48 protein-coding genes, 1 tRNA gene, 2 rRNA genes and 3 pseudogenes (2 of these 54 only partly in view) are annotated in these 57,671 nt (G+C 35.9%); 47 read left to right on the forward strand and 7 right to left on the reverse strand.

Going from position 1 to position 57,671, the window contains the following annotated elements:
* From OTK00_RS01080 to OTK00_RS01110, 7 genes are all read left to right on the forward strand, one after another.
* Positions 1–2,091 (forward strand): 23S ribosomal RNA (locus tag OTK00_RS01080) (it extends 873 nt beyond the left edge of the window).
* 82 nt (positions 2,092–2,173) lie between these two features.
* Positions 2,174–2,290, forward strand: a 5S ribosomal RNA gene (gene rrf, locus OTK00_RS01085).
* 412 nt (positions 2,291–2,702) lie between these two features.
* Positions 2,703–3,074, forward strand: a complete 372-nt coding sequence (locus OTK00_RS01090; protein ID WP_045168443.1) for a ferritin family protein — start codon at positions 2,703–2,705, stop codon at positions 3,072–3,074.
* Positions 3,075–3,080: 6 nt separating this feature from the next.
* Positions 3,081–3,875 carry a family 1 encapsulin nanocompartment shell protein gene (locus tag OTK00_RS01095; RefSeq protein WP_045168442.1) on the forward strand — a complete coding sequence of 265 codons (795 nt, stop codon included), beginning with the start codon at positions 3,081–3,083 and terminating at the stop codon, positions 3,873–3,875.
* Positions 3,876–3,921: 46 nt separating this feature from the next.
* Positions 3,922–4,476 (forward strand): rubrerythrin family protein, encoded by a 555-nt coding sequence (locus tag OTK00_RS01100; protein ID WP_045168441.1) that lies wholly within the window; start codon positions 3,922–3,924, stop codon positions 4,474–4,476.
* Between the two features lie 143 nt (positions 4,477–4,619).
* Positions 4,620–4,997, forward strand: coding sequence for a hypothetical protein (locus OTK00_RS01105; protein ID WP_045168440.1), 378 nt, complete (start codon positions 4,620–4,622; stop codon positions 4,995–4,997).
* 418 nt (positions 4,998–5,415) lie between these two features.
* Positions 5,416–5,682, forward strand: coding sequence for a hypothetical protein (locus tag OTK00_RS01110; protein ID WP_045168438.1), 267 nt, complete (start codon positions 5,416–5,418; stop codon positions 5,680–5,682).
* Between the two features lie 127 nt (positions 5,683–5,809).
* On the opposite strand, the gene OTK00_RS01115 is transcribed toward OTK00_RS01110, so the two are convergent.
* Positions 5,810–6,796 carry an aldo/keto reductase gene (locus OTK00_RS01115; protein ID WP_045168437.1) on the reverse strand — a complete coding sequence of 329 codons (987 nt, stop codon included), beginning with the start codon at positions 6,794–6,796 and terminating at the stop codon, positions 5,810–5,812.
* A 102-nt stretch (positions 6,797–6,898) separates the two neighbouring features.
* Between OTK00_RS01115 and zapA the strand changes: the two genes are divergently transcribed.
* The 22 genes from zapA (at position 6,899) to OTK00_RS01225 (ending at position 33,085) form a co-directional block, all read left to right on the forward strand.
* Entirely contained in the window at positions 6,899–7,438 is a 540-nt protein-coding gene (gene zapA, locus OTK00_RS01120) for a cell division protein ZapA (protein ID WP_268760807.1), read from the forward strand.
* On the forward strand, positions 7,425–8,315 hold the full coding sequence (locus tag OTK00_RS01125) for an alkaline phosphatase family protein (protein ID WP_045168435.1): 891 nt from the start codon (positions 7,425–7,427) through the stop codon (positions 8,313–8,315). The genes zapA and OTK00_RS01125 overlap by 14 nt, the downstream gene beginning before the upstream one ends.
* 7 nt (positions 8,316–8,322) lie before the next feature.
* Entirely contained in the window at positions 8,323–10,626 is a 2,304-nt protein-coding gene (locus OTK00_RS01130; RefSeq protein ID WP_045168434.1) for a U32 family peptidase, read from the forward strand.
* A 3-nt stretch (positions 10,627–10,629) separates the two neighbouring features.
* Complete coding sequence (gene ytvI / locus OTK00_RS01135; RefSeq protein WP_045168433.1) at positions 10,630–11,751, forward strand: sporulation integral membrane protein YtvI; 1,122 nt, start codon at positions 10,630–10,632, stop codon at positions 11,749–11,751.
* A gap of 1 nt (position 11,752) precedes the next feature.
* Positions 11,753–13,537: an ASKHA domain-containing protein gene (locus tag OTK00_RS01140; RefSeq protein ID WP_045168432.1), complete on the forward strand. Its 1,785-nt coding sequence runs from the start codon at positions 11,753–11,755 to the stop codon at positions 13,535–13,537.
* Between the two features lie 12 nt (positions 13,538–13,549).
* Positions 13,550–14,269, forward strand: coding sequence for a TVP38/TMEM64 family protein (locus OTK00_RS01145; protein WP_045168431.1), 720 nt, complete (start codon positions 13,550–13,552; stop codon positions 14,267–14,269).
* 119 nt (positions 14,270–14,388) lie between these two features.
* Entirely contained in the window at positions 14,389–15,783 is a 1,395-nt protein-coding gene (pepV, locus tag OTK00_RS01150; protein WP_045168430.1) for a dipeptidase PepV, read from the forward strand.
* 262 nt (positions 15,784–16,045) lie between these two features.
* Positions 16,046–16,588 (forward strand): sigma-70 family RNA polymerase sigma factor, encoded by a 543-nt coding sequence (locus OTK00_RS01155; RefSeq protein ID WP_045168429.1) that lies wholly within the window; start codon positions 16,046–16,048, stop codon positions 16,586–16,588.
* Positions 16,581–17,975, forward strand: coding sequence for a methionine aminopeptidase family protein (locus OTK00_RS01160; protein ID WP_045168428.1), 1,395 nt, complete (start codon positions 16,581–16,583; stop codon positions 17,973–17,975). The genes OTK00_RS01155 and OTK00_RS01160 overlap by 8 nt, the downstream gene beginning before the upstream one ends.
* 54 nt (positions 17,976–18,029) lie before the next feature.
* Positions 18,030–18,338 carry an STAS domain-containing protein gene (locus OTK00_RS01165; protein WP_045165469.1) on the forward strand — a complete coding sequence of 103 codons (309 nt, stop codon included), beginning with the start codon at positions 18,030–18,032 and terminating at the stop codon, positions 18,336–18,338.
* Between the two features lie 17 nt (positions 18,339–18,355).
* Positions 18,356–18,712 (forward strand): ATP-binding protein, encoded by a 357-nt coding sequence (locus OTK00_RS01170; RefSeq protein ID WP_045168427.1) that lies wholly within the window; start codon positions 18,356–18,358, stop codon positions 18,710–18,712.
* Positions 18,713–18,716: 4 nt separating this feature from the next.
* Positions 18,717–19,490 carry a SigB/SigF/SigG family RNA polymerase sigma factor gene (locus OTK00_RS01175; protein ID WP_045168426.1) on the forward strand — a complete coding sequence of 258 codons (774 nt, stop codon included), beginning with the start codon at positions 18,717–18,719 and terminating at the stop codon, positions 19,488–19,490.
* Positions 19,491–19,546: 56 nt separating this feature from the next.
* Positions 19,547–19,635, forward strand: a tRNA-Leu gene (locus OTK00_RS01180).
* Between the two features lie 176 nt (positions 19,636–19,811).
* Entirely contained in the window at positions 19,812–20,831 is a 1,020-nt protein-coding gene (mreB, locus tag OTK00_RS01185; RefSeq protein WP_045168425.1) for a rod shape-determining protein, read from the forward strand.
* Between the two features lie 19 nt (positions 20,832–20,850).
* Positions 20,851–21,624, forward strand: a complete 774-nt coding sequence (locus OTK00_RS01190; RefSeq protein WP_045168424.1) for a flagellar hook-basal body protein — start codon at positions 20,851–20,853, stop codon at positions 21,622–21,624.
* A 35-nt stretch (positions 21,625–21,659) separates the two neighbouring features.
* Positions 21,660–22,463, forward strand: coding sequence for a flagellar basal-body rod protein FlgG (gene flgG, locus OTK00_RS01195; protein ID WP_045168423.1), 804 nt, complete (start codon positions 21,660–21,662; stop codon positions 22,461–22,463).
* 36 nt (positions 22,464–22,499) lie between these two features.
* Positions 22,500–22,865: a rod-binding protein gene (locus OTK00_RS01200; RefSeq protein WP_082054575.1), complete on the forward strand. Its 366-nt coding sequence runs from the start codon at positions 22,500–22,502 to the stop codon at positions 22,863–22,865.
* Between the two features lie 181 nt (positions 22,866–23,046).
* The gene (locus tag OTK00_RS01205; protein WP_045168422.1) at positions 23,047–23,997 is read left to right on the forward strand and encodes an AEC family transporter; all 951 of its coding nucleotides are present in this window, start codon (positions 23,047–23,049) and stop codon (positions 23,995–23,997) included.
* Between the two features lie 210 nt (positions 23,998–24,207).
* A complete protein-coding gene (gene glmM, locus OTK00_RS01210; RefSeq protein ID WP_045168421.1) occupies positions 24,208–25,557 on the forward strand; it encodes a phosphoglucosamine mutase in 1,350 nt (449 codons plus the stop codon).
* A 321-nt stretch (positions 25,558–25,878) separates the two neighbouring features.
* Positions 25,879–27,714, forward strand: a complete 1,836-nt coding sequence (glmS, locus tag OTK00_RS01215) for a glutamine--fructose-6-phosphate transaminase (isomerizing) (RefSeq protein WP_045168420.1) — start codon at positions 25,879–25,881, stop codon at positions 27,712–27,714.
* Positions 27,715–28,164: 450 nt separating this feature from the next.
* On the forward strand, positions 28,165–28,305 hold the full coding sequence (locus tag OTK00_RS01220) for a hypothetical protein (protein ID WP_241765413.1): 141 nt from the start codon (positions 28,165–28,167) through the stop codon (positions 28,303–28,305).
* Between the two features lie 442 nt (positions 28,306–28,747).
* Positions 28,748–33,085, forward strand: coding sequence for an AAA domain-containing protein (locus tag OTK00_RS01225; protein ID WP_045168419.1), 4,338 nt, complete (start codon positions 28,748–28,750; stop codon positions 33,083–33,085).
* Positions 33,086–33,312: 227 nt separating this feature from the next.
* Here the strand turns inward: OTK00_RS01225 and OTK00_RS12215 are convergent, their stop codons facing one another.
* Together OTK00_RS12215 and OTK00_RS01230 are read right to left on the reverse strand one after the other, a co-directional pair.
* Complete coding sequence (locus tag OTK00_RS12215) at positions 33,313–33,645, reverse strand: choice-of-anchor D domain-containing protein (RefSeq protein ID WP_408612651.1); 333 nt, start codon at positions 33,643–33,645, stop codon at positions 33,313–33,315.
* Positions 33,528–34,310: a choice-of-anchor D domain-containing protein gene (locus tag OTK00_RS01230; RefSeq protein WP_045168418.1), complete on the reverse strand. Its 783-nt coding sequence runs from the start codon at positions 34,308–34,310 to the stop codon at positions 33,528–33,530. Before OTK00_RS01230 ends, OTK00_RS12215 begins: the two co-directional genes overlap by 118 nt.
* Positions 34,311–34,756: 446 nt before the next feature.
* Here OTK00_RS01230 and OTK00_RS12275 point away from each other — a divergent pair, with 446 nt between their 5' ends.
* Positions 34,757–34,996 carry a hypothetical protein gene (locus OTK00_RS12275; RefSeq protein WP_456298811.1) on the forward strand — a complete coding sequence of 80 codons (240 nt, stop codon included), beginning with the start codon at positions 34,757–34,759 and terminating at the stop codon, positions 34,994–34,996.
* 51 nt (positions 34,997–35,047) lie between these two features.
* Positions 35,048–36,052 carry an IS110 family RNA-guided transposase gene (locus tag OTK00_RS01235; RefSeq protein ID WP_456298812.1) on the forward strand — a complete coding sequence of 335 codons (1,005 nt, stop codon included), beginning with the start codon at positions 35,048–35,050 and terminating at the stop codon, positions 36,050–36,052.
* 81 nt (positions 36,053–36,133) lie between these two features.
* Here the strand turns inward: OTK00_RS01235 and OTK00_RS01240 are convergent, their stop codons facing one another.
* The gene (locus OTK00_RS01240; RefSeq protein ID WP_045168417.1) at positions 36,134–37,270 is read right to left on the reverse strand and encodes a hypothetical protein; all 1,137 of its coding nucleotides are present in this window, start codon (positions 37,268–37,270) and stop codon (positions 36,134–36,136) included.
* Positions 37,271–37,391: 121 nt separating this feature from the next.
* On the opposite strand from OTK00_RS01240, the gene OTK00_RS01245 reads away from it, so the two are divergent.
* The gene (locus OTK00_RS01245) at positions 37,392–38,768 is read left to right on the forward strand and encodes a helix-turn-helix domain-containing protein (RefSeq protein ID WP_045168416.1); all 1,377 of its coding nucleotides are present in this window, start codon (positions 37,392–37,394) and stop codon (positions 38,766–38,768) included.
* Here OTK00_RS01245 and OTK00_RS01250 read toward each other — a convergent pair.
* The gene (locus OTK00_RS01250; RefSeq protein ID WP_045168415.1) at positions 38,761–38,994 is read right to left on the reverse strand and encodes a hypothetical protein; all 234 of its coding nucleotides are present in this window, start codon (positions 38,992–38,994) and stop codon (positions 38,761–38,763) included. The genes OTK00_RS01245 and OTK00_RS01250 overlap by 8 nt on opposite strands.
* Before the next feature lie 44 nt (positions 38,995–39,038).
* Positions 39,039–40,274 carry a DNA polymerase IV gene (gene dinB, locus OTK00_RS01255; RefSeq protein WP_045168414.1) on the reverse strand — a complete coding sequence of 412 codons (1,236 nt, stop codon included), beginning with the start codon at positions 40,272–40,274 and terminating at the stop codon, positions 39,039–39,041.
* Positions 40,275–41,255: 981 nt separating this feature from the next.
* On the opposite strand from dinB, the gene OTK00_RS01260 reads away from it, so the two are divergent.
* The 8 genes and pseudogenes from OTK00_RS01260 to OTK00_RS01295 form a co-directional block, all read left to right on the forward strand.
* Positions 41,256–42,422 carry an XRE family transcriptional regulator gene (locus OTK00_RS01260; RefSeq protein WP_082054573.1) on the forward strand — a complete coding sequence of 389 codons (1,167 nt, stop codon included), beginning with the start codon at positions 41,256–41,258 and terminating at the stop codon, positions 42,420–42,422.
* Between the two features lie 3 nt (positions 42,423–42,425).
* A complete protein-coding gene (locus OTK00_RS01265) occupies positions 42,426–42,953 on the forward strand; it encodes a hypothetical protein (RefSeq protein ID WP_157840989.1) in 528 nt (175 codons plus the stop codon).
* 140 nt (positions 42,954–43,093) lie between these two features.
* Entirely contained in the window at positions 43,094–44,539 is a 1,446-nt protein-coding gene (locus tag OTK00_RS01270; RefSeq protein WP_198525713.1) for an N-6 DNA methylase, read from the forward strand.
* Position 44,540: 1 nt separating this feature from the next.
* Positions 44,541–45,881 carry a restriction endonuclease subunit S gene (locus tag OTK00_RS01275; RefSeq protein WP_045168411.1) on the forward strand — a complete coding sequence of 447 codons (1,341 nt, stop codon included), beginning with the start codon at positions 44,541–44,543 and terminating at the stop codon, positions 45,879–45,881.
* Positions 45,882–45,883: 2 nt separating this feature from the next.
* On the forward strand, positions 45,884–48,976 hold the full coding sequence (locus OTK00_RS01280; protein ID WP_045168410.1) for a type I restriction endonuclease subunit R: 3,093 nt from the start codon (positions 45,884–45,886) through the stop codon (positions 48,974–48,976).
* Positions 48,977–49,114: 138 nt separating this feature from the next.
* Positions 49,115–50,863 carry a DUF262 domain-containing protein gene (locus OTK00_RS01285; protein WP_045168409.1) on the forward strand — a complete coding sequence of 583 codons (1,749 nt, stop codon included), beginning with the start codon at positions 49,115–49,117 and terminating at the stop codon, positions 50,861–50,863.
* Positions 50,864–51,048: 185 nt separating this feature from the next.
* Positions 51,049–51,864 carry a hypothetical protein gene (locus OTK00_RS01290; protein WP_045168408.1) on the forward strand — a complete coding sequence of 272 codons (816 nt, stop codon included), beginning with the start codon at positions 51,049–51,051 and terminating at the stop codon, positions 51,862–51,864.
* A 147-nt stretch (positions 51,865–52,011) separates the two neighbouring features.
* Positions 52,012–52,466, forward strand: a pseudogene (locus OTK00_RS01295) (DNA adenine methylase); the annotation flags it as partial.
* Here the strand turns inward: OTK00_RS01295 and OTK00_RS01300 are convergent.
* Positions 52,401–53,723: pseudogene (locus tag OTK00_RS01300) on the reverse strand (ATP-binding protein). The pseudogenes OTK00_RS01295 and OTK00_RS01300 overlap by 66 nt on opposite strands.
* A gap of 309 nt (positions 53,724–54,032) precedes the next feature.
* Between OTK00_RS01300 and OTK00_RS01305 the strand changes: the two are divergent.
* From OTK00_RS01305 to OTK00_RS01335, 7 genes and pseudogenes are all read left to right on the forward strand, one after another.
* Positions 54,033–54,317 (forward strand): hypothetical protein, encoded by a 285-nt coding sequence (locus tag OTK00_RS01305; protein WP_045168407.1) that lies wholly within the window; start codon positions 54,033–54,035, stop codon positions 54,315–54,317.
* Between the two features lie 141 nt (positions 54,318–54,458).
* Positions 54,459–54,806, forward strand: coding sequence for a hypothetical protein (locus OTK00_RS01310; protein WP_045168406.1), 348 nt, complete (start codon positions 54,459–54,461; stop codon positions 54,804–54,806).
* Between the two features lie 188 nt (positions 54,807–54,994).
* A pseudogene (locus OTK00_RS01315) lies at positions 54,995–56,224 on the forward strand (IS256 family transposase).
* Positions 56,225–56,269: 45 nt separating this feature from the next.
* Positions 56,270–56,404, forward strand: coding sequence for a hypothetical protein (locus OTK00_RS01320; protein ID WP_268760808.1), 135 nt, complete (start codon positions 56,270–56,272; stop codon positions 56,402–56,404).
* A 384-nt stretch (positions 56,405–56,788) separates the two neighbouring features.
* Positions 56,789–56,977 (forward strand): hypothetical protein, encoded by a 189-nt coding sequence (locus OTK00_RS01325; RefSeq protein ID WP_268760809.1) that lies wholly within the window; start codon positions 56,789–56,791, stop codon positions 56,975–56,977.
* A gap of 78 nt (positions 56,978–57,055) precedes the next feature.
* A complete protein-coding gene (locus OTK00_RS01330) occupies positions 57,056–57,340 on the forward strand; it encodes a hypothetical protein (protein ID WP_268760810.1) in 285 nt (94 codons plus the stop codon).
* A 23-nt stretch (positions 57,341–57,363) separates the two neighbouring features.
* Positions 57,364–57,671, forward strand: the 5' portion of a protein-coding gene (locus OTK00_RS01335; RefSeq protein ID WP_045168405.1) for a hypothetical protein. 682 nt of this gene lie beyond the right edge of the window; only the first 308 of its 990 coding nucleotides appear in the window; the start codon lies at positions 57,364–57,366; the stop codon falls past the right edge of the window.

Below are 57,671 nucleotides of genomic sequence, written 5' to 3' on the forward strand. Positions count from 1 at the left end.
GTTCTCCCCGAAATAGCTTTAGGGCTAGCCTCAGGTAGTAGCCGCTGGAGGTAGAGCACTGATTGGGCTAGGGGCGCAAAAACGTTACCGAACCCTATCAAACTCCGAATGCTGGCGGCGAGAGCCTGGGAGTCAGACCACGAGCGATAAGGTCCGTGGTCGAGAGGGGAACAGCCCAGACCGTCTGCTAAGGTCCCAAAGGTGTGGCTAAGTGTGAGAAGGATGTTCAGTCGCGAAGACAACCAGGAGGTTGGCTTAGAAGCAGCCATTCCTTTAAAGAGTGCGTAACAGCTCACTGGTCGAGCGGCTGGGCGCCGAAAATACTCGGGGCTTCAAGCCACACACCGAAGCAGCGGGTTTATAGTAGCGGAGAGCTACTATAAGCGGTAGGGGAGCGTTCTGCGCCAGGGCGAAGCCCAGGGCGAAAGCCAGGGTGGACGAGGCAGAAGTGAGAATGCCGGAATAAGTAGCGCGAGGCAGGTGAGAAGCCTGCCCGTCGGAAGCCCAAGGTTTTCTGGGGAAGGCAAATCCGCCCAGAGTTAGCCGGGACCTAAGGCGAGGCCGGAAGGCGTAGCTGATGGGCATCAGGTTGATAATCCTGAGCCACCTGCCGGAGGATAACCTACGGGGCGGGACGCAGGAGGAGCAGGCAACCGGGGCGTTGGTAGACCCCGGCCAAGCGGCGAGCGGGGGTGTGCAGGCAAATCCGCACACCCATACAACCGTGAGCCGTGATGGGGAGCCGAAATATAAGTAGGCGAAGTGCCGCGCTTCACACTGCCAAGAAAAGCGTCGCGTAGGCGAAGGCAGGTGCCCGTACTGGAAACCGACACAGGTGGGCAAGGAGAGAATCCACAGACGGACGGGTTAAGCACCGCTAAGGAACTCGGCAAACTGACCCCGTAACTTCGGGAGAAGGGGTGCCCTGCAGGGAGAGTGCAGGGTCGCAGGGAATAGGCCCAAGCGACTGTTTATCAAAAACACAGGTCTCTGCTAAGCCGAAAGGCGAGGTATAGGGGCCGACGCCTGCCCGGTGCTGGAAGGTTAAGGGGAGGGGTTAAAAGCTCCGAACCGAAGCCCCAGTGAACGGCGGCCGTAACTATAACGGTCCTAAGGTAGCGAAATTCCTTGTCGGGTAAGTTCCGACCCGCACGAAAGGCGTAACGACTTGGGCGCTGTCTTGGCGGTGTGCCCGGCGAAATTGTGGTACCAGTGAAGACGCTGGTTACCCGCGGTTGGACAGAAAGACCCCGTGGAGCTTTACTGCAGCCTGGCACTGTGTTTTGGTGTGCTCTGTACAGGATAGGTGGGAGGCTGAGAAGGGGAGGCGCCAGCTTCCCTGGAGCCGGCGGTGGGATACCACCCTGGGTGCACTGGGGCACTAACCAGACACTCTGAACCGAGTGATGGGACACTGCCAGGTGGGCAGTTTGACTGGGGCGGTCGCCTCCTAAAAGGTAACGGAGGCGCCCAAAGGTCACCTCAGCACGGATGGAAATCGTGCGGTAGGAGTGCAAAGGCGGTAAGGTGGCTTGACTGTGAGAGAGACATCTCGAGCAGGGACGAAAGTCGGGCTTAGTGATCCGGCGGTGATCAAGTGGGAGAGCCGTCGCTCAACGGATAAAAGTTACCCCGGGGATAACAGGCTGATCTCCCCCGAGAGTCCACATCGACGGGGAGGTTTGGCACCTCGATGTCGGCTCATCGCATCCTGGGGCTGAAGTAGGTCCCAAGGGTTGGGCTGTTCGCCCATTAAAGCGGTACGTGAGCTGGGTTCAGAACGTCGTGAGACAGTTCGGTCCTTATCCGCCGCGGGCGCAGGGTATTTGAGGGGAGCTGACCTTAGTACGAGAGGACCGGGTTGGACGGACCGCTGGTTTACCAGTTGTTCCGCCAGGGGCACGGCTGGGAAGCCAAGTCCGGAAGGGATAAACGCTGAAAGCATCTAAGCGTGAAGCCCACCCCAAGATGAGATACCCCACACCGAAAGGTGGTAAGGGTCCTGGTAGACTACCAGGTAGATAGGCCGCATGTGTAAGCGCAGTAATGCGTTGAGCAAGGCGGTACTAATGACCCGAGGAGCTTGACCGCGAAAAAAGCCTTACCCTATTCACTTGCGAGGCTGCTTTATTTGAGATAGCCTGACAAGAGAAGAGTAAATATAGGTAACAAATCCGGTGGCGAAAGAGCGAGGGTAACACCCGTTCCCATTCCGAACACGGAAGTTAAGCCTCGCAACGCCGATGATACTGTGCTGGAGACGGCACGGGAAAGTAGGTGGCTGCCGGATTTTTTATTTTTACCTCTGAGTGTTAAATTTTTAACAAAGATTTATATTCATAACTTACTTTTTGTCTTTTGAAATACTTATTAAATGCCGACCACCAAAAATTTATTTAAAATAAAATTATTACCATATTCAAATTTCTTTTCTATTACGCTCCATTCATCTGGCAAAAGTATAGCTTGCTTTTTGGGAAGCCTTCTCAAGATGTATTTTCCTTTCGCAGCAAAATCTTTTTTATGTAATCATACCTTATTATAATTTTACAGTAAATGGCTGGAAGTTACTTTTTAAATATGTTTTGGGAATGTTACCGAAATAATTTTAAAATATTTTTTAGCATAAAATGTTTACTCAATATTGTTTTTGGGTAAAAGAAAAATAGAAATTTGAATCTAATGGAGGAAGGAGAAAGAAGATGCCAAGTTTTGCAAATCCATTTCAGGGAAATGTTAATCGCAAAATTACCAAAGAGGAGCTTATTCAGGCTATTCGTCTGGACATAGCATCAGAGCTTGAAGCAATATTTATTTACGACGCACATGTTATGGCAACTGATGACCCTATTGCCAGAAAAGTAATAGCTGATATTAGAGATGAGGAAAAAGCTCACGTGGGCGAGCTGATGACTCTTCTTAGAATTTTAGACCCCAAAGAGGCAGAACACTTTTTAGAAGGTGAGAAAGAAGTTAGAGAGATGATAAAGCAACTTGGTCTTGATGCGAACAAATCTTTAGAAAATATGGATTTTACTGTTGGTAGTTTAATAGAAGATAAGAAAGGAGAATAATTAATTATGGATTTTTTACAAAGGGAAAATTCGCCATTGACTGAGAAGCAATGGCAACAAATAGACTTAACAGTCATTGAAACGGCAAAAAAGGTTTTGGTAGGTAGAAGGTTTTTGAGCATATTTGGACCATTAGGAGCACAGACTCAGACAATTGCAGCAGATATTTATGAAATTGCAGATACTCTTGAACCAAAGAGAAAGTATCTTCCTTTAAAGATGTTGTATGAAGATTTTGAGCTTTTGTGGAATGATTTGGAATATTCTAAAAAGAATTTACTACCACTTGATATGTCTAAAGTGAGTTATGCGGCTCAAAACTGCGCTAAAAAAGAAGATGAGCTGATTTTTTGGGGATGCAATGAGCTTGGATTGGAAGGTATTATGACTGCAAAAGGTGTAAACAGATTGCAAAAGTCAGATTGGAAGACAGGTGAAAATGCTTACGTTGATGTTGCTAAGGGAGTAGAAATGCTTTTGCAAAAGGGATATGTGGGAAGCTTTGTACTTGTAATGAGCCCTGATTTGTTTGTTCAACTTCAGCGAATTCAGCCATCAACCGGTATGCTTGAGTATGAAAGGATAAGAAAATTTTTGGATGGAAATGTATATAAAACGCCTGTTCTGGGCAATGACAGAGCAGTTTTGCTCTCTTCGGATCCTTCAAGTATTGATTTGGTTATTGGTCAGGATATGATAACGGCATATGCAGGAAACAATAAGCTTGACCATGAGTTTAGAATATTTGAAACAGTTGTTTTGAGGATAAAAAGGAAAGATTCTATAGTAATTTTTGAGTGATAAATCTGGAAAAAATATTTAAATAAAAAATAAGGGGTGATTTACAATGGCGGTTAAAAATGAAATGACAGCAGGCTTTCTGAGAGCTGCATATGGTGGTGAGAGTATGGCTCACATGCGTTATATTCTCTGGGGCGAAATTGCTCAGAAGGAAGGTTTCCCGAATATTGCAAGACTGTTTAAAGCAATTTCATATGCAGAACAGGTCCATGCAAATAACCACTTTAGAGTATTGGGCGAGAGAAAAGGCGGCCATGCAGTTTCAGCCGATGCAATCTTTGGAGTAGGCAATACAGTAGAGAATTTGCAGGGTGCAATTGATGGCGAGCTTTTTGAAGTCAACCAGATGTATGATGTGTACCTCAATGCAGCAAAGTATCAGAATGAAAAAGATGCAGAAAGAAGTTTTCACTTTGCCATTGAGGCTGAGAAGATTCATGCACAGCTTTTCAAAAAAGCTCAGGATGCTGCAAAAGAAGGCAAGGATATTGAACTTAAAAGTGTTTATATTTGTCCTGTTTGCGGGCATACTGTTTTAGACCAAGCGCCTGAGTATTGCCCAATCTGCGGGACAAAGAGAGAGATGTACAAAGAGTTTTGAAAAACTTTTCTATGGACTATCCATGCTGGGATAGTCCATTTTTATAAGAACAAATTGGTATTGACATTTTGTTTTTTTTTTTTTTAAAATTGTTACAGAAAATTTTATACATTTATACTTTAAAAGGGGGATGAGGAGTTAATATGAATACTATTCAAAAAGTAGCTCATCACGTTGTAAGTTCTATTGCCAATGATTTGCGTGAAAATACATTGACAAACATTGTATCAATTGCAGCAGGTGGAATAGGTGGAGGAGTGAAAGCGTACAGGGCTGCCACAAGTGGTTTTACAATGTTGGAAAGACAAGTTGCAAGTAAAACAGTAAGTGGAGTATTGAAAGGTATGGGTGAAGGATATTTTTTCGGGAAAGGTGCAGTAAGTGTTGTTGCAACTGTTACTAATAAAATAGCAAGTGTAGAAAAATGGTTTGATAATACCAAAATCGGAAAAGGCATTGATAATGCCATTACAAAAGCAGAACATTGTTTGCACAAACTTATTGGTGGAGGCACATATTAAACATAACAAATAAAGGCAGGGAATATTATGACTAACAATTTTAACACAAAAAGCTTTCTTTTTAAGGCATTCATTGTGTTTATTATTTTTATAACTATTATAATAGGTTTAGTTATCATACCTATTTTAGGAAGTTTAGTAAATATAGTTTTAAAAGCTTTAAAAATTGAATGGCTTTGGTCGGTAGCTGCTTTTGGATTGGCGGGTTATTATGTTTACAAATTTATATCAAAGAGAATAAATAACAGGAAACTAAGGAAAGAAGGGAAGCAAGATTGAAATTGTTGCAATTTATTCTTGTAATGGTTTAGACGAAAATTATCAACCAGTAAATATAAAAAAGGTATTCAGCGAAATAGATGAATTTATAATTGTGTGGTGTCAAGCTAAGAATATAAAAAAGGAAAGCCAAGTTTCAATGGAATGGTATAATCCCGAGGAAAAACTTGTATTTACAATAAACATTGATATAAAACCTACAAACCAAGAGCGTCCTTACAGATATTTTTGGAGTGTTATGAGGTATAATTTTATAAATACAATCAAAGGAAAAGTGTTTGGTACATGGAAAGTAAAAATAAAACCTTTTAATATTGAATATGAACTTGTAATAAAAGATTTAAAGAATTATAGCTTATTTAAAGAAGGCAAAACAATCAGTGGAATGTTTGATGAAACAATTTAAAATATTACATAAATATAGTACAAAAATTGATTATTTAAGAAGCACATAATAAAAACTAAAAAATCAGGGGCTGCTTATTCAAAATGAAGAGAAGCAGCCCATTTTCTACTAAAAGAGAAATTAATAATTATTTCAAAATCTCCTCAATCTCCCTCAGCTCCTGCTCAGAAAACTCAGTATTGGTGATGCATCCTGCGTTGTCTTCAATCTGTGAAACCTTGCTTGCGCCAACAATTACTGATGCTACAACTTTGTTGCGCAAAATCCACGAAAGTGCAAGCTGGGAGATTGTCTGCCCGCGACGTTTTGCAATCTCACATAGCTTTTTGACTTTTTCAATTCTCTCGGGTGTTATATCGCTTTCTTTTAAAAACACCCCTGATTTTTTAACTCTTGAATCTTCAGGGATTCCGTTTAAATATCTATCTGTCAGAAGACCCTGGGCAAGAGGCGAATATATCACAGCACCCATTCCAAGCTCTTCTAAAACATCAAAAAGACCATTTTCAACATCTCTTGCAAACATGTTGTATCGAACCTGATTTACTATGAGTTTTAATCCCATTTGTTTGGCAGCAGAATAAGCCATTTTGGTTTGTTCAGGATTGTAATTTGATATACCAGCGTACAGAGCTTTTCCGCTATGCACTGCCTGATACAGAGCCTCCATTGTCTCCTCAATTGGTGTTTCAGGGTCAGGTCTGTGGGAGTAGAAGATGTCAACATAGTCAAGGTTCATTCTTTTAAGGCTCTGATCTAAACTTGCAAGAAGATACTTTTTTGAGCCCCAGTCGCCATACGGACCATCCCACATCTTGTAGCCTGCTTTGGTAGAGATGATAATTTCATCTCTATATGGTTTTAAATCAAACTTCAGGATCCTACCAAAATTTTCCTCAGCAGCACCCGGAGGTGGTCCGTAGTTGTTTGCCAGATCAAAGTGAGTGATTCCAAGGTCAAAAGCCCTGGTCACAATCTCACGCATATTTTCAAAAGATTCACCAAAGCCAAAGTTGTGCCAGAAACCAAGTGAGATAGCAGGAAGTTTTAGCCCGCTTTTCCCACAGCGAATGTAGTTCATATTACTGTACCTGTTTGGGTCGGCAGTATACATATGTTTTCAATCTCCTTTTAAAAGTTTTAATAATTTGATTTTAGCTTGATGATATGAATATTTCAATATAGTTTTGGCCCTGCTTCTAAATTCTCAATTGCAATGAATATGAAAAAAAACTATAATATAGATAACAACACTTACAAAGGTTTTGAGGATGAATGGGGAATGGATGAGAGTATCAGGAAAGATGATAATTTAAAGCGAATAGAAGTTAAGATTGCGGGGATGAGTTATGTACTGAAGACTGACGAAGATGAAGAATACATAATGAAGATTGCAAACTTTATAAACAGGAAGATGTCCGAGGTTGTTGCAAATGAACCGCATCTTAGCACATCGCTTTCTGCTATGCTGACAGCATTCCTGATAACAGATGAGTATTTCAAGCACCTGCAGGAGTGTGAAGAGAAACTATCTAAGGATTCGGTGGATGTTGAAAAGTATGAATTTGAAATTGAACAGTACAGGGAAAAACTTAAAGATGCGGAAGAGAAAATAGCTCTTCAAACACAGCAAATTGAAAAGCTAAATGAAACTATTCAGAGCCTGAACCAGGAGCTTGAGAAGACAAAGCTTGAACTTGAAAAGACCAAAAAAGAGCTTGATGATTTTATAAATACCTTTGATGGTGACAGGTAAAATGAAGCTGCTTTTTATATTTTTGGACGGTGTTGGTAAAGGGGAAAAAACTGTGCATAACCCCTTTTTTTATTACCATCCTGAAGCATATGATGTATTTTTAAAAAAAGGGATTGTGAGATTTCTGGATGCCACACTGCAAACACCGGGTCTTCCGCAGAGTGCAACCGGTCAGGTTACAATTTACTCTGGGATAAATGCTGCAAAAGAGGTTGGATTTCACATAAACGGTCAGATTACACCAAGCCTCAAAAAGATTATCAGCAGAAAGAATATATTTAAAACCTTAAAACAGCACCGGTTTAAAGTTGACTTTGCAAATGTCTATAGAAACGAGTATTTGCAAAAGCTATTAAATGATAGCAATTTTAAAATGTCTGTTACAAGCTACATGGCTCTTGTCAGCGGGGTTAAATTTAAGACAGCAGAGGACCTTTTAAAAGGTGAAGGTGTGTATTTTGACATTACAAACCAGATCTTGATTGAGAGCGGCTATGATGTGCCTGTGTTTTCGCCGCAAAAGGCATCCGGGAATTTATTGAATATTTTAGCTAAAAATCACTTTGTGCTGTTTGAACATTTTAAAACAGACATTGTGGGGCACTCCTGCGACCTTGAAGAAGCAAAGAAGCTTTTAAAACTCCTGGATGAATTTATAATGCATACTCTCGAGAATCTTCCGGATGATGCATGTTTGATTGTGACATCCGACCATGGTAATATTGAAGATCTGTCTGTCAGAACTCATACTTTCAATCCTGTCCCGTTTCTGGCATATGGAAAAGGGCAGGAGATTTTTAATGATATGGATTCAATTGAGCAGGTATATAAATATATTTTAAAATATTTTGGGATTACAGAAGAGGGGTTAGAATAAAAGTGCCATGGGTAGGGTAGAGCTTTTATCACCGGCTGGTGGCTTTGAAGAGCTGATAGCGGCAATTCAGTCCGGGGCAGATGCTGTGTACATTGGTGCAAAGGAGTTTTCGGCACGTTCATATGCAAAGAACTTCTCAGAAGATGAACTGATCAGAGCTATAGATTACTGCCATGAAAGAGGAAAAAGGATTTACCTTGCCATAAATACATTGATTTACGATGAAGAAATAGAGAGGGCTTTGAGGCTTTTGGAACTTGCCTATAAAGAAGGAATTGATGCAGCAATTGTTCAGGACCTGGGTCTTGTTGATATAATCAAAAGAGAGTTTGCAGATTTGCCCATTCATGCAAGCACCCAGATGACAATCCACAGCACGCCCGGTGCAAATGTACTTTTTCAGCTTGGAGTAAAAAGGGTTGTTCTGGCAAGAGAACTTGGTATTGATGAGATAAAGAATATCAAAAAGGGATCTGGTATTGAGGTTGAAGTTTTTGTCCACGGTGCACTCTGTATTTCATACTCCGGGCAATGCCTTTTTTCAAGCATACTTTTCAAAAGAAGCGGTAACCGTGGACAGTGTGCTCAGCCATGCAGGCTTTATTATAAGCTTCTTGACAAAGACAAAAATGTGACAGATGAAAGTTATGTTTTGTCGCCAAAAGACATATGCCTTTTGGAATATGTTCCGGACCTGATTAGGGCAGGGGTTGACTCTTTCAAGATTGAAGGAAGGCTTAAGGATAAATATTATGTTCATACAGTCACTTCTATTTACAGAAAGTATATAGACATGTACTATGAAAAGGGTAGGATTGAAATCGACAGGGAAGACAAAAACAAACTCTTTCTTGTTTTCAACAGGGGGAATTTCAGCAGCGGGTATTTTGAAAATCCTTCCTATGAAAATCTCATTTTCAGGTTAGCACCCAACAACACAGGGCTTTTGATAGGCAGTTTTTATTTCAAAGATGGAAGGGTTTTTGTAAAAACCTCGTATGACTTTACAAATGGTGATATAATTGCATTTAGAAACCATAAATTTGAAGAGGTTTTGCTTGAGGTAAGTGGCAATGTGGCAAAGAAGAATGCCAGTATTTTCGAGGTGGATATTGACCCAAAGAGGAAAGAAGCGCTGAGGAATTTTTCACAGGGTAAAGTTTTCCTTGTAAAAAGCAAAAAGCTTGAAGATGAGATAGACCGGGTTTTAAAAAGAGAGAAAAAGTTCAGGCAGGTGGATTTTGAGGTTACAATAAAAAGAGGAGAAAGTATAAAAGCTGTTGCCAGGGCAGACCATTTTGAAGCCTTTGCAACAGGCCCTGTGCCACAGCAGGCACAGTCAAAGCCAACAACCTACAAAAATGTCCTGGATAGCTTTTCAAAGCTTGGTGGCACTGTTTTTGAGCCTGGCGAATTTAAAGCTGATATTGACCACAATCTATTTGTCAGGGTTTCTGATTTGAATCTCCTGCGAAAAGAAGTGATTGAGAAGCTGTCAGAAACAATTGTTTTGTCTTTTAAAAGAGATCTTCAAAAGCCTCTTGAAGTATTTTCTTATTCACCTGAAATACAAGCTTGTAAGAAAAAAACTCTGCCTGAAAAGTTTTCATTTGTGGTTGATTCGTATTTGCAGTACCGGAAGGTAAAGGAATTTTTGAATTTGCACAGAATTGAAAACTGCGACATATATATTCCATACACATTGATTTTTGAACATGAATTTTCAGAAGATGACATTGTGTACTTTGACAGAGTTACACACGACAGCGACCTTGAAAAAGTGGATGTTGAAGCTTTGAAAAAAAGAGGATTCAAAAGGGTTTTAATAAGAAACCTCGGGCAGTATCAGCTTTTGAAAGGTCATTTTGATCTGTACTTTGATTACAGCTTCAATGTTGTAAATTCTTTTGCAGTGAATTTTGCAAAGAATCTTGGTGCAAAGAGGATTTGCTTATCCTGCGAGCTTTCAAAAAAGCAGCTTGAAAGGATATGGGAAAGAAGTTCAGATGATCTTGAGATAGAAGTTATAGTTTTCTGGCGCATTCCGCTTATGATAAACAAACTCAAATTTTTTGAAAAAGGCTCATATTTGCAGGACAGAAAAGGCGAGCTTTTGAAGCTGATTTCTACCCAGACTTTGAAAAATGAGATTTTAAACCCGGCAATTTTGTACATTGATGACAAAGCTGTTCCTGCCGATGTTATAAGATTCGATTTTACAGGCTTTTGTGCAGATGAAATCACGGATGTGCTTGAAAATTACTTTGAGTCAAAGAGTGTAAATTTTAAATTTACAAAGGGGTACTATTGAAAGATGAAAGAGCTTGCTAAAAACAGGTTTGTTCTTGTGATGGCTTATATTGTCCTGTTTGCAGCCTTTGTGTTTTCATGTGCATACCTTATAAAAGCGTTTGAGCTTTTTATAAGATTTGTTTTAAAAGCATTTATACCTGTTTTGATTGGTCTTTTTATTGCAACAGTGTTCGAGCCGCTTTTGAGGTATCTTGAAAAAAAGAAGCTAAACCGAACAGTGGCTGCTATATTAATACTTGTTATTCTTAACATCCTTTTGGCATTTATGCTGGCAGAGGGGATATATATACTTGTCAATGAATGCATGAGTCTTATCTCCAGCCTGCAAAACATTGATTATGACAGGATTTATGAAACCTTGAATAAACTGTTTTCAAGTGTGAAGAATATATACACTGACCTGCCAGGACCAATTGTCAGCTTTATTCAATCGGGTGTTGGGGAACTTACCAATATCCTGAATCAGGTAGCAACATACAGTATAAAGGTAATAAAGGTAATTCCTGCAACATTAAAGGGAGTTACCATCTGGTTCTTCTCTGTGCTCTCGGGCTTTTTCTTTATGAGAGACAGGCACAGGATGCGAAACTGGCTTATACAAAACTTTTCAGCCCAGGTTTACAGAGAGATCTCAGGCATTGTTTTTAAAGTTATAGACTCTGTTGTTGACTATGCAAAGTCACAGATAATCCTGGCAATTTTGATGTTTCTGTCAGGGCTTATAGGTCTTTCTATAATAAAAGCACCTTACTTTCTGGTAATAAGCCTTCTTCTGGGTCTTTTGAGTATCATTCCAATTATAGGCTCGGGTATAATTCTTTTGCCATGGATAATAGGCAGTTTTATTGCCGGTAATACAGGCTTTGGCATAAAACTGCTTGTTGTGTATCTAATTATCCTGGCTCTTCGCGAGTTTGCGTCTATTAAGATTGTGGCATCACAGGTTGGTATTTCAACATTTACAACCCTTGTTTCTATCTATGCAGGTGTTGAAATTTTTGGTGCGTGGGGGTTTATAATCGGTCCGCTTCTGGTTGTATTTTTGAAGGCAATCTTTGAGACCGGGGCAATCAAGAAGATAAGGGAGAATCTGTTTTCACAAAAAAGGAGTGAACAAGCATAAAATGCCAAGGGTTACTGTGCATCAGGAGGATAATGTTTTGGAGATAGATGCAAAAGAAGGATCACTTCTTCTGGATGTTTTGCTTGAAAATTCGGTTTATATAGAAGCACCCTGTGGCAAGAAGGGTATTTGCGGAAAGTGCAGGGTGAGGGTAGAACAGGATAAAAAGCCATACCTTAAAAACATAACCCGGGAAGAGGAAAAGCTCCTGATGCGCTCTGATATAGAAAGTGGTATAAGGCTTTCGTGCAGGGTGCAGGTTTTTGAAGACCTTGATGTTTTCTTGAGCTATTCACAGCAAAGCTCCAGGATACTTTCCAATCTTTATATAAATAAATTTAAGGTTGATAGTGATATAATTATAAAGAAAGTGGTTCTGGAAAAACCGGCTCTGGATGACCAGAGAAGCTACTTTGCACGCCTTAAGTCATCAATTGGGATAGAAGATTTGAAGATATCGCATGATGTTTTAAAAAAGCTTGCAAATTTGAGAGATGAAGAGTTTTTCGCAGTAATTTATAACAATGAGGTTATGGACATAACAAAATCTGAAAACCTGTTTGGGCTTGCCATTGATATTGGAACCACCACAGTTGTGTGCTATCTTGTTGATTTAAAAAGTGGCATTGTGCTTGACTTTTATTCTTTTGTAAATCCGCAAAAGAAGTTTGGTGCAGATGTAATATCAAGGATTGAGTTTGCATCACAAGAGGATGGACTTTTTGCACTTCAAAGAAAGATTATCAAAGGGATAAACCAGGCAATAGAAGCTTTAACAGGCAGGCTTTCAATTTCTAAGGATGAGATTTACAAGGTTGTGGCAGTTGGGAACACCACAATGCTGCATCTGCTTCTTGGGGTTGAGCCAGTGTCTCTTGCAGTATCGCCTTTTGTCCCTGTGTTTGCTGAAAAGATGGAAGAAAAGGCAAAGCTGCTGGGCTTTAACACCAACAAAAACGCCATTTTGAAGCTGCCTGATTGCATCTCTGCTTATGTTGGTGCAGACATTGTTGCGGGGATACTTACAACAAATATGCACAGAAGTAGCAGGGTATCTCTTCTTTTGGACCTTGGCACAAATGGCGAGATGGTTCTGGGTAGCAAAGATTTTATGGTTGCATCTTCAGCCGCAGCAGGACCGGCTTTTGAAGGTGTGAATATAACCTGCGGAATGAATGCATCAACCGGTGCAATTGACAGTATCAGAATTGAGGATGGGAAGATTGAATTTACTACAATTGGTGGTGCGCCTCCAAAAGGGATCTGTGGGTCGGGGATAATTATGGCAGTGGCTTTCATGCTTGAAGAGGGTATCATAGATGAGACAGGAAGATTCTGTGAAGATGCCAGATTAAAATACAAAGACAATTTTGGGCAAATAAACGGGCAGATGGCGTTTTTTATAACAGATTCGGTTTACATCACACAGAAGGATATACGGGAGATTCAGCTTGCCAAGGCTGCAATAAGAGCTGGAATAGAGACAATGCTACAGAAAGCCAATGTTTGCCAGGAGGATATTGAAATGGTGTATTTATCGGGCGGATTTGGGAATTATATAAGTCCATGGGCAGCTGTGAGAATAGGTATGATCCCAGGAAAGCTAAAGGACAGGATAAAACCTGCCGGGAACACTGCCGGAAATGGTGCTATATTGCTACTTCTGAGCAAAAAGCTTGAAAGAGAACTTGAGAAGCTTAAGGAAAAGGTAAAATACATTGAGCTTTCAAGCTCGCCGGAGTTTAATCAGTTGTTTGTTGAAAATATGGTATTTGAGCAGGATTGAAGGGGAAGCAAAATGATAGAGGAGATTAAAATCAAAGATAGGGTAAAGCTGTGGATTTTCATTCTGATGATTGCCCTGTCGATATTTGCTTTGATATACGCTGAAAAGGAGCATACTTTAACTCCGAGGTATATAAAGCAGTATATATCACATTTTGGTATATGGTCGCCGGTGATGTTTTTGATTCTGTATTCTGTAAAGTCGTTTATTATCTTCATTCCTGCGGGCATATTTATGCTTGCAGCAGGTCTTTCGTTTGGAACCTTTTTTGGCGCGCTGATTTTGATTGTGGGTACACTGCTGTCATCTACCATTGGCTTTGTATTTGCAAGGTATTTTGGCAAAGACTATGTACAGAAGAAACTTCAAAACACAAAGTTTTCAAACTTGGGCAGCAGGATTGCGCAGAAAGGATTTTTGATAATTCTACTTTTGAGACTTGTTCCCATTTTACCCTATGATGCTATAAATTACATATGCGGGCTTTCCAGGATAAAATACAGAGATTTTATTCTTGCAACGCTCATTGGTACAATCCCTGCCTGCTTTTTGTATGCTTACCTCGGAGAGAATCTATTAAAGCCTTTTTCTAAGGGGTTTTATTTGTCCATTATTCTTGTAATTTTGATATCTCTTACACCGATGATTTTTGCAAAGAGTATAAAGGAATTTTTACAAGAGGATAAGGAAGATGAGCAAAAGAGTGAGAATAACAAAGAGGCGCAGGCATAAAATTTATACTGTTAGAGAAGCTGATTAAAAGGGAAGGTTTTAAAAGGGTTGAGCGTAAAAAAGAATAAAGTAAAATTTTAGTAATTCATTAAATCTTGCCAGCGAGGGAGATATTGATTATGGAAGATGTGAAAATGCTTATAGAAAGAGAGATTGATGCTTTAAAAGAAGATATTATTGCTTCAACCATCCGGCTAATTAAAGTAAGAAGTGTTGAGGATGAGCCTCAGGAAGGTATGCCATTTGGAAAAGGTGTAAATGATGCTCTGGTTTTTTGTGAAGAGCTTTGCAGAAAGCTTGGTTTTGAGACCAAAAACTTCGACGGGTATGCCCTTGAAGCAAGGTTTGGAAACCAGAATGAAGATGTGTGTGTCATAGGGCATCTGGACATTGTACCCGAAGGTGAAGGGTGGAGTGTGCCGCCATATGAAGGCGTTATCAAGGATGGGAAAATCTACGGGCGCGGTGCAATTGATGACAAAGGACCATCAATTGCTGCACTGTATGGTATGTACGTTGTAAAAAAGCTTGCTGAAGAGGGGAAAATCTCACTTGACAGAAGTTTGCGGTTTGTCTTTGGTACAAACGAAGAGAGCGGCTCTAAATGTTTGCAGTACTATTTCAAAAAAGCAAAATACCCTACCGTTGGGTTTACACCTGATGCTGATTTTCCGGTTATTCAGGGTGAAAAGGGCTTTCTGGTTTTTGAACTTTCGAAGAATGTATATGGCAATTTCTATCTTGAAGGTGGAGAAAGACTCAATATGGTCCCTGATAGCTGCATTTTCAGTGGCGATTTTGATCTTCAAAAGGCGAAGGAAATTATTTCAAAAAAGAATTTGGAAGCAAAGGCAGAGGTTTATGAGCAAGACGGCAGGGGTGTGATAAAAACAAAGGGTGTCTCTGCCCATGGTAGCCTGCCTTTCAAGGGTGAGAATGCGATATCGTATATGTTTGACATTCTGCAGGATCTTTATGAAAGAGAAGATGAGTTTAAAAGATTTATAGAATTTTATAACAAACACATTGGCTATGATATATTTGGCAAAGGGTTGAATATCGCTTTTGAAGACCAGAAATCAGGGAAGCTTGTTTTGAACGCCGGCATGGTAAAAAAATTTGATGATAAAGTGGTGCTGACAGTTAATATTCGCTATCCGGTTGAGACAGTTTATGAAGAAATTGAAAAAGAGATACTAAATGTGATAAAAGATTACGATGTTGATTACAAACTAATTACAGACATGCCACCGCTTTATTTTGAAGAAGACCACTTTTTGATAAAGACACTGCTTGATGTATATAAGGAATTTACAGGGGATGATGGCAGACCACTTGTAATAGGTGGCGGTACGTATGCGAGGTGGGCGAAAAATGTGGTGGCGTTTGGACCCAACATGCCGGGGGACGAAGAGGTTGCACACCAGAAAGATGAGTATATAGCTGTTGACAGACTCTTGATGTGTGCAAAGATTTATGCAAATGCAATCTACAGGTTGGCTAAAAAAGATTAAGCAAAGAAAGAAGAGAGGCATTTTTTGCAGGCTTTCTTCAAGAAAGCAGCTATTTTTAGCCTCTCTTTTTTTTATTTAAAAGAAAATATTGGATCTTTTACTAATAATAATGGGTATTTTCCATGACATTTATTATTATACGAATATTAAATCTTCTTTGACAGTGAAACAAAATTTTTCTTTTCTCGTTGTATTAAATATAATAAAATTTTAGGTGTGTGATGAAAAAATATAGTTCAAAAGAGAGGTACGCTTGCAGAAGATGGATGAAAAAGAATTGGTTGAAAAAGCCAAGAATGATAAGAAATATTTTGAAAAGCTGTATGAGATGTACTTTGATAAAATATACTCTTACATATACTACAAAACATTTAATCATCCAATAACAGAGGATCTGACCAGTGAGACATTTATGAAAGTTTTAAAATCGCTGAACAAATTTGAATACAGAGAAAACCACTCTTTCTCAGCATGGATATTCAAAATTGCTCAGAATGTGGTAAATGATTATTACAGATCTAAAAAGGAGTATGTAGATATAGAGAAAATAACAAACAATCTGAGCATTAAAACACCCGAGGATGAACTTTTTGAGAAAATGGACAGAGACAGTTTGAGAAAAGCACTGTCCAAACTTACAAAAGATCAGCAGGAGGTTGTAATATTGCGTTATGGTGCGAACATGAAACTGAACGAAATAGCAAAGATTAAAAACAAGTCAGATGTTGCGATAAGAGCTCTATTTTTCAGGGCTATCCATTCTTTAAAGGAAATGCTTTTAAAAGAGGTGCATGAAAGTGAATGATGAAAAGCTTGACAATTTGTTTGAAGAGGCGTTCAGGGTAGAGTACAGGAAGGAGTTCAAAGAAGAGCTTAAAAATGTACTTCTTGAAGAATATGATAAAAGGAAAAAAGGTAGATTTTTTATTCGATTTTCAACAGCAGCTGCTGCGTGCCTTGTGCTGGGTATTTTACTTTTTTTAAGCTTTAAGCTTAACATAAAAGGAAATTTTGAAGTGACAAACACGTCTTTTGTAAAAAACGAAATAGAACAGGCATTGAATTTAAACCCGGCAAAAGATATTGAAAAACATGAAGAAAATTTTGCAGAGTCAAACCAGAAGGAAGATCCAAAAGATAAATCAACTTTACAGGGAAACAAAACTTCAAACCAGAACATTGAAAAAGGTAGCATACCTGAAGCTTCACAGGAAAACAGCAGAAGTCTCAACCGGGAGGACAATCAAAAAAATTACCAGAAACAGCAAAACAAAAAACCATCTACAAATAATTCAAGCGCAGAATCAAAAAAGAAAGCATCATTGGCTGTGAAAAATCAGGCTGTTAAGAATAATAGTTCTAAGCTCAGAACAGAAAAGAGTACAAAGAGCAAAGCTGTGGAAAATGCAAACACCAAAGATAAAAATGGTGATGTTGAAAGCAGCAGTATTGCAAAAAATCCTAAAAATGCTGACAGAGTCAATATAACATCTGTGCATGAGAATAGCAAAGTAATCAAAGAGGAGCCTTACGAGAAAGTAAATCAGCAAAAAAGCAAAATGATCTTTTTTGCCAGTCAGGTGTCTTCTTCAGTGTATGCGCTGAAAGAAAAGGTTCTGGAGTTAACAGAAGAAGATATTGCAGAAAGTTTGAGCAATTCCGTCTTTGCCGAAAATTACCAGCAGAACTTTCAAGATACCACTCTGGGTTCGGTTTATATAAATATTTACAATGACTACTGTTATTTTGAAGTTGTAAATAGCCAGGATTTGAAAGTTTTAGATGATATTCAGCAGGATGTTGAAAACAGAGTTTATACAGAAACAGAAAACATTTTAAAAGGGCTTGGACTTGAGAATTACAGTATTTCAGTTGTAAAAGAAGATGATATATACAGGGTAAATATAATTTTCTCCTACTCTGGCTATGAAATATATGACAGTCAAAGTTATATTGAATTTGACAGGTTTGGGAAAGTGAAAAATGGCAAAGTATACCTTAAAGTGTTTTTGCCATTCAAAGAGGTTGAGATATTTGACATACAAACTGCTGCAGAAGAATTCAAAAGAAGGTATAAGTTGGAAGATATAGATATGTCAAAGCTAAAGCTTGTGTACAAAAAACAGGGTGATGTTTATTTGCCTGTTTATATTTACATTAATGAAAACAAAATATACTGGTTGGAAAAGTAGAATTTAAAATGATATAATAAAATATACAAAATGTTTTTTACGGAGGTTTTGGTTATGAACCTTGATTTAAAAGAGAAAGTTTCTGAAAATGGCATTGTAATTGAGCTAAAAGGTGAGCTTGACATATTTTCTTCACCCACTTTGAAAGACAAGCTTTATACATTGATAGATACATCCTCTTCAGATGTTATTGTTGATATGAACGATGTCACTTACATTGACTCAACAGGTTTGGGTGTGTTTGTAGGTGCCCTGAAGAAGTCAAAACAAAAAGGAACCAATATAGTACTCAAAAACCTGAAACCAAATGTGAAAAAGGTGTTTACAATAACAGGGCTTGATAAAGTATTCAGAATTGAATGAGGAGGATTTTGCCCAATATGGACCAGATTATGTTAACAATCCCGTCAAAAGCTGAATATATTATAGTGGTAAGGCTTACTTTGTCTGGGATTGCTGCCCGCTGTGGATTTGATTTTGAAACAATTGAAGATTTGAAGATGGCAATTTCAGAGGTGTTCAATCTATTCAATATTGAAAAGATATCGGGGCAGATTGATATAATGTTTAAAATCGCCAGAGAATACCTGGAAATTGAGATAGACATTTTGGCAGATGAGATAAACCAGAATGAACTTGCTGAGGTTATTTTAAAGACTCTTATAGATGATATAGAGTTTGAAAAACTTCAAGACAAATACATTGTAAGACTTAAAAAATATCATCGAGGGGTCTGATTTGATGGTTGATGAGAAAAAAACAGTTAATATTGATGATGCTGAAATAGATAGACTCTTTGAAGAGTACCGGAAGACAAAAGATATCAATCTCAGAAATGAGCTTGTAAACAGGCATTTGCATATAGCAGAAATTGTGGCTAAAAAGTTTGTAAACAGAGGTATAGAATATGATGATCTGTACCAGGTTGCATGTGTTGCTCTTATAAACGCCGTTGAGAGGTTTGAGCCCAACAAGGGGTATAAATTTTCAAGTTTCGCAACACCTACTATTATGGGTGAAATCAAGCGCTACTTTAGAGACAGAGCATCGCTTATCAGACTTCCGCGAAGGATTTATGAAACCTCGAGTAAGATAAAACTTGCAACCGAAGAGCTATCAACAAAACTAAAACGTCCACCAAAGATTGAAGAGATTGCAGAGCATCTTGGTATGAGTATTGAAGAGGTTTTAGAGATTATGGAGGCATCTTCCAATTACCTTCCTCAATCGCTTGACCAGACAATGTACGAGGATGAAGAAATGACGCTGGGAGATGTTCTTGGTAAAACTGATGAAAATCTTGTTCAGATTGAAAATATTGAAGCAATAAAAATGGCATTGGATAAACTGAATCCTTTGGAGAGGGAATTTGTTCAAAAACGCTTTTTTGAGGGCAAAACGCAGCGTGAGATTGCTGATGAGCTGAAGGTATCACAGATGTACATTTCAAGACTTGAAAAGAAGATTTTGAAAAAACTCAGGGATTTTATTGAGGGGGTAAAGATGTCCATTTGACAATCCAAGATTTTTGTGCTATACTATTCTTGCTTGTAAATTGAAAGATGGTATGTGCCGAAGTGGTGGAACTGGCAGACGCGCTGGACTCAAAATCCAGTGGGGCTGACACCCCGTGCGGGTTCGACTCCCGCCTTCGGCACCATTTTGTTTTGGCAAAAGTAAAAGCCGTTGGCAGAGGAAAAAGCTAACGGCTTTTTTTATTTTGCTTTCTTCTGTCTTTAAATTTGTTAATAAAATTAGTTGAAAATGTCTAAATTAAAAATTAAAATATTGTTAAAGGTAATATAAAAATAAAGAAAGGAAAGGATAGGGCTTGGTATGGCATTTGGAACAGATATAGGAATTGATCTGGGTACAGCAACAGTTTTAGTTTATGTCAAAGGCAAAGGGATAGTTTTAAGAGAACCATCTGTTGTTGCAATAGAGCAGACGCGAAAGCAGATTCTGGCTGTTGGTGAAGAAGCAAGGAGAATGATAGGAAGAACACCGGGGAACATTGTAGCTGTAAGACCGCTCAGGGACGGTGTTATATCAGACTATGAGGTAACAGAGGCTATGCTCAAGTACTTCCTTGCAAAAGTTCTTGGCAGGCGGGTATTTTTCAAGCCGAGGGTTGTTGTATGTGTGCCTTCAGGCGTGACAGAGGTTGAAAAAAGAGCAGTGCTTGATGCCACATATGAAGCGGGTGCAAAGCAGACATTTTTAATTGAAGAGCCAATTGCGGCTGCGATTGGAGCAGGGCTGGATATCTCAAGACCGGTGGGTTGTATGGTAATAGACATAGGTGGCGGTACAACCGACATTGCAGTGATTTCGCTTGGCGGGGCAGTTGTAAGTGAGTCGATTAAGGTTGCGGGGGATAAATTTGATGAAGCAATTATCCGATATATAAGAAAGAAGCACAGTGTGGCGATTGGTGAAAGAACAGCTGAAGAGCTCAAGATAAACATAGGATGTGCATACAGAAAACCAAAAGTGGAGTCTATGGAAGTGAGAGGAAGGAGCTTGCTTACTGGTCTTCCAAAGACCATAACCGTCACATCGGATGAAATGTTACAGGCTTTAGAGGAGCCGGTATCAGCTATAGTTGAAGCTGTTCACAGGGTGCTTGAGAATACACCACCTGAACTTGCAGCAGATATTACATCAACAGGGATTGTCATGACAGGTGGTGGGAGCCTTCTGTGGGGTCTGGACAGGTTGATTTCCGAAAAGACAGGTATTCCAACCAGAATTGCTGATGACCCGGTTTCATGTGTTGCGCTGGGTACAGGTAAGGCATTGGAATCGCTTGATATGTTAGAGTCAACCCTTATCAAAGACCCAAGAGTAAGGTAAAAAAGGGGTTTTTAAAAAGATGATTAGAGGTATTTATACATCTGCGTCAGGGATGATTTTGAATCAAAAACTTATGGATTTGACAGCCAACAATGTAGCAAATATCAGTACAACAGGATACAAAAGAGATATTGCACAGGTTGAGAGCTTTAGAAAAATGATGGCATATAGAATTTTTGATAGATTTTCAAACAGCATTGATAACGCAATAGGTTACATGTCACTTGGAGCAGATGTTTCAAGGATTGTGAGTGATTTTTCTCAGGGGCTTTACATAAAAACTGATGAGCCTTTGAATTTAGCAATAAGGGGAAGTGGATTTTTTACTGTAGAAAAGGTTGATTCCCTGACAGGTCAGGCGCAGGTTTACTATACAAGAAATGGTGCATTTACTGTCAATTCAAACCGGGAACTTGTGACTCTTGATGGTTTTCGTGTGCTTGGGGAAAACGGACCTGTGGTGCTGCAAAGTCAGGGACAAATCAGGATTGATGAACAGGGCAATGTCTATCAGGAAGGTAGATTGGTTGATAGGTTAAGGCTTGTAGATTTTCAGGACAAAAGTCTTTTGCGCAAAGTTGGGGATAATCTTTTTGAAGTAGATGCCCAGAATCAGCAGATAGCTTTTTCTGGTAGAGTTTTGCAGGGGTACTTAGAAGGTTCGAATGTTAACTCTGTTCAGGAAATGGTCAATATGATAAATGCTTTAAGGGCTTATGAGGCCAATCAGAAAGCTTTTATTACTCAGGATGAGACATTGCAGAAGGCTGTAAATGAAATAGCCAAAAAATAAAGATATGAAAAAGAAGATGGAGGATTGAGAGAAAAATGATGAGAGCACTGTATTCTGCGGCGCTGGGGATGAAAGCCCAGCAGACCAATGTTGATATTATTTCCAACAACCTTGCCAATGTTAACACGACTGCATTTAAGAAAGACAAGGCCGAGTTCAAAGACCTTTTGTATGAAACTTTGTCGCGTGCAGATGTTGTTGCAGGTGATGGCAAGCCAGTTAGTCTTCAAATAGGACATGGTGTGACAATAACTGCTATAACAAAGAGCTTTTCGGAGGGCAACTTAGAGAGGACTGAAAACCCGCTTGACCTGGCAATTCAGGGCGAAGGATTTTTTGTTGTGTCAACACCTAACGGTCCAAGATACACAAGAGATGGCAGCTTCAAGGTTTCAAATGTTGATGGACAGATAAAGCTTGTCACATCGGACGGATATCCTGTTCTGGCAGTAGGTGATACAGAGATTGTTCTTCCAGAGACAGCAATTTCCAGTATAACGATTGATGAGACAGGCAGGATTACATACAAGGATGCTGAAGGGCAGATACAGGATTCCGGGCTTAAGATAAAAATAGTAAAGTTTCTTAACCCGCAGGGGCTTTTAGCTGAGGGCAAGAACCTGTATGCGGTGTCGGCTGCCTCTGGTGAGCCGGTTTCTGAAGAGGAAACAGAAGGACCAAAGAGCAGGATTTTGCAAGGATTTTTGGAAATGTCAAATGTTCAGGTGGTTGACGAGATGGTAAAACTCATTATTGCTCAAAGGGCATATGAAATAAATTCCAAGGCGATTCAAACAGCCGATGATATGCTGTCTATGGCAAATAATCTCAAGAGATAATAAAATTTGATTTAAAAACAGGCAGGGTTGGATAATATGATAGGTGTTCAGGATTTAGGAAACAATACCGGGATGGCAGAGGCTATAAATAATGCAAATAGTAATTCATTAATAGATAAACTGGAAAAGGCTTATTCGGAAAAGGATAAGCAAAGATTAAAAGAAGCATGTGATGATTTTGAAGCTATTTTACTTTCTTCAATCTTCAAAGAAATGAAAAAATCAATCCCTGAAAGTGGACTTTTCGAAAAGAGTATTGCTGATGATATATTCAATGATATGTTTGTAGATGAGGTATCCAAAAAAGCTTCAAGTCAGGGTGGGGTAGGATTGTCAAAGCTGTTGTATGATTCCATATTAAGAAGAATCGAAAATGCATACAGGTTCAAAGATGAAAAGTAGTTTTTTGCTGAGCCGGTGAAATAGACCGGCTTTTATTTTTTATTGGCAATATTAGTTCTATCAGAGCCATTTGGAAAGTAACTTTTAATACCATTAATATTGTTATAATAATTGCAAAGCCATCAGTGGTATAATATTTAACTGTACATTATTTAACCTGATTTTTAAGGGGGAAAATGGCTTGTTACAGACATTTATAAGCAGCATTCAAGGAGTTTTAGTAATTTTATTTGTCTTAATTTTAGGATATTATTTGACAAAAATTGGCTGGTTTGATTCAAAAGTATCAGACCTATTTGCGAAGATTGTTGTAAATATTTCCCTCCCGCTTTATATGATTGCAAATCTGACCTCAACTTTTACAAAAGAGGAGCTTGAACATTCAGCAAGAGGGCTCTTGATTCCTTTTTTATCCATATTACTTTCTTATTGTGTGGCTACAGTGGTTGCAAGGTTTGCAAATGTAAAGATTTACAGAAGAGGGCTTTTTGCAGCTATATTTTCACTTTCTAATTCCATTTTTGTGGGTCTTCCGATGTCTCTGGCACTTTTTGGAGATGTTGCGACACCCTACACACTCCTTTATTACATGGCAAACACAACAATGTGGTGGACATTGGGAGTGTATGGTATTATACGTGACAACAAAAGCGAGAGGCATAGTGTTTTTAGTATAGACACTTTAAAACGCATATTCAATCCGCCTTTGATAGGATTTTTGATTGGAGTTGTACTTGTACTTTTGGGAATAAGACTGCCCAAGTTTGCATTTGACAGTTTTAAAATGGTAGGAGGGCTTACAACACCTCTTTCCATTTTCTGTATTGGCATAACAATGTATGAGATGGGTTTTAAAAGTTTTAAGTTTGACAGGGATTCTTTACTGGTCTTTTCTGGAAGGTTTCTGATCACTCCTTTTATAACATGGAGCTTATCTCATTTTATTCCTGTGCCCAAACTTATGAGAGATGTTTTTATAATAATGTCTGCTATGCCTGTTATGATTAACTCGGCAATAATTTCAAGAGTATATAATGGAGATTATGAATTTGCCACTGCTATGATTACATATTCTACACTGTTCTCGGTTGTTATAATGCCATTTTTAATGGTTTTAATTAAAATTATTTAGTTTTTTCTTGGAAGTAATAATGAATATAAAAGGATGGTTGTACAACCGAGGAAATACTTTTTACTTATCACTTGCCTTAACATTAGCACAATGTTGCAAAGGAAAAGATGTATACATATCTAATGGTCAGCAAATGTAGATTGTTATTTTTTATGTATGGTTATATAATAGATAAAGTAAAATAAAATCTACTGAAAAAGGAGGAGATTGATGGGAAGACTTTTTGGAACAGACGGTGTTCGGGGTATTGCAAATAAAGAGCTTACATGTGAGCTTGCGTTTGATCTGGGAAGAGCTGGTGCATATGTGCTCACCCAAACCAGACAAAAACCTAAAATCCTGATTGGCAAAGATACGAGAATCTCATGCGATATGCTTGAGGCTGCACTGTGTGCCGGGCTGACTTCTGTCGGAGCAGATGTGTATCTTGCAGGAGTTGTTACAACACCTGCTATAGCTCACCTGGTAAAATCGCACCGGTTTGATGCGGGAATTATGATTTCTGCATCGCACAATCCTTATGAGTTCAACGGTATTAAGTTTTTTAATTCACAGGGCTTCAAGCTTTCTGACCGGATTGAAGACAGGATTGAGGACATTATTTTGAACAAAAAGTGGGATGAAGTGCCACACGCTCAGTTTGATGCAATAGGCAGAGTAAATAAAGCTGAGCTTGAAAATGACTACAGGGGGTATCTAAAATCAACATTAAATGGTGCAAGCTTCAAGGGGATTAAAATTGTTATGGACTGTGCAAATGGTGCAGCTTATAAGATAGCTCCGGCGGTTTTTGAAGAACTTGGTGCAGAGGTTTTGGTGATAAACAACCAGCCGGATGGGACAAACATCAACAAAGAGTGTGGATCCACACATCTTGAGATGCTGAAGCAGGAGGTTGTGAAAAACAGGGCTGATTTTGGCATTGCGTATGATGGTGATGCGGACAGAACACTTTTTGTAGATGAAAATGGCGAGGTTGTTGACGGTGATAAGATTATGCTTCTTCTGGCAAAAGCTTTGAAGGATGAAGGGAAGCTAAAAAATAACACCCTGGTTGTAACAGTTATGAGCAACATGGGGCTTTTTGTTGCTGCAAAAGAGCTTGGGATAGATCTTGAGGTCACAAAAGTCGGAGACAGATATGTTCTTGAAAAGATGCTGGAAGGCGGATATTCAATTGGTGGTGAGCAGTCAGGGCACATAATACTTCTGGACTATGCAACAACAGGGGATGGGATTCTGACAAGTCTTCACCTGACAAAGCTAATATGTAAGACTAACAAAAAGCTTTCTGAGCTTGCAAAGATAATGAAAGTGTACCCCCAGGTGCTGGTAAATGCAAGAGTTGAAAACAGCAAAAAGGAGCTATACAAAGAAGATAGTGTTATAATGGATGCAATTGCAGCCTTAGAGCACAAGTTCAATGGAAAAGGAAGGGTTTTAATAAGACCATCTGGTACAGAACCTTTGATAAGGGTTATGATTGAGGGCGAGGACTATGATGAGATTAAAAAGGACGCCGAGGCTCTTGCAAAATTGATTGAATCAAGGCTTTCATGATAATCTTCTGAGTTTTGGGATGTAACTTATGGTCATCTTCACCTGACACTTTTTTATTTAAGCGCCAGGACCTCTGGAAGTTATAGCGCTGCTTTGTTTTGCGCATTTTTCCAGAGGTTGACGAGGACCGGGGAGGATCGAGGTTGTCGGCGGGTGCCCCGGCGGGGTTTTTGCCTTTTTCCTCGTAACTTTCTGCTACAAACCCCGGAAGGTAACTTCCAGGACAAAAGCAGAAAGAAAAAGGCTTAAGGCTTTTTTATTTGCTGCAGGTTTGTGGCAGCTTGGAAATTAAATATAAGGCTCAAGAGGAGGCAAAAAACAATGTGCGGAATTGTTGGTTATGTTGGTAATAGAAGCTGCGTTCCTATTTTACTTTCCGGGCTTAAAAAGCTTGAGTACAGGGGATATGACTCTGCCGGTGTGGCAGTTATTGATATAGATAACCAGAAGATTGATATAGTCAAGACAAAAGGAAGACTTGCTACTCTGGAAGAAAAGCTAAAAGAAAACCCCATTGAGGGTTTTGCCGGGATTGGTCACACAAGGTGGGCAACGCATGGTGAGCCATCCGATGAGAATTCGCACCCGCATATGAGCCAGAACGGCAGAATTGCAATTGTCCACAACGGGATTATAGAGAATTATTTAAAGTTAAAGGAATTTTTGATTAGAAAAGGTTTTGAATTTGCTTCTGAGACAGATACAGAGGTTGTTGCGCATCTTATTGAATATTATTATGATGGTGACATTGTGGATGCGTTTATAAAAACACTTGAGAAGATTCAGGGGTCATACGCTCTGGGAGTGCTTTGCCTTGACAAACCCGATATGATTCTGGCAGCAAGAAAAGACAGTCCTTTGATTGTTGGATTGGGTCAGGGTGAGAATTTCATTGCCTCGGACATTCCCGCAATTTTGGAGTACACAAGGGATACCTATATCCTTGAAGAGAATGAGATAGCAATTATCACAAAAGACAGGGTGGAGGTTATAAATCCCGAAAAGGAGCAGATTAAAAAAGATGTATTCCACGTTACATGGGATGTTTCATCAGCTGAAAAAGGTGGCTATGAGCACTTTATGATAAAGGAGATAATGGAGCAGCCAAAGGCGGTAAGGGACACGCTGACAGGCAGGCTTCCAGATAGCAGCTTTGAGGTAAACCTGGATGGCATAAAGATAGCAAAAGAGGATTTGCAGAAACTTCACAAAATATTTATAGTTGCATGTGGCACAGCATACCATGCAGGGATTGTGGGCAAATATGTGATTGAGAAGCTCACAAGAATACCTGTTGAGGTTGACATTGCAAGCGAGTTTCGCTACAAAGACCCCATTGTTGATGAGAATACCCTGACAATTGTGATTTCTCAGTCGGGTGAGACAATTGACACTCTTGTTGCAATGAGAGAGGCAAAGGCAAAAGGCTCAAGGACGCTTGGGATTGTAAACGTTGTTGGCTCATCCATAGCAAGAGAGGTGGATGATTGTCTGTATACATGGGCAGGGCCCGAGATTGCCGTTGCATCGACCAAGGCTTACACAACGCAGCTTATTTGCCTTTATCTTATTGCTCTTGACTTTGCAACAAAGCTTGGAACAATATCAAATGATGAGTTTGCAAAGATAAGAGATGAGATAAAAAGACTTCCTGAAAAAATAGAGTATGTCCTTACACACAAAGAGAATATTCAAAAGTATGCATCAGAGCATTTTAACGCAAAGGACATCTTCTATTTGGGTCGTGGCTTGGACTTTGCAGTTGCAATGGAAGGGTCACTCAAATTAAAAGAGATTTCATACATTCACTCAGAAGCATATGCAGCAGGTGAGCTAAAGCATGGAACAATTGCACTGATTGAAGATGGGACATTTGTAATTGCACTTGCAACACAGGAAAAGCTTTTTGAAAAGATGATAAGCAACATAAAAGAGGTAAAATCCCGTGGTGCAGTTGTGCTTTCTGTTGCGCAGGAGGGGAATACTGCCATAGAAGATGTGTCAGACCATGTTTTATATATTCCGAAGACACTTGACATCCTGGCACCTGTTTTGACGGTTGTGCCACTTCAGCTTTTTGCATACTACACAGCAGTGCAAAGAGGCTGCGATGTTGACAAACCAAGGAATTTGGCAAAGAGTGTGACTGTGGAGTAAGAGCAAGATAAAATAAAAGGGATAAGTGATAAAGCCTTGCTTATATAAAGGCTTTGCGCCACCTTATCCCTTTTTCTTTTTGCCATTGGACCTGACTATTCGTACAAACTTTTTTCACAAAAACAGAAGCTTGAATGTAAATTTTCAAAATGAATATAGCATATTTTACTTGGAATTCTTATACCTCCAGAAAGTGATATATATATATTTTATACTGAGTTAAGGCAGAGAAAATGGTCTTTAATTAACATAGTTAGGGGTTAGGGAAAAAAATTGTTTGTGGAGATTTATAAAATAACATAAATAATATTTATAATATTAATTTGGTTGTTAAATATTTCAAAGTTCTGAGTAAATATAACTGCTTACAAATTTAAATAAAAAACTAAAAGAAGCTTGATGAATTTTACAATATAGTATGCTATTATTAAAAAGAGGAGAATATATTTTGTGAGAAAGATTCATCAAATATGGGCTTTAGTGAGTCCAGCAATGCATAAGAAACTAAAAGAATATGCAGTTGAAAACCAAATAGCTTCTACCCGTGCAAAGATGATAATGTATATCAGTTACAGTTTTAGGTCTTACTAACTTTTGAAATATTATACATTCCAATTGAGGACGGGGAAGATGGTTAATATAAAAGTTTCCGATGCAGAACTCGAATATATCAAAAGCTTTACACAACGCTACAACGTGACAATCAGCCGATTGCTGAGAAACATAGTTTATACTTATTTCCAGAGCATAGAAAGGGAAAGATAGAAAGCGTAGTTTTATTAAGGCAAAATAATATTTAGGGAAGTGAAAAAGGAAATAGGGCAGAATAACGATGAAGTGTTAAACTTTGCTTCAACTCTTTGGGCAGCAGCTTATTTAACAGGTTGTATCTCTTTTTGAAGATGTTGCTTGATTGATAAGTATTTATTAGTAAAATATAGCAATTAAACCTATGACTTAATTTGACGCTCTATGAGTAAGTATTAGTTCTATATTTAAGAGAAACGCCAATAATTTAAAAGAGGTGGAATGTATGGGTATAAACAATAAAGTTTGTAAGATATTTGAATACCTTTTGGCAGTCAAGAATTTAAACGATATAGTAATTAGAAATATTGAGCAATATGATGAAGTAATCTGGCAAAAAGATTTGCCAGAGTATGAAGGGTGTTTTTTAAATGGCAGTGGCAAATATAAGGAAGCTTGGTTAGAAGTACATAAGCAGGAACTACCACCTGTTCCGCAATTACCTAAAATACTAAGTGATTGGGTGACATATTGTGCCGATCCAGAAAAAGAACCAGTAGTTAAGGAACAAATTCCTAAAAAAGATAAAGCAGATTATGAAAATTTCGAGGATGACCCTGAAAGAGTAAAGGTTTTTAAAGAATGGAAAGAAAATGTATGGATTCCCTGGAAGAACGAGGCTTTACCTAAAAAGAGAATTAAAAAATTATATACAAAATTGTTTGCAATACATCAAAGAATTCAACGTGAAGGAGAGGACGTTGAGCTTGCATGGGGGCATGGTATATTATTATGGAATGTTAACGGATTTAAGATTAAAAGGCCTGTTCTTGTAACACCATTAGAATTACAGTTTGATGCTAAAAATGGGATATTTATGTTGTTGCCAACAAGTAAAGGGACATATTTGGAAACTGATATGCTTAACAATATTGATTTACCATATATTAAAAGTTTGCAACAAATGGAACCTGAGATTCAGAATGCAGAAATAAATGTTTGGGATAAGGAATCAATAGAACCTATTTTAAAGGAGATAGTGCATACAATAAATCCTGGAGGTATATATTCAGATGAAGATTTTCCCCTCCAAAATATAAAGGAAGTTCCCGTAATTAGTTATTCGCCTGTCATATTTTTAAGGAAAACCAGTGGACGCATATGGCAGAAAGAATTGATTACGGTGATAGATAAAATAAGAAGCGATTATCCTATTCCTGAAACTATTAAAAGACTTGCTGTTGATGATTTAGAAGAATGTAAGAAAGAGGATGAGACAAATAATAATCAAGATAATTGGGAATCTATTGGAGAAAATTTACTATTTCCCCTTCCAGTAAATAATGAACAAAAATTGATTGCCAAGAAGTTGGCTAAAAGCCCTGGGGTAGTTGTTCAGGGACCACCTGGTACTGGGAAGAGTCATACAATTGCTAATTTAATTTGTCATTTGCTTGCACACGGAAAAAGAGTGTTAGTAACCAGTGAAAAAGAAAGGGCCTTGCGGGTTTTAAGAGATAAGATTCCAGAAGAAATTAGGCATTTGTGTGTAAGTGTGTTAGGAGGAGATTCTGCTTCTGTAAAGGAATTAGAGAGTTCAATAGAAAATATTACTGAAAATATCGATAGCTATGATCCTCAAATTTTGAAAAAGGAAGTAGAGAGGCTAAGGAATGAATTATACGAAACAAGGAAAAAGAAGACTCGATATCAAAATTTAATTAAACAGGCAGGCGAATTGGAAAGCAAAAAGGTTAGAATTGGTAATTGCGAAATGACTCCTTTAGAAATAGCAAAATGGCTGAAAGAAAATGCTAAACATAACTGGATGCCTGATTCTATAAAAATAGATCAAGAATGTCCTTTATCCGAAGCAGAGTTAAGGAAATTTTTTGAATTATCGGGGAAGTTACGAACCAGCGATAAAGAAAGCTTAGAAAAAAAGAGACCAAAAGTATCAGAATTACCTGATTCACATATATTCAATGAAAATGTATTAAAAATTAGGACGCTTGAGCAACAAATAACCGAAAAGTTTGATTATATAAAGGAATGGAATGTATCTCAAAATGTCTATGACCAAGTAGATGCATATAAACAAAAGATTTTGTCTATAATTAATGAACTAAAAGAGTTAAACCAACCTTGGATGCAGTTTATTATGAAGGATTCAATATCAGGTGGGGACAGCAAAAAATTATGGAAGGTACTTATTCAGGAAAGCCGAGATATTATTAAGCAAATAAAAAATCTTGATATGGAGTTAATAGAACATGAGATTGTTTTTTCTGAAGATATTGATCCAACAGTCGCAAAAGAAAACCTAAAGGTTTTAAGAGAGAAACTAAAAGGTGTTAGGCAAATGAGCTGGTTTTTTAAAAACATTACAGGTCGTAAATATATGTATTTAATGGATAAGAATAAAATATCTTTAGACGGGCATGAAATAAGAAATGAAAATGACGTTGGTATAGTTATCAAATATATAGAGAAAAATGAAATTAAGAACAAGTTAATATTGAAGTGGAATAATATAATGAAGGACATTGGAGGCCCCCAATTATCTGATTCAATACCAAGATTTTCTTTCTATGTAGAGGAACTTATAAATAAAATAGAAAAGGGGTTACAATGGGATGATAAAGTTGTAAAACCTTTGCAAGAATTTTTGAATGCCTTAGGTATCAAAGAGACACCTGCTTGGACTGATATAAAATGGTTTGAAAAACTTTATAATGGCATAGAAGTACCTGAATTAAAGAAAAAATTGAATGATGCCAATGAATTTTTTGAGAGTTTAAAAATTCTATTGATTGGTGGAAAGGAATCAAATAATGCTCATCCAAGCTGGATAAATCTTTTAAATGCATGTGAAGCAAAAGATACAGAGCTGTGGGATAAAGAATACTGGGAAGTTGTCCGTCTTGAAGGCTTAGAAGAGGATTATAATGTTTATTTAAACTTGAAAGACAGACTTGAAGAAATTGCACCCAAATGGGTAAAAATGATAATTGAGCAAGGTGGACAAGGTGAACCTTTAATTCCACCTGATGATTGGAAATTGGCATGGCAATGGAGACAGTGTGATACTTACCTGAAAGAGTTAGAAGAGAAAACTAATATAGAAAAATTTGAGGAATTGTTGAAGGAAGAAGAAAAAAATGAATCACATATTTTAAGGGAACTTGTCGCAAAATCTACGTGGCTTGCGCAAATTGAAAGAACTACATATGGGCAAAAGAAAAGTCTGCATGCGTTTGTGCAAGCAGTTAGGAAAGTTGGGAAAGGAACGGGTAAGTATGCTAATATGTACCGAAAAGAAGTGATGGAAGAAATGCAGATTTGCAAAGAAGCCATCCCAGTTTGGATAATGCCGATACAAAAAATAATCGAGAACATAAAGCTTACAAATGATTTATTTGATGTAATAATAGTAGACGAAAGCAGTCAGAGTAATCTATTTGCTTTATGTGCATTATTACGAGCAAAAAAAGCAGTGATAGTTGGAGATGATAATCAGATAAGTCCAGAAAGTATTGGTGTAAATGTCGGAGAAGTGCATCAACTTATTCAACATTATTTAGAGGGAATAGTGCCTCATGCCAGCAGATTTGAACTTACTACAAGCTTGTATGATATAGCAAATCAAATTTTAGAAAGCAAAGTTGTATTAAAAGAACATTTCAGGAGTGTTCCTGAAATAATACAATTTAGTAATGATTTTATGTATGGAGGGAAAATAATACCCTTAAGATTGCCAATGTCTCATGAAATATTTGAACCGCCTGTATCAGCAATATTTGTAGAGGAAGGATTTGTTGAAGAACATACTACTAATAAATTAATAAATAGACCTGAAGCAAAAGCAATAGTAAAACATATTGAAAAACTTTGTTCTGATCCAAAATATAATGGAAAGACAATGGGGGTTATTTCCCTTCAGGGAGATGCTCAAGCAGTACTTATTGAGGAACTTTTAAGAGAAGCAATTGGAGAAAAAGAGATGGTTGAAAGAAAGCTGATATGTGGGGATGCATATTTCTTCCAGGGTGATGAAAGAGATATAATTTTCCTATCAATGGTTATTGCACCGAATGTTAGGTTTAGAGCATTAACCAAACGTTCTGATTATCAAAGGTTTAATGTTGCGGCAAGCAGAGCAAGAGACCAAATGTTTTTATTTCATTCAGTGCAATTAGAGGATATAAATAATCCAGAATGTGCAAGATATCGTTTATTACAATATTGTCAAAATCCAAATAGAGTGCAACAAAAAATAGATGAAGTTAAACATTTATTTGAATCAAAGTTTGAGGAAGATGTTTACAGAATTATTTGTACACGTGGGTATAGAGTAATACCACAAGTAAAAGTTGCGAATTTGGGCAAACGGATTGATTTGGTTGTTGAAGGAATTCGCAATAGATTAGCTATTGAATGTGATGGAGATAAGTGGCATGGTATTGATAAATGGGAGGAGGATATAGAACGTCAACGTATTTTAGAAAGGGTTGGGTGGACATTTTGGCGTGTTCGAGGCAGTGAATTTTATAGGGATCCTGAAAAGGCTATGGCGTCTTTATGGAAAAAGTTAGATGAGATGGGAATTAAACCAATTGAATAAATGATCAAATTTTACTGTAGAAATGAATAAAAAATTTGCTTACTTAATCTGTATTGATATTACGAAGCTGTCTAAAAACAAAATATTAAAATTTTATTCCACAACATATAGAAAAATTAAATAAGTCAAAAAACTATATATCGTAAGAAAGGGGACTATCCAATTATCTTTTTGGATAGCCCTTAGCCACTTATTTAATTAGCTTTTTAAAAAAGTAAAGACAAATTTCACTTAACCTTTGCACTTAATGTTATCTTGGACTTTTTGTTAATATCGTTTGAGGTTATTGTTATATAGGCTGACTTTGTTCCCCTGGTTTTTGGCTTTAATATTACATTGAATGAAATCTTTTCCTTTGGCTTTAGAATTTTGTTTATTACTTTATTTGCCTCAAATGAAAATTCATCAGTATCAGTACCACCGATGGTTGCAGCTGAAATTTTCAGGTTTGCAGAACCTGAGTTAGATATTGTAATAGTCTTTTTATAGGTATTGCCGATGGATACTGTGCCGAAGTTAACATTTTTTTGCTTATGCTGATTATGCCTGAAGGATTTAATGCATTGCATATTAATTGTATCTGCAGGTGACTTTTTAAAGGGTCATTGGATGTTATGTTGAGTGTGGCTTTTTTCAGTCCTGCAGTTTTTGGATTGGCTATTATAACCAGCTGTTCTTTCTGCTTTGATTTTATAGATGTTAAAGTATTTTTCAGTTTGAAATCTGAGCTATTTGCCCCTGTAATTGAAATACTGTCTATTTTCAACATTCCAAGTCCATTGTTTGAAATATTAAGAACCAAACTTTGTGAGGAATTTGCTTTAACATTGCCAAAATTCAAAGTCTGCTTTTCAACCTGTATTTCCGGTCTTAATGAAATGGCAGTATTTATAGAAAAATCTGTTTTGACAGCAAAGTATTTTGTTATATCCATGCTTTTTGTGGTATTATATTTATAATTAAAATCACTTGGCCCGGCACCTTCAATTGTTTTAATTTCAACCTGTTTAATTTCAATATCATTTATTGGTTTTCCAACAAAAAACTCTCTGTTGTTGTTATCAACAAAATTTGCATCACCTGTTGAATTAACTACAGCAAGAGAATTATATCCAGTATAGCATAACATGTCTGAAGAAGGATTGAGAACTTTGAAAATTTCCCAGCTGCCATAGCTTTTTGCCCATTTTATATCCCCTTGTATAATTATTTTCGTAAGACACATCAAAAAAACTCTAATAAAATAACAACCAAAGTTTCGGTTAACATAAGATTTTGAGTCTCATCCTTAAAATAACGTCTCAAGTACTTCCTCTTTGAGAGGAAAGCAGCGCAAAGTCTCTTCCTGCTGCTTGTGGCTCCTATTCTTTAGCCACTTTAACGCTGGCCTCTTGCCAGCCATCCTAACTTTGATATAATTCTTTCTATCTGGGCATGGAATTTACCTGTACTCGCCCCCTGGGAACGGAACTTCCTTCCGTATACCCGTGAAAAAGATTATCATTCCATTCCAGGTAAGTCTAAACTATTTGGCTGGTTGAGGCCAGCTTAAATCCTAATCAAAGCTGGTTCCTCGCATCACGTGCAAGGTTGTATACTTACCTTTGCTCGGAATGGAAAACTCATGCCCTAATTCAATTTTAAAATCACTTGAACGGAGGTTTAATTGCTATGAATCTAAAACCTATTGCCGGGATTGATGTAGCCAAGTATTTCAGCGAAATGGTGATTATCTCTCCTACAAATGAAATAATCGCTCGCTTGACTATCCGTCACAATAATCCCTCCGACTTTGATAGGGCTATTGAAATCCTTAAAAAAGTTGAAGAGGATTTCGCAGCACGCCCTATCATCGTCATTTCAAGCCACAGGGCATTACCACAAAATCCTCTCCCGCTTCTTTACTTCTAATGGCTGGGATGTTTCAATTATCAATCCCATCCAATTCTGCCTCTATCAAAAATGCGGGAACAAGTCAAAGTAAAAAATGATAAAACTGATGCCCTGTGGATTGCATTAACTTTAAGACTTACTGACTCTACTGTAGTACAACCTTCATCTGAAATCCTCGACTGCTTGAAAAACCTATGCCGCCAGTATTACAACCTCAGTGATGAACTAACCTCTTACAAATACAGACTTACTTCTGTCGTCGATCAAATTATGCTCAATTTCAAAGAGATCTTCCCTGACATTTGTTCTAAAACATCCTTAGCTATACTTGAAAACTACCCAACTCCAACCGATATCTTAGGCGCTGACAGCGAAAAACTTATTTCCATCATTCAGCTAACCTCTAAAAAAAGCTATCAATGGGCCAAAGAAAAATATGAATTACTTGTCGCAAAAGCTAAACAGTTTCAACCTTTTTCTATATCAGACTTAGCAACTGTTACTATGCTTAAAGTCTATATTAACATGGTCCTGAATTTACAGCAGAATATCGACAAAATTTTTGAAGCCATAAATCAACTTGTTCAGCAATCTTCGCAATCTCAGCCTTCACTCATGGAAAATATTAACCTCCTTCAATCTATCCCCGGCATAGGTTTTCTATCCGCTGCAACTATCCTTGCTGAAATAGGTGATTTCGAAAAATTTTCAAAACCCAACAAGCTTGTTGCTTTCTTTGGTGTAGATCCTTCCGTAAATCAATCGGGGCAATTTGTTGGCACAAAAAATAAAATGTCTAAACGTGGTTCTAAAATCTTGCGAAGAATCTTATTTACAATTGCTCTTGCCAATATCAGAACAAAAAGAAATTCTAAACCTTGTAATCCTGTATTATTCGAATACTATCAGAAAAAGTGCCAACAAAAGCCCAAAAAAGTTGCATTAGGTGCTGTTATGAGAAAAATTATTTGTATTATCTTTGCTGTTATGCGCGATAAAAAACCTTTTGAACTTAGAACTCCAGAAGAACATATTCAAAAATACTTTAATAAAACTGCAGTTTGTAGTGCATAAACAATTGTTCTGTTTACGAAACATTAGTTAACAATAATACTACTCAGCCTCCATATGTTATGTCAACTTCTAATGGATGGCTTACCTTTTTGCGCCCTCTTTAAAGAATCTTATACCATAAAATGGTGTCAAAATTTTTTTAAAAAAACTCTTGACTTTAATTAGCTGGTCTTTTTCGGACACCTTTATGACTGTCATTCCAACAGAAGAATATCCGTTTTTTAAAGTAACAAAAGCACCATTATCCAAGGATGGGCAAATGTTGGTTGTAATACCTGATTCGGATTTTAAAAGCTTGCCCCAGATAACATTTCCATTGTCATCTATTTTGAATATAAAAGGCATCCGACTTTCTGTATCTCCGGCACATATAAAACCATCGTCTACCTGAATATATTTAATTTCGGTTATATTGAGGTTCTTTTTGGCTTCGGGATAGTAAAGATAATACGCTTTTGACCAGAGTAGACTCCTGTTTGCATCGTATCTTTTCAAAGTATCGAACCAGCCATTGTCTCTGTAATACATATTAGCTTGATAAATATAACTATTATCGTCCAATTTCTTAAAATATTTTCTGGTATACCAGCCTACTCCATCAACATTAAATTCACTTATAACATTGCCCTTGCTGTCAATATCAAGAGAAAAACCGGCTGTTACATTTTCGCTTGATACTCGCACAATGCCTGAGATTGATATTGAATTGTCTTCATTTTCAACGACGTTACATGGCCACGTCTGTTCATTGTTAGTTTCTCTGCCAAATGCCTTAAACCACCTTATATTTCCATTTGGTAGGATGTTAAGAGCTATTAGTTCTTCAGCGCCATCTTTGTTGTTAAAATTTGATTTTGAGTAATCGACCGCCAGATAGCTTTCATCGCTAAGCTCTATTACATTGGTAAATCGGTTGTGGACTGTAGCTAAGTCTTTTTTGAGCTCAAACATCTTTGCCCAGATGATTTTGCCATTTTCATCCACTTTTAAGATTGCAGGATGACACGCTCCAGTGTAAGGTGAAACGGTAATAGCCCCTACCAGTACAAAATTACCATCCGAGGTGTACATTGAGTTGTCTATGCCAAATCCTCCAAACCATTCTTTTACGGGTGTATTGAATTTTTCAGCAAAGGGGAAAAATTTGCTGTCAGCAAAAACAGAGGTAAAGCTGAGAAGTAATAAAGCAATAAGGAGTAGGAGAAAGATTCGTTTCATAATTTTTCATCCTTTCAAAATTGATTTATGTTTTTACTATAAGTCTAATGACAGATAAATTCAATAGTTTGAATATATTTGTCCATGACATTTAAATGACAAAAAGAGGGGATATAGAATTATGAGCAATTTGGGGAAGAAACTGGAGATTTTGATGAAGGTTTTGAATATTAAAACTTCAGATTTAGCAAGGTTTTTACACATTGATTCTTCTTTAATCAGTAAATGGAAGAATAATAAAAGAATCTTGCATCCGGATTCAGAACATGCTAAGCTACTGGTTGATTATTTGGTTAATAAAATAGATGATAGTAATATTCAAAAATTAAAATTTATTATTTCTGATATAGATGATATATCACCATCAACTGGCAAAATAATTTTTGAGTGGTTGTTTGATGACAGAGAGGATGTGGCAAGTGAATTTTCAATAATATACAATTCAAGCTTAAAAGCATGTTCTGTATATTATGGGAACGAAGGCAGAAAAGAAGCTGTTATTAGATTTTTGGGTGAAGGGAGAAAAATTAAACCAACTGAAATGCTACTTTTAAGCCAGGAAGATATGACATGGCTTTTGTCTGACAGCAAATTTTTAGAATGCTGGGAAGAATTGATGAGAGAAAATTTATATAACCAGCACAGGATTAAGATTGTTCATACAGTGGACAGAGATTTAAATAGTTTATCTACTATATATAGAAAGTGGATTAAATTATATTTTTGTGGAGATATTGTATCTTATTATTTACCTCACTATACTGATAATATTATTAAAATTTCTATATTTGTTCTGAAAGATTGTTCAGCTATATTATCAATGTCAGTACAAGACAGCAAGGATAGTATAACGTTTTATTTTGATGACAGAGAAACAGTGATTAATTTGCAAAAGATATTCAATAGTTATCTTAAAAGTTGCAGGAAATTGGTATACAAAATAAAAAACATAGATGAAAGAGATATATATGATACTATTTTAGAGAAAGCTTCTCCCGGGCTAAATTATTACTATATTGGGACAATACCATATTACCTGGATATCATCGAAACTAACAGAGATATAAAAGATAGAACTGCGCAGCATAAGATTATATTGTTTTTTGATAAACTAACTGATACGAAAGTTAAAAATGATATTTATGACAACAGAGCGATGTTTGAAGAAAAAGTAAAATCAAAAGATAATATCGCAGTAAAATTACTTATAGAGAAAATAATAAAAAAATTAAAAGAAGATAAAAATTTTCAGGTGGCACTGATTAAAAGTCAAGCACTGGATTTTGATGGTGAATTTTTTATTTCAGGTGATAATCTGGCACTGGTGTTTGGGACAGATGAAAAAACAAAACAGCCTGCCTATCTGGTATCTGAAGAACCCACAATTATAAATTCAATCATTCTCTCGATTGATAGAATATGGGAACAAATACCAAGAATAAATAGAGATAAAAAATGGGTAATAGAAAAATTAGAACTTTTATATAAAACTATATAAATTCCAGAAACCATCTGTTCTCATCACAAAAAAGATAAAGGACTTTTGAGCGGACAAGTATTTTATATCTTATGCCCTGTCCGCCAGATTTTAATGAGGCAGCATTTCTTTTTTCTATGATCTTATCAATTTCATACGTTTTCCCATCCAGCCAGACAAATGAGATGGGGGTAATTTCTCCTTCCTTTGAAAAGTGTGCATAAACATCTACAAATATTTTTCTCATTTTTTGAAAATCCACCCTTCCATTTTTATTTTTGAAAACAAATTTTACTTAAAGAATGCAACAGGGTGAATTTGGTTATGCAGTGGAATTTGGCAGGGTAGGTCGGTTTTGCTCAAAAGTATGGCCGGCAAAACTGCACTCTGTCCAAACCTTCTTCGAATTTTATCAATGGTTTTTTCAAGCTCTTCTAATTTGAGTTTTTCCATGCTGTTAAATTCAAGCTGATAGGGTGAGTTTGCACAAACAAGATCCAAAGCTCTTATGCCAAGAGACCTTATGGGGGTTTTAAAGTTCCAGTGTTTCTTGAATATTTCAAAAGCTTTCTGGAAAATTTCCCTTGCCAAAAAGGTGGGATTTTTTAGTTTTTCCTGCCTTGTTATTGAAAAAAGGGAGCTATCCCTTATCCATATCTGAACAGTGCAGCATTTTAAGTACTGCTGGCGAAGTCTCTGTGCAACAGATTCGGAGAGCATTCTGAGAACATATTCTGCGTCATTTAAACAGTTCAAATCCCTTGGCAGGGTTATGCTGTTGCCTATTCCTTTGACGTTATCTTCAAAAATTGGTGGAGTAACAGGGGTTGTGTCAAGCCCGTTTGCAAATATCCAGAGCACTTCTCCCCATTTGCCAAGAATTCTTTTAAGATATTCAGGCGAGCTTCTGGCAATATCACCTATTGTGTAAATTGCTATTGAACTGAGTTTTTTTTCTGTTGCACTGCCCACATACAAAAGGTCTTTTGCAGGCAGTGGCCATACAATTTGTTTAAAGTTTTCTTTTGTGATAACTGTTACAGCATCGGGCTTTTTATAATCGCTGCCAAGCTTTGCAAATACTTTGTTGAAAGAAACTCCGACAGATACCGTAAGGCCAAGTTCAGCCTTTATTCTTTCTTTGATTTCATAGGCAATTTTTCTGCCACTTCCTAAGATTTTTGTAGACTCTGTAACATCAAGCCAGCATTCATCAATTCCAAAAGGTTCTATCAAATCTGTATACTCGGAGTAAATCTGCTGCGCAAGCTTTGAAAAGCGGATATAAAGTGGGAAATTGGGTTTTAAAATTACAAGATTCGGGCATTTTTTGAGTGCCTGCCATATAACCTCACCTGTTTGGACACCATACGATTTTGCTATCTGATTTTTTGCAAGGACTATTCCGTGTCGAAGCTCACTTTCACCACAAACAGCAACAGGTTTGTTTTTTAGTTCAGGTTGATAAAGGCATTCAACCGAAGCATAGAAATTGTTAAGATCAACATGCAGAATCACCCTGCCCACTTTCTATCACCTATGCGAACATAAGTTTGTATATTATAGTATAACACCAAAAATGTGTTTGGTAAATAGAAATATTTCGCAAATTCAAAAAGTTATTCAGTTAGTATGAGGTGAAAACATATTTACAACACCTAATTCATTACAAAACAGATTTGTCATTTTGCTTGAAAAATTTTTATAAAAAAGTTATATTGTTGTTAAGAAGAAGAATAATAGTGAGCAAGAGTTTGGTTGGAGAACAGATAGAAAGATGAAATTTGGCATGAGAAAACCAAGTATAAGAAAAAGCATAGCCGCAAGGACAAGCGTCAAAATGTTTGTCAGGCGCAATTTGGATTTGAAAGCTACCGATAGGATCAAAATAGTGATTTTTCAAAACTAAAAGAATTAAAAGTGGTTCAGCAAACATTTTTTGCAGTTGATATAAGGATACTTGGATGATTCTTATATTCCTTGAATAGAAGAAGCTAAAGTCTTTTATAAATTAGCAGTATTTGACAAAGAATTTGTTATTATGAAAGTTGAAGTTTAAATCAAAGAATTATACAATAAGAGAGTGATTGTGACATTTTTACAGTTATTAACGACTATAACGGGAATAGCAAGAAATAATTATGGTGGACGCTTTATAAAACTCTTCACGAAGAGTTTCCATGCATCGCTTTTGATATTTTAATTATGACTGTAAAAAATTTGAAATTGAGAAACAAGTGGTTAACATACTTAGCCATGGAGTATTGATTGAGGGGGAAAAAATATGAATGACATTGTAAACAATTGGATTAAAAAGGCTCTTGAGGATTTAAAAGTTGCAGGGCATGAATCATCTTTCCTTTAATAGAATAAATTAGAGAGTTTCATAAGCTAACACTGTTAATCAAAAAATTTGATTATGAGAGACTAGAGTCTTGTGTCAAAGAAAATATTTGATACCTGTAAAAGCATAACAAAATATAAATAAAAGTTAATGGGAGAGATATAATGATGAGTTTTGATTTTAAACTTTTGGGTAAAAAAATTAGGCAAGCAAGAGAAAACATGTTAATAGAAAAGGAAGAAATTGCTAAGGCTTTAGGTTATTCAGTTACTGAGTATGATAAAATTGAAAATGGAGACATTAACGAAATTGACGGTGATGTAATTGTTATAATTTCACAAATATTGGGAAGAGATTTTAGATACTTTGTTTCTGAGGAATATAGTGCTGTAGAATTACAGATAAGAAAATTATTTAGACAAAATGGTACCCTAAATAAAAATGATAGAATTGCAATTCAGCAATTCGTAAGATTGTGTGAAGAAAAGAAAAACTTAGAAGAAATAATAGGAAGAAAAAAAGTGAATCCTGAAGATTATTCTCAATATTTTTCTTCGACTAAAAGTTACAAGGAACAAGGGATTATTGCTGCATATGCAGAAAGGAAGAGATTAGGTATAGAAGATGAGATATCTGATATATATAATCTTTTAAGACAGCAGAATATTCATATATTTAGGAAAAAACTAGATGATTCAAACATATCAGGTGTTTATATAAATCATCCATATGCAGGTCACTGTGTATTGATTAATTATTGTGAAGATGTTTACAGGCAAATTTTTTCGTTGGCACACGAGTATTGCCATGTATTATTTGATTCAAATGTGGGACAGGATGTTTCGTATATAAATAAAAACAACTCATTATTAGAAATAAGAGCCAATTATTTTGCAAGACATTTTTTATTGCCTGATACTGCATTAGAGAAATACAAGTTTAATTTTATGAATACTACCATTGATCAGATGATTAACATGGTTGTTTTTCTTTCCGAAAAATATAAAGTTAATCCTCAAGTAGTTATATATCGATTAGAGGAAAATAAATGTATTAGTTCAAAGACCAAGGAGACATTGTTAAGTAAGTTAAAGGTAATAAAAAGAAACATACAAAAAGTTGATCCTGAAAAAATAGAACTAAGCAAGCGAATAAAAAATAAATTTGAGGATTTGATTGAAAAAGGTATTTCATTAGAGTATCTTGAGTTAGTTAGATCTGCTTATCAGGGAAACTATATATCATTTGGCAAAGCAATGGAATCGTTAATGATTGGATTTGATGATGGCAAAACATTATTTGAATTATGGGATATTTATATGGAGGTTTGAATGATGAACGCGGTAATAGATACCAGCACGTTTATAAATATCAAGAACGCTTCATGTGAATGTATCCTTGATTATTTAAACTATAATTTATTAGCTACTATATACGTACTACAAGAAATAGATAAAGCTCATGAAGATACTAAAAAATTTTATGAAACTTTAAAGAGAAAAAATAAAATTCATCATGTAAAGTTAACAATTAATGATTTATTAGAAATGGCAAAAGTTCCACCACATAAGAAAAAAATTAGTGATGCTGAACTGTCATGTTTTGTAAAAGCAAAAAACTTAGGGACAAGAGCATTATGTGATGACAAAAAAGCGTTTAAATATGTTAGAAAATACATCCAGTTAAATGATGTTTTTGGTATAATAGATTTGATAAAAGATGCTTATTTAAAAAACTACATATGTGATGAAGATGTAAGAGAGTTCCAAAAAAGGTTAAATAATACAAAGTGCAGAGTTCCGGATAATTTATTAGAACAATTTGCAGCTGAAAAGTTAAAATGTCAAATGGAAAATAGTTAGAATAAAACTAGACAGAAAAACAGAATGGGAGGTATAGCTATGGGAGAAAAAGACATAATCTTTGAAGACAAACTGTGGAAGGCAGCTGATAAACTGAGAAAAAAGTGGAAGTTCATGAATATAAGTATGTTGTTCTTGGGTTGATTTTTCTTAGATATCTCTCTTTTGCCTTTGATGAAAAGAGAAGAGAATTAGAAAGAGATTTTGCAGATAAAGTTAGTGAATCTTATATTCCTTATGACAGTTTAAGAAAAGAAGCTTTAGAAGATAGAGATTATTATCTTTCAGATGGTGTTTTATATGTTCCTGAGGAAGCAAGGTGGGAATACTTTGTTGATAATGCAAATCAGCCAAATATAGGTGAGATTTTAGATAATGCTATTGAAATTCTGGAGAGGGAATATCCCAGACAACTGAAAGATGTTATACCAAAGATTTTTACCAGAATAAATCTTGACCATCACGATTTTGCCTATCTGATTAATCTTTTTACTAATATTGACTTTGGCAATGGACATAAGGCAAAAGATATATTTGGAAGAATATACGAATACTTTCTTGGTAAATTTGCAGAAGCAGAAGGCAAAAAGGGAGGAGAATTTTATACTCCCAGGTCTTTGACAAGACTTATTGTTGAAATTCTAGATGTGAAAGGTGGTAGAATTTTTGATCCTTGTTGTGGTAGCGGTGGATTTTTCATATCGGCAATAGAGAAGATGGAAAGAGAAGGTAGAGATAAAAATGCGTTGGCTATTTATGGACAAGAATCAAAACCAATGCCATGGCAAATTTGCAAGATGAATCTTGCCTTAAGAGGAGTAGAAGGAGATATAAAGATAGGTGATTCTTATCATGATGATAAGTTTTTTGACTTGAGAGCAGATTATGTGGTTTCTAATCCACCGTTTAATGACAGTGGCTGGGGAGCAGATAGAGTTAAGTCAGATGATCCAAGATTTAAGTATGGCATACCACCAGAAAACAATGGGAATTTTGCTTGGATACAACATTATATTTACCACCTGGCACAAAATGGAAAAGCAGGATTTGTTATGGCAAATGGAGCTTTATCAGGTGGGAATCAAGAAGGTGAGATAAGAAGGAAAATTATTGAAGATGATCTTGTGTATGGGATTGTGGCTTGTCCACCAAAGCTTTTTTATAACGTAAGCTTACCGGTCTCTTTGTGGTTTTTAATAAATGGTAAGCCGGAACACATGAAAGGGAAAGTCCTTTTTGTTTATGCTAAGAAAATGTTTAAGCCTATTTCAAGACGACAAGTGGTTTTTACCGATGAACATATAGAAAAGATTGCTCAAAAGTTCAAAATGTTTGAAAGAGGAGAAGATGAGGAAAAAATAAATGAAGTTGGTTTTGCAAAGGTTGCTACTTTGGAGGAGATAGCAAGAAATAATTATGTGTTGACTCCTGGAAGATATGTTGGAATTAAAGTTGATGAGGAAGATGAATCATTTGAAGAGAAAATGAAAACCTACTCTGAGGAACTGTCAAGGCTATTTAGGGAAGAAGAAGAGTTAACACAAAAGATTAAAGAAGTTTTTGATGCTTTAGGGTGGAGGTTATAAAATGGTTAAGTTTAGATGGGAGACAGAGTTTAAAGAAACTGAGATAGGAGAGATTCCTAATAATTGGGAAGTTGAAAATCTTGAAAGGGTAATTAAAAGTTTAGAGAGTGGAAATAGACCCAAAGGTGGTAAGTTGAACCATAATCCTAATGGAATTTTAAGCATTGGCGGTGAAAATATTTCATGGGATGGTGAATTGATTTTAGAGAATTGTCTCCGATTTGACAAAGAATTTTACGAAAAATCAAAAAAAGGAAAAATCGAAAAATTTGATATTTTACTTGTAAAAGATGGTGCAACCATTGGAAAATTAGCTTTTGTTAAAGATGTGCCTGAAGGAAAGGCTATGGTTAATGAGCATATTTTTTTGATAAAGACGGATCAGAACAAATATAATCCTAGGTTTCTCTATTATTACTTATTTTCGGAAGTTGGACAAACCTTAATTCAAAATACTATTAGTGGTAGTGCACAGGGCGGAATTAACAAAAAATTTATAAATTCAATAAAAGTTCCCAAACTTGAACTTTCTGAACAATCACGCATTGCTTCTATTTTATCATGGTTTGATGACCTTATAGAAAACAAGAAAAAACAAAATGAAATCTTAGAAAAAACTGCAATGGCTATTTTTAAAAGCTGGTTTGTTGATTTTGAACCATTTAAAGGTGAAGAGCTTGTTTTTAATGAGGAGTTGGGGAGAGAGATTCCTAAAGGGTGGGACGTTAAAGCAATAGGGAAAATAGCAGAAATCAGAAATGGTCTTTCTTATACTGGAAAGGAAAAGTTAGAAGAACCTGTAGAGGGAAGTTATATTTTTATCACACTTAACAATGCTGTTGAAGGCGGAGGATTTAAGCCTGTTTATGCTTGGATAAAAAGCAATAGAATAAAAGAGCATCACTTTATAAAAGAAGGAGATTTAATTATTCCTAATACAGAGCAGACAAAAGATGAAAGATTGCTGGGGAGTCCAGGAATTGTTTTTTTTCCGCCGGACTATGAGTTAGACAAAGGGGTTTATTCGATGGATATTGTAAGAATAATGCCGACTAAGTATTTTTATAAATATTATTTGTATCTCCATCTATATTTTACAAGGGAAGAAACAGCCACTTTCCACACTGGAACAAGCATTCTTCACTTTGATATCCGAAACTTCAAGAAAAACAAATTTATTCTAATTCCTCCCCAAGCTGTTTTAGAAAAGTTTAATAATCTCATTGAGCCACTATTTAAAAAGATAATTCTTAACCAAAAACAAATAATGACCTTAAAAAAGGTAAGGGATACCCTGTTACCTTTACTTGTATTTGGAAAATTGAGAGTGGAGGAGATATAGCCATGGAAGCCAGGCTTACGGAGGATTATCTTGTTGAACAATCGGCTATAAATTGGTTAAGGGAGATAGGTTATCTTTATATTGAAGGTTCAGCTTTAAGTCCTGAATCTGGAGAAAGAGACTCATACAGAGAAGTGGTTTTGAAAAACAGGTTTGTTCGGGCAATTAAAAAAATAAATCCATGGCTTGATGATAAGCAAGCAAACGAAGTTTATAAAAAAGTAATAGAGCTTGAACATCCAGATTTTATCATAAAAAGCAAACTTTTCTATGAAATGCTGGTTCACGGAGTTAAAATTAATATCAAAGATGGAAGAGAAGAAAAAACAAAAATTGCAAAGGTTATTGATTTTGAAAGACCAGAAAATAATGAATTTCTGGCTGCCAATCAATTTACAGTAGAGTATCAATACCAGAAAAATTTAACCAGAAGACCGGATTTGGTAATTTTTACAAATGGCCTACCTATAGCAGTGTTTGAATTCAAAAGCTTTAACGCAAATGAAACTGCAAAGGACGCTTTTTATGACCACAAAGAAAAGATGAAAGATATTCCACAACTATATATCTACGCTCAATTCGTTGTCGCAAGTGATGGTATGGAGACTAAATATGGTTCTCCTATGAGTGATTGGGAACGATTTTTTGTTTGGGAAGGGATAGACGATGATAACGATCTTGAAGTTTTAAGCAGTGAAGAAGGTATTTCCCTCTCTTTTATTCATAAAAAGACAAAAGCAAGGTATACAAGCCTTGAAGTTTTTATAAAAGGATTGATGCAAAAGGAAAGGTTATTAGAGTATATTGAAGATTTTATCTTCTATGAAAAATCTGGTGAAAGTTTTACAAAAAAAATAGCTATGTTCCATCAATTTTATGCGGTAAGAAAAGCGATTAGGAAAACAATAGAATGTGTCACAAAAGGAAACAAACCTGAAGAAAGAAGAGTAGGGGTTATTTGGCATACTCAGGGATCAGGAAAGTCGCTCACTATGTATTTTTATGCTCGTAAGGCTTTGAAATCAAAAGAACTCCAAAATCCAATTATTTTATTTGTTACAGATCGAAATGAACTTGATGATCAGCTTTATAAAATCTTTTCACATATGCCTATCGCAAAACAAGCTGAAAGTATAAATGATTTACAAGAGACAATAAAGACTATTGCAGGAGGAATTATCTTCACTACTATACAAAAGTTTGGCAGAAAAAATAATGAAGAATACCCATTTTTGACTGATAGAAAAAATGTAGTTGTAATTGCTGATGAAGCACACAGAAGCCAATATAGGGAATTGGCTATGAATTTGAGAAAAGCAATTCCAAATGCCTCGTTTATGGGATTTACTGCTACGCCTATCGAATTTGAGGATAGGGATACATACTTAGTCTTTGGAGAACCTGTAAGCATTTATTCAATGGATAAGGCAAGACGGCACAATGTAGTTGTCCCTATATATTATGAAGCAAGACTTGCAGAATTGCATTTGATGAATGAAGTAATTGATGAAGAGTTTGAGGAAATTACGGAAGATGTAATCAGAGACCCGGAGGTTAAAGAAAATATTAAAAGAAAGTTTGCCAAACTTGAAGAGATAATGCTTGCAGAGGAAAGAATAAAGAAGGTAGCAAAAGATATTGTTGATCATTTTAACAAAAGGAGAAATGAAATTGAAGGTAAAGGTCTTGTTGTTGCAATCTCAAGAAGAGTTGCTGTGAAGTTGTACAATGAAATTATAAAACAACCTAATTCACCTTCAACAGTTTTGGTTATGTCAGGCAACAAACAAAAAGATCCTGAGGAATATCATCCTCATATAAGAAATAATATTGAGCTTGAAGAGGTGGCCAATAATTTCAAGAATCCCGGCAAAGATCCCGTCTTAGCTATAGTAGTGGATATGTGGCTTACTGGTTTTGATGTTCCATGTTTACATACAATTTATTTTGATAAACCAATGAAAGGGTACTCTCTTATGCAGGCAATTGCTCGAGTAAATAGGGTTTTTAAAGATAAGCCCGGTGGGCTAATTGTAGACTACATCGGGATTGCAGACAATTTGAGAAAATCTCTTGGTATTTATGCATTTGAAAGAGTAGATGAAATACTTTCTGATATAACAATAATTATTAATCAACTCAAAGAGAAGCATGATATTGTATGTTCTATATTTCACGGTATTGATTTTAAAAATTGGAATAAACTTTCTTCAGAAGAACTTTCAAAACTTACTGTTATTTGTTATGAAAGAGTGACTAAAGACAAAGAAACTGAGAAGATGTTTATTAAAAACTTTGTAGCATTGAAAAAACTTTATGCTCTTGCAAGTCCACATCCTGAAGCGTATAAGATTAAGGATGACATAAAATTTTTTGAGATGATAAAGAAAATGATCGTTAAATATCAAACGGCAAGCATTAAGGAAGTCTCTAGGGATCTTGAATATGAAATGAGTCAGTTAATTTCAAAAAGCATTTCAGCGGAGGAACCAGTAGATATATTTACTCTGATGGAAAAAGAAAAGCCTGAAATTTCTATATTAGATGAGGACTTTCTGGTACAATTTAAAAATATGCAATATAAAAATTATGCCGCCCAGTTACTTGCTAAATTACTGAAAGATAAGATCACTTATAGGTATAAGAAAAATCCTTTTAGATATCGTGCATTTTATGAAATACTAAATAGTGTTATTGAAAGATACAATAAAAAGTTAATAACTGCTGCAGAAATAATTGACCTCTTAATTGAAATTGCTAAAGATTTTAAAAAAGCTGTTGAAAGTGGCATGGAATTAGATCTTTCGGAGGAAGAGCTTGCATTCTACGATCTTTTAAGCAAGGAAGGTAAAATCTTTGCCAACTCAAAAGAGATCAAAAGAATTGCAAAGCAGATAGTTAAAGAATTGGGTTATTATGTGAATATAGTGGACTGGAATAAAAAAGACAATATCAAAGCCAAGATAAAAAAGACAATAAAAACAATGCTTATCAGGTCTGAGCTTAATCTAAGTAATGTTTCATATAAAAAAATAGAACGTATTGTTGAGGAAGTTGTAGAACATGCAGAAAAGATTTATGGTATTGCAGCTTAATATAAATTGTTTATGTAAAACACAAGAAATTTCAAAAATTTAGATGGTCAATACAATTCTCTAATTTGATATTTATGCTTTCAAGTTTGTAAAAGCTAGGTAGAATTTAATTTGTTTTATTTTTAGGGGTGATTTGCGGTGAATCTCCAGCAAGGACAGATGAACTTATTGGACTTAGTTAAAAAGGCTTATAATGGTGAATGTATGCTACCCGATTTTCAAAGAAATTTTGTTTGGACAAGATATGACATTGAAGAGCTTATAAAATCACTTTTTCAAGGTATGTTTATAGGAACTTTTTTGATTTTAGAAACAAATCCTCAAAGTGTTCCTTTTAAGGTGATTTTTGTAGAAGGGGCAGAGAAAGTAAATCCCCAAATATGTGAACAACCCAGGATATTAATTTTAGATGGACAACAAAGACTTACATCTTTATTTTATGCTATATATAGTCCTGATATTCCTCTACGTAATTCTGAAAACCCTTATGCATTCTTTATTGATTTAGAAAAACTTGCTGAAGATAACATTGAAGGTGCAGTATTCAGCTGGTCAAAAAAATGGAGAGAGTTCAAGGAGATTGTTAATCAAAGTGGAGAATATAATCTTGAAGTTTTAAAGGCGAAAAAAATATTGCCATTGACAGTGTTTAAAGATATTCCGGAGTTCTATAGATTATGGTTTGGAGAGTATAAATTATTATTTAAAGACAATGAAGCAAATAAAATATTTGTTTATCTTGATAACATGATAAAATATAACATTTTTACTCTATCGCTTGGTATATCATACAATAGCAGACCAGATGAAATTGCTGCACTGTTTGAAAAAATCAATAGAAGTGGTGTAAAACTTTCCATTTATGATCTTCTTGTAGCAAGATTTTACAAGTTCATAAGACTTCGAGAAAAGTGGGAAGAAGTATTTGAAAATAGTGTTAATATTAAAAAACTTGCAGGAAGAATGGACAACACCACAGTCCCATATTCATTTATTCAAGCTCTTGCATTAGCGGCTGACAAAAACATCAGTTCGCGAGAGATGCTTAGGATAGATAATAACATTCTTTCAGACCAGAGTTGGGTCAAAGTGGTTGATATTGCAGAAAACAAGGTATTACCGTATTTGCTGCAGATAAATAACTTTGGAATAGTAGATTTTGAAAAGTGGTTACCATATTATCCTATTGTTACAATGATGATTGCTTTCTTCTTAAAGTTTGATCATCCTGACACAGATAAAATTGAAAAATGGTACTGGAGTGCAGTCTTTTCAGAACGATATTCAGGTTCTACCGAAACTGCTATGGCAAAAGACTTCAAAGAAGTATGTGCATGGTTTGACAATAATAATTTAATACCTGAGGTTGTAGAAAAGTTAAGAAATCAATTGGAGAGTAATGTGTATACTTTAAAAGAAGTTAGGAGAAAGGGAAGTTCAAAATATATCGGGATTTTCAATCTTTTATTTAAAAACGGAGCAAAGGATTTTTATTATCCTGAGAGCATTGCTTTTAACCAGCTTGATGACCATCATATTTTTCCAGTGAGCTTTTTGAAAGCAAAAGGTGTGGAGGTTGATGTTGACTCGGTTATGAACAGGACATTGATTTTTGAAAATACTAACAGAAGCATATCCCGTCGCAGTCCAGGTGATTATATAAGGAAGATGATTGAAATTGAAAAATCAAAAAATCTATCGGATCAAGAAGCAGAGCAAAAAGTGAAAGAGATATTAAAGGGTCATTTTATTGATGAAGAAATGTATTTATTGTTAAAAAACACTACTGATAATCTGACACCTTCGGAGATTAAAGAGAACTTTGAAAAATTTATAAATAAACGAGAAAAGTTAATTTTGAATGAGATAAAAAGGCTGATAGGATAAGCTAAAAATTTCAATAGAAGGCTGTATGTCATGAGATTTGAAAGGTATTGGGTACATATCGGATAAGTTAAATTAGAGGAGCTGCCAAAAGAGGTTTTGAATAATGAGCAAAGAAAAGATTGGCTGATGAGGGGGTGGGAGTTAGTTCTGGATAAATGAAATATTAATTCTGAGAGGTGTTTAGTTTGGGAAGGCAGATAACTGAAAGAGAAAATTTTTTAAAAAACGTGTTTGAAAAAAGAACAAGTTATAAGTTGGAAATTTGTGAGAATGATCCGCCTGATTTTATTGTCTATGAGAACGGGGAGAAAATTGCTTATATTGAAGCAACTTTGTTGGAATTGGAGAATTATAGTTTTTACAATTCAATGAGAGGTTTTAATAAAAAGTTAAAAGGATATATTCCTTCTGGTAAAATTTTAAAAATTGATTTTACGAGCTGTAAAGTTGCAGACCTTCAAGACTGTAAAGAAATAAAAAAGAGATATAAAGAAATGTTAGAAAAATTTTGCAAATTTTTCAAAAATCCTAATATAAAGCATATGAATTTAGAAGAATTGAATTTAATATTAAACGATATAGGAGATTGTTTAAACGGAATATGTAATAATTGTGTTAAAATAGAATTGAAGGAAAGTACAAATTCTAAAGGGACAGGAGAAGTTAAATTGTTGTTACCTTCTTTTATATTGAATGAGGCGAACAACAATTTAAAGGATTGGCTTGTAAAAGCAATTTGTAAAGCTTTGCATAAAAAATATGAGAAAAAATATCCATCAGATTTACCAATATGGATTTTGTTGGATATCAGTGATAACTTTTGCAGCTTCTTTTCAAATTTTGATTTTTCAAGTATAAATAAGGATGACATAGAAAGAGAGTTGTTTTGTTCAAAACAAATAGATATTAATAATGTATCTGAGAAATTCAGCAAGATTTTTTTGCATTGTAATGAAAATATTTACAAGATTAATATTAATGAAAATTTGCAGAACAAATAAAATATTAAACCTTGTACATTGAACAAATGTATGCCATAATTAAACCAAAAGTTAATTTTAAATCTGGAGCATGGTTCTGCAATGAGGGCTCAAATTACTTTTTTTCGCCAAAAAGTTGTTGCTATAGTGAAATAGGCGGGTGGGAAAAGGCAGATAATAAAGAGTTTACTTGAAAAGCTACCAAGCCATTTTTCCACATATTTTGAACTTTTCTTAAGTGGCAGAGCACTTTTGATAGAGCTTTATAATAGAGAAATTTTAAAGAATGCCATTGTTTCTGATATTAATCTTAAACTCATAAACCTTTACACTGTAATTAAATATTATCCGGATGAAGTAGTTTACTATATAAAAATTTGGATTTTAAGAATGTCGAAGATGATTACTACAAAGCAAGGGAGCTTTACAATTCTATTAAAAAAAATATAGATGCAATCGAAAATGAAAACTTACTCAAAGCAGCGTTATTGATCTATTTAAACAGACACTGTTACAATGGACTTTACAGAAGGGCCAAGTGCAAATCTGCCAATGCCTTAGCCCTTTTCCATTTTAATCTGCATTTCGTACCAGTCAACAAACTGCTTGGCTGTTCTTGCTGAGCGGCCGTTGTAGTTCATCTCCCACTGCAGGGCAAGCCTGTAAAGCTCTTCTGTAATTTCAATTCCCCTTTTCTTTGCAATTTCCTCAACAATTGCAAGGTATTCCTGCTGGGTTGGAGAGGTATATGTTACTATTATTCCGAACCTGTCAGCAAGAGAAAGTTTTTCTTCCAGGGTGTCTTTAAAGTGCACTTCATCGCTATAAAAGGTGTTTCTGTCATCAAATTTTTCTTTTACAAAATGTCTTCTGTTTGATGTTGCATATATTACAACATTCTGGGGCATTACTTCCAAAGATCCTTCCAAAATGGCTTTCAGTTTGGTGTAGTTTTCTTCTATGTCTTCAAAAGACAGATCATCTACAAAGGCTATAAACTTAAGTGGCACATCTCTTAATATTCTTATTAACTCCGGGAAGGTATAAAGCTGGTCTTTAAAAACTTCAACCATTCTTAAACCCATATGATAAAATTCATTTAAAATTGCCTTAACAGTTGAAGATTTACCACTTCCTCTGCTGCCATATAGCAGAATATTGTTGACTCTCTGACCTCTTAAAAATGCCAGAGTGTTTTCGACAACAATCTTTTTCTGCCTTTCAATGTTTACAAGATCATCAAGTCTTACTGGATCTAAATTCTCAATGCCGATAAGCTTTTCACCATCCCATGAAAAGCCTTTGTATCTTGCAAAAATCCCATAACCATTTTGTTTGTAAAATTCTATAAGATCTTCAATTAAACTGCTCCAGGGGGATACATTCAAAAACTTTTCAATGATGATTTTTATAAAATTATCATTGGCATTTTGCGGCATAGTATTTGTACCTTTGACATCCAGAAAACTTTCGGCTAAAAAATCGGGTATAGCAGAAGATTCTTTTAGATAATCTTCTATTTCTTTTGCAGAAAAATTTTAGATGAACTCAAGACAGTCCAAATCGCAGCTTGCAGCTTTTTCGATAAACTGGTCTATCATTGATTTACCGATAGCATTTGATGCTAATTTTGCAAAAGTATTTTCACCAAACAAAATCTTTTCGATAATGTATTCTTTCAGACTGCATCCTTTGCCCGCTTCTAAAAGATTATAGTAAAATGTACTGTACAGGTTTAAAACTTTTTTAAAATCCTGATTTTGGTCGTCAATGTGGCAAATAAGATTGTACAGACTTTTAAGCACCCTATCCTCAAGAAGGTTCCGGTAAACTTTTAGACTTTCGAAGCACAATCTGTAAATCTTTATTTTTTCACTCATATCTTACATTGTCTCCTTTGCTGTTTATTTTGACAAAGATGGTTTGGACGTTTGAAAAGTGAGTTACTAACAGGATATTATACTATTTTAAATTACCCTGTTTCAATTTCAAGCCAATTCTTGTTTAATAACTTCGCATAAAATTTGAACTTTTTTATAATACCGTTTTGCATATAATAAAAAATTGGCTACTTTTTGCAGTATAAAAAACAGATAGTGATTTGAAAGGAGGGCAGAGTGCTAAAAGGAAAAAAGTAAAAAGTTTTTAGAAGATTGAAAATAAAATATCAAAAGAAAGGATGTGATTTTTTGAGCCAGAACTGGTTGTTCGAAGAAGCAACAAGGCTGGCTCAGAAGTACGGATTTAGAGTGTATGAGGTTACACCCTGGGTTGTGAGAGTGAGAACTATCTGTGATGAATGGCTTATAGAATACAATGAATCTTCAACAAAACCGTTCTGTCTGCACCATTACAAACAAAAACCTCATCTTCAAAGAAAGTTCTACGATTTGCCTTTCTTATTCAAGTCCATTTGGCAGCATGACAGGTTTGTTTTAAACGGGCGCAGCACAGTTCCTGTCAGAATGTATTAAAATTCCTGCAAAAATTTAAAATAACATAGAAGAGAGGAGGTGAGTTTAATAAAATGTAGTTATTCTTTAAACAATTTGTAATTCGTATAAAATAACAGATTGTTTGATGTGGTATAATCAAGTTTGAAGGGGAGTGATGATTTGTATAACACATTTATTTTTATAACCGGGTTCGTAGGGGGCATTGCTGTTATTATTTTGTATCTAAAGTGGACTGCTACTAAGAGTTCACAAAGGACTTATATTAAGCTTGGGCCTGTTGCAAGGTCTTTTGATGAGCTAAAAGAAATGTTCATCTCTTCTAAAGAGGATGTGGAGAGCGAATTGCAAAACTACATAGAATTTTCTACAGTTGAGAGAGGGAAAAAGTTAGCCGAAAGGGTTTTTGCTCATATTACAGTGTGTCTGGGGATTCTTGCTTCACTTGAGAGATTCGGAGTGAATCCGAATAAAGTTTTGGAAGAGCTGAAAAATCAAAAAGGTTCTTGATTGATATGGTAGTAGAAAACAAGCATTTGTTACGCTTTTTATAGTATTTTTCTACAATTAACTTTTCATTCTGAATCCCAAAGTCGGGAGTTAAGTCTATGTAATTGTGTAAAGGATTGAGCCATTTCCCACCCTATGGTTAGAATAGAAATAGAAACAGAACAAAAATCTAACTGGAGGGATAGGAAATGGCTCAATACAATATTACCATAGACTCTGAAATTTTGCATTATCTTTTTGTAAAAGGAACAAAAGATGAAAAGTTAGCTAAATTATTAGAATCTGTACTTAATCAAATTTTAGCAGCTCAAGCTACTGAACAAGTTAAAGCTGAACCTTATAAAAGGACAGAAGAAAGACAGGATTATCGAAATGGTTATTATTCAAGAAGTTTAATTACCAGGGTAGGGACTCTTACTTTAAGAGTTCCAAGACTCCGTAATGGTAAATTTAGCACTGATCTTTTTGCTGGTTACCAGAGAAGTGAGCAGGCCCTTTTGTTAGCACTGATGGAGATGGTGGTAAATGGAGTATCTACCCGGAAAATCGAAGAAATCACTTATGAACTTTGTGGGACTGAATTTTCAAAATCTACAATTTCCGAGCTTTGTAAAAATCTCGATCCTATTATTACAGCGTGGAATTCAAGATCTTTAAAAGAAAAAAGCTTTCCCTTTGTTATAGTTGATGCAATAGTGATAAAAGTAAGAGAAGAGGGACGTGTTTGTCAACGCAGCGTATTAATTGCTGTAGGCATAAATGAAGATGGCTATAGAGAAGTATTAGGTCTTATGATAGGAGACAGTGAATCAGAAGAAAGCTGGGGTGAATTTTTTTCATGGCTGAAGCAAAGAGGGCTCCATGGAGTTGATTTAGTAGTTTCGGATCATCATAAGTAGCCTTGTACAAGCTATTTGTCGGCACTTCCAGGGAGCTACGTGGCAAAGGTGCCAAACACATTTTATGAGAAATATCCTTGATAAGTCTTCAAAGGCTTTACAAAGAGAATTACATGCCAAACTAAGAGCCATATTTGAAACACCAGATCCCTCAGCAGCAAGAATGCTATTAAATCAAGTATTAGATGAATATAAAGATACCGCTCCAAAAGCAATGGAGATTTTAGAAGAAGGATTTGAAGACGCAATAGCAGTTTTAGAACTTCCTGAGCCTTATCGAAGGAAACTTCGTACTACTAATATGTTAGAACGTCTAAATGAAGAAATTCGTCGTCGTGAAAGAGTTATAAGAATATTTCCAAACCGAGAGTCTGGTATTCGTTTAATAGGAGCTTTGTTAATGGAGCAGGATGAGAAATGGGCTTCAGGGAGGAAGTATTAAGAATATTGACAGAGTATTTCGAGAGGCAAAAAGGAATTATGGAAAAAGTGAAGGACAAGGTTGTTTCAATGAAATAACCTTTATTACCACCGTGAGTTTTTAATAACTGTTGGAGATCATTGGTGTCAAGGACAGTAGTATATCTTTCACGCAATGGTCGTAGGCAGTATAATGAATTGAACGGTGCTGATAAAGAAGGTCCATATTCTAACCAGAGGGATTTTACACAAAAATTTGGACTTGACCATTCTTTGTGAGAGGTTTTTATGTAAATAAAAGAGACTTTGAATCCATTTACAACTGTCATTTAAGTTTTTTCTCTTCGGATTTATGTTTGTTTTACTGGAGTGTAATTAAAGTTAAAAATGTAACTATTAGATTAATTTAAAAAATAACAAGTAATTCAGGGCAAATTTTTGTCTTTGACAAAAAACAAAATAATGCAAAATTTAGTGCAAAAAATTAAAAAAAAAACAATATTGTGAATTGAAATTTAAAACAGCAGTTATAAATTATAATTAAAGGTTTTTAAATGAAATATAATTAAAAAAGAAAGGGTGAGGAGATATGAACAGAAAATTACTAAAAAAGGAAAGACACAAAAGAATAGTGATTAGTGCTATTTTATTTTTACATTATTCTTGCTGAACCTTAATGATGTATTTGCAGAAAATATAGTTACTTATGTTGAACTTCCGGTTAAAAATGTAATGCAGGCATACTCAAAGTGGTGCTGGGCAGCAGGGAGCGAGTCGATATTGTACTATTGCAAAAACTATTTAGGTTTTGGGCGAGAGGCAACACAGTGGGATATAGTGAAATATATTTAGGGAAGCTATGTGAATAAAGGTGCATCTCTTTATGATATACAAAGAGCCCTTAGCTATTATGGTGTTGGTTCTTCACGCATGATACCAGTAAGTGGTTCTGTAATTTCATATGGGCAAATTGGACAGCAAATTGTGAATTATAGAAGTCCAATAGGATTAAAAATTACAGCAACAGTAAATCAAAATCATTTTGTTGTTTTAAATGGTATATGGCAATATTTTGACTCAAATGGATATCTACAAAATTTTATAATGGTTATGGATCCAGCTGAAGGTAAAGTAATTAGTATTGCTGATTCTGAGTTGAGGGATAACGACAATTACAAGGATTACATAGATGCGATAAGAGTATTTAGACCATAATGATTTAACAGGGGGGAATTAGAATGAAAAAGAATAAGGTATATATTGGTTTTGCAATGACCTTTTTATTGCTTTTCATTACGACATTTTCCTCTGCCAGAGCAGACTTTTCAGTCAAACACAATGATGAAACAAATGTACTTAGAAGGCAGGTTTCGGCAGAAGAGTGGCTCAAGTTATTTGTTAGTTGTTTTGTGAAAAATGGAGAAAAAGATTCACCTACGCTGCAATCGTTAAATGAAGTAACAAATATCAATGGACCGTATGACATTGAAAAATTTAAGTTGAGCAAAGAGTATGAATATTGCAGGGTATTTCATATTCCAACTGT

The sequence above is a fragment of the Caldicellulosiruptor morganii genome (assembly GCF_026810225.1).
Lineage (GTDB): Bacteria > Bacillota > Thermoanaerobacteria > Caldicellulosiruptorales > Caldicellulosiruptoraceae > Caldicellulosiruptor > Caldicellulosiruptor morganii.

Bases quoted from the DNA above. Each gene is read 5' to 3' on its own strand.
- OTK00_RS01090 (WP_045168443.1), top strand. From the start codon at position 2,703: ATGCCAAGTTTTGCAAATCCATTTCAGGGAAATGTTAATCGCAAAATT.
- OTK00_RS01095 (WP_045168442.1), top strand. From the start codon at position 3,081: ATGGATTTTTTACAAAGGGAAAATTCGCCATTGACTGAGAAGCAATGG.
- OTK00_RS01100 (WP_045168441.1), top strand. From the start codon at position 3,922: ATGGCGGTTAAAAATGAAATGACAGCAGGCTTTCTGAGAGCTGCATAT.
- OTK00_RS01105 (WP_045168440.1), top strand. From the start codon at position 4,620: ATGAATACTATTCAAAAAGTAGCTCATCACGTTGTAAGTTCTATTGCC.
- OTK00_RS01110 (WP_045168438.1), top strand. From the start codon at position 5,416: ATGGAATGGTATAATCCCGAGGAAAAACTTGTATTTACAATAAACATT.
- OTK00_RS01115 (WP_045168437.1), bottom strand. From the start codon at position 6,796: ATGTATACTGCCGACCCAAACAGGTACAGTAATATGAACTACATTCGC.
- zapA (WP_268760807.1), top strand. From the start codon at position 6,899: ATGAATATGAAAAAAAACTATAATATAGATAACAACACTTACAAAGGT.
- OTK00_RS01125 (WP_045168435.1), top strand. From the start codon at position 7,425: ATGGTGACAGGTAAAATGAAGCTGCTTTTTATATTTTTGGACGGTGTT.
- OTK00_RS01130 (WP_045168434.1), top strand. From the start codon at position 8,323: ATGGGTAGGGTAGAGCTTTTATCACCGGCTGGTGGCTTTGAAGAGCTG.
- ytvI (WP_045168433.1), top strand. From the start codon at position 10,630: ATGAAAGAGCTTGCTAAAAACAGGTTTGTTCTTGTGATGGCTTATATT.
- OTK00_RS01140 (WP_045168432.1), top strand. From the start codon at position 11,753: ATGCCAAGGGTTACTGTGCATCAGGAGGATAATGTTTTGGAGATAGAT.
- OTK00_RS01145 (WP_045168431.1), top strand. From the start codon at position 13,550: ATGATAGAGGAGATTAAAATCAAAGATAGGGTAAAGCTGTGGATTTTC.
- pepV (WP_045168430.1), top strand. From the start codon at position 14,389: ATGGAAGATGTGAAAATGCTTATAGAAAGAGAGATTGATGCTTTAAAA.
- OTK00_RS01155 (WP_045168429.1), top strand. From the start codon at position 16,046: ATGGATGAAAAAGAATTGGTTGAAAAAGCCAAGAATGATAAGAAATAT.
- OTK00_RS01165 (WP_045165469.1), top strand. From the start codon at position 18,030: ATGAACCTTGATTTAAAAGAGAAAGTTTCTGAAAATGGCATTGTAATT.
- OTK00_RS01170 (WP_045168427.1), top strand. From the start codon at position 18,356: ATGGACCAGATTATGTTAACAATCCCGTCAAAAGCTGAATATATTATA.
- OTK00_RS01175 (WP_045168426.1), top strand. From the start codon at position 18,717: ATGGTTGATGAGAAAAAAACAGTTAATATTGATGATGCTGAAATAGAT.
- mreB (WP_045168425.1), top strand. From the start codon at position 19,812: ATGGCATTTGGAACAGATATAGGAATTGATCTGGGTACAGCAACAGTT.
- OTK00_RS01190 (WP_045168424.1), top strand. From the start codon at position 20,851: ATGATTAGAGGTATTTATACATCTGCGTCAGGGATGATTTTGAATCAA.
- flgG (WP_045168423.1), top strand. From the start codon at position 21,660: ATGATGAGAGCACTGTATTCTGCGGCGCTGGGGATGAAAGCCCAGCAG.
- OTK00_RS01200 (WP_082054575.1), top strand. From the start codon at position 22,500: ATGATAGGTGTTCAGGATTTAGGAAACAATACCGGGATGGCAGAGGCT.
- glmM (WP_045168421.1), top strand. From the start codon at position 24,208: ATGGGAAGACTTTTTGGAACAGACGGTGTTCGGGGTATTGCAAATAAA.
- glmS (WP_045168420.1), top strand. From the start codon at position 25,879: ATGTGCGGAATTGTTGGTTATGTTGGTAATAGAAGCTGCGTTCCTATT.
- OTK00_RS01225 (WP_045168419.1), top strand. From the start codon at position 28,748: ATGGGTATAAACAATAAAGTTTGTAAGATATTTGAATACCTTTTGGCA.
- OTK00_RS01230 (WP_045168418.1), bottom strand. From the start codon at position 34,310: ATGTGTCTTACGAAAATAATTATACAAGGGGATATAAAATGGGCAAAA.
- OTK00_RS12275 (WP_456298811.1), top strand. From the start codon at position 34,757: ATGAATCTAAAACCTATTGCCGGGATTGATGTAGCCAAGTATTTCAGC.
- OTK00_RS01235 (WP_456298812.1), top strand. From the start codon at position 35,048: ATGCGGGAACAAGTCAAAGTAAAAAATGATAAAACTGATGCCCTGTGG.
- OTK00_RS01240 (WP_045168417.1), bottom strand. From the start codon at position 37,270: ATGAAACGAATCTTTCTCCTACTCCTTATTGCTTTATTACTTCTCAGC.
- OTK00_RS01245 (WP_045168416.1), top strand. From the start codon at position 37,392: ATGAGCAATTTGGGGAAGAAACTGGAGATTTTGATGAAGGTTTTGAAT.
- OTK00_RS01250 (WP_045168415.1), bottom strand. From the start codon at position 38,994: ATGAGAAAAATATTTGTAGATGTTTATGCACACTTTTCAAAGGAAGGA.
- OTK00_RS01260 (WP_082054573.1), top strand. From the start codon at position 41,256: ATGATGAGTTTTGATTTTAAACTTTTGGGTAAAAAAATTAGGCAAGCA.
- OTK00_RS01265 (WP_157840989.1), top strand. From the start codon at position 42,426: ATGAACGCGGTAATAGATACCAGCACGTTTATAAATATCAAGAACGCT.
- OTK00_RS01275 (WP_045168411.1), top strand. From the start codon at position 44,541: ATGGTTAAGTTTAGATGGGAGACAGAGTTTAAAGAAACTGAGATAGGA.
- OTK00_RS01280 (WP_045168410.1), top strand. From the start codon at position 45,884: ATGGAAGCCAGGCTTACGGAGGATTATCTTGTTGAACAATCGGCTATA.
- OTK00_RS01330 (WP_268760810.1), top strand. From the start codon at position 57,056: ATGATACCAGTAAGTGGTTCTGTAATTTCATATGGGCAAATTGGACAG.